We start from the raw sequence: 49,186 nt of genomic DNA on the forward strand, positions 1-49,186 counted from the left end.
TTTCGCACGGCGAAATTCACATCGCCATCACCGCCCTGATAGGCCAGACCCTTGTTCTCCAGGGTACCGATCAGATCCAGCATTTCCTGCACGTATTCGGTGGCACGCGGCTCTTTGGTCGGGCGCAGCACGCTCAGAGCATCGCTATCTTCATGCATGGCAGCAATGTAGCGATCCGTCAGTTGCTGAATGGTCTCGCCCCGCTCATTGGCGCGGTTAATGATCTTGTCATCGATATCGGTAATATTGCGCACGTAGTCGACCTGATAGCCCTGCGCCATCAACCAGCGGTAGACCATGTCGAAGACCACCATGACCCGGGCATGGCCCAGGTGGCAGAAGTCATAAACCGTCATGCCGCAGACGTACATGCGTACCTGCCCCGGATGAATCGGTTGCAACGGGGTTTTTTCACGGGCCAGGGTGTTATAGATCGAGAGCATGTCGGTGCGCAGAGTCAGAAAAGCAGTGGAAATGCAGATAAAATGCGTCTTTGAATATAGCACGAGTCTTGATATCGTCGTTGATAGCCTCGTGCCTCAAACCTCACCGATCCCTAGGAGACGCCTTTCATGCAAACCGTGATTCTGAACACCAACTACGGCCCGATCACTCTGGAACTCGACAGTGAACACGCACCAAAAACCGTAGAAAACTTCCTGAACTATGCGAACGACGGTTTCTACAACAACACGATCTTCCATCGCGTGATCAATGGCTTCATGATTCAGGGCGGTGGTTTCGAGCCGGGCATGAAGCAGAAGCCGACCAAGGCCCAGATCAAAAACGAAGCGAACAACGGCCTGAAGAACACGGCCGGCACCATTGCCATGGCACGTACCAACGACCCGCATTCGGCAACCGCCCAGTTCTTTATCAACGTGTCGGATAACGATTTCCTCAACTTCAAGAGCGAATCGCCGCAGGGCTGGGGCTACGCCGTGTTCGGCAAAGTGACCGATGGTATGGATGTGGTCAACAAGATCAAGGCCGTGAAAACCGGCACCAGCGGCTTCCACCAGGATGTGCCGAAGGAAGACGTGGTCATTCAGTCGGTTACCGTTAAATGATCTTTTTTGCGTCCGATGTGCATCTGTCATCGGACACCCCGGCGATTACGGCACGCTTCCTAAGTTTTCTGGAACGTGCCCGCCGGGAGGCTCAGTCGGTTTATTTGCTGGGTGATATCTTTGAATCATGGGTGGGCGATGAAGACCTCGGTCTCAAAGCCTATCAACCGGTGTTCAAAGGACTGAAGGATACGGTTCAGGCGGGTGTTGCGGTGTATTTCATGGCTGGCAACCGGGACTTTATGGTGAGTCATCAGGCCCTTGCAGAACTGGGCATCGTGCCTCTTGAAGACCCTTACGTGCTCTCGACGACGTCCTGGCAGTTTGTGCTGTCACATGGCGACCTTTACTGCACAGGGGATGTGAGATATCAGGAGTTTCGTGCCAAAGTACGCATTCCTGAGAACCAGGCCAAGTTTCTACGCCTCCCCTATTGGCTGCGTCGAGCCATTGCAAGCTGGATACGCTGGCGCAGCAAAGGCCGCCGCTACGATGCCCAAACCGGCAGGATTACCGATGTTGATTTAGGCACGGTGGAAGACGAGGTGCGACGCTTTGGTTATGCCACCATGATTCACGGCCATACCCACCGGCCTGCTACCCACGACCACATTGTGGATGGCATTCATGTCGAGCGCTGGGTGCTGGCCGACTGGCATCCAGAAAAGGGCGAATACCTGACCTGGGATGATGCGGCAGACAACCCGCGCCTCATCCGTCAGACCATTTAATCGTTTGTTAATCTTGAATTTTTGCTTTTCAGCTACTATATGGGCACTACGTGTCTGTTTTCCTGAAGGAATCTGAATCATGGATATTCGTTCGACCCCGTCTTATGGCGGTGCCACCCTTAACGTTGCCCGCAACCAGGTACTACGTAATACCTACTGGCTGCTGGCGCTGTCGTTGATTCCCACTGTGCTGGGCGCGGTCGCCGGTATGGCGGCGGGCTTTCCGTCGCTCATGGCCGGTAGCCCGATCATGGGTACCCTGCTTTTCTTCGGCATTGCCTTTGCCTTTATGTACGGCATCCAGCGCAATAGCAACAGCGGCACTGGCGTGATCCTGCTGCTGGGCTTTACCTTCTTCATGGGGGTGATGCTGTCGCAGATTCTGAGCGTAGCGCTGGGCATGACCAACGGTGGCGCACTGATCGCCATGGCCGGTAGCGCCACGGCAGCAATCTTCTTCTCGCTGGCTATGTACACCAGCGTCAGCAAGCGTGACTTCAGCTTCATGGGCAACTTTCTGTTTGCCGGCCTGATTCTGCTGATCATCGCCTCGCTGGCCAATATCTTTCTGGCCATCCCGGCCATGGCGATTGCCATCTCGGCCATCGGTGCCTTGCTGTTCACCGGTTACTTGCTGTATGACCTGAGCCGCATCGTCAACGGTGGCGAAACCAATTACATCACAGCGACGCTGGCGGTGTATTTGGACATCTACAACTTGTTCGTCAGCCTGCTCAACCTGCTGATGATCTTTACGGGTAATGACCGCGACTAAGCGTTTGCGACCGGTTTCTCCCCAAAAAAAGCGCCCTGCGGGGCGCTTTTTTATTGATGGATCAATGCCTTAGAAATATTTCAACGAATCTGTCAACGCGCCGTCTCCCAACTGCGTTATTTGCCCTACGCGGTCTGAAATCTGGACTGAACAACCATACAGAGGTTTACCAAATGGGCAAGAAAGCTTCAACAGAATTGGTCGTGCGCCAGCTGGAGCACTCGCTGCACATGACGTCTAAAGAAATCGAAGGCCTGGCTCGTAACTCCGCCGTTTGCGATTACGACCTGGGTCTGCTGGATCAAACCAGCATGAAGAAGTGCCTGGCCGATTCTCTCAAGCTGTTTGTCGAGGAAATCGCCCGCTTTAAAACCAAAAACGGCGCAGCATATAAACTGGCTCGTCAGATCTTCTCGACGGCGTACCTGAATAACGCTGAGCTGATCGTGAAGGTTGCCGCCTAAGTCTGCAGCAACGATCTCGTAGGTCTGAATGTCAAAATGCCCGGCGCTAAGCCGGGCATTGTCTTTGGTACAGACTTTTAATAGCCTCAGGCGCGGCGGAATACCGCAATCGACTCCACGTGCGCCGTATGCGGAAACATATTGGCAATACCGGCACCTAGCAGCTCGTACCCCTTCACATTGACCAGCACGCCGGCATCCCGCGCCAGCGTGGCCGGATTACACGAGACGTACACAATGGTATGCGGTGCCTGACCCCGTGGTTGCTCCGCATCCGGTAGGGCCTTGACCAGCTCCAGCGCGCCTTCGCGTGGCGGGTCGATGAGCATGCGATCCAGCACCCCCAGACGCGCCATCACCGGCAGACAATCTAGGAACAGATTGGCGGCAAAGAAACGGGTGTTGTCGCACATGCCGTTGCGTGCGGCATTTTCAGCGGCCCGCTTAACCAACGCCTCACTACCCTCAACACCGACAACCGTGGCACCGCTATGGGCAATGGGGAGCGTAAAGTTGCCGAGGCCGCAGAACATATCAGCCACCCGTTCACCGGGCTGAGCATCGAGCAGGCGCATGGCTTTGGTGACCAGCGCATGGTTCATGGCCGGATTGACCTGCGTAAATTCGGTTGGCGCAAACTGGAGCGACAGCCCATAGTTGGGCAAGCGGTATTCCAGTAGCGGCGAATCACCCGTCACGAGCGGTTGCACGGTTGCCGGGCCACCCGGTTGCAGGAACCAGCGAATACCATGCTGTTCGCCAAACTGACGCAGTCGAGCCAGATCGCCCTCGGTCAGCGGATCCAGATGACGCAGCACAAAGACGGTATCCAAGGTGCCTGGTTGCGACGGATGTTCGCCCACGGCCACTTCCACCTGGGGCATACGGTCCGGGGCAGACATGCCTTCAAACAACGCCCGCAGAGGTAAGAGCAGATCCGACACATGTTTGGGCAGGATGCTGCACGAGGTCATGTCGGCAATATAGCTGCTGCGACGCTCGTGGAAACCGACCAGAACACCACCTTTTTTTGGGACCAGCCGCACGGACATGCGGGCACGGAACCGGTAATGCCAGGCCGGGCCGGAAATCGGGGAGTAGATCGATGCGGGTTTGACGTTACCCAGGTGCTGTAGATTGTCTTCAAGCACCCGCTGCTTAGTAGCAATTTGCAGGGTGGGGTCGGCGTGCTGCAAGGAGCAGCCACCGCACACGCCGAAGTGCGGACAACGCGGTTGAACCCGCGCCGAGGCAGCGCGATGCACTTCGGTCACCCGAGCCTGTTCGAAATTGGGTTTACGGCGGTAGCTGAGCCAGGTGACCCGCTCGCCGGGCAAGGCGCCCTCAACAAAGATGGTTTTGCCGCCGTCTCTGGCAATTCCCTGACCCGCGTGGTCAAGCGATTCAATGATTCCTTCGGGCATAGGTCACCTGGCGCATCCCGCGCATGAAAAGTGGCATCAATCGGTCATCCGAGGAGGCTGATTGTACTTGATGACCATCGAGGATTTTTGAGTTTTTTGGCCGCTGTTGCCAGAGGGCAAACTGTGTATAATTTACTCAGACTGCTTTTGTAGTCATGTTCTGGCCGGAGGCTTCCGGGTAGAATATTCTTCAACGACCTTTTTCTAAGGGAAGAAAATGAAACAATCGCTCCTCGTTGCTGCTCTGCTGGCTCTGGCTGTTACCGCTTGTGGCAAAAAAGAAGCCCCGGCTGCTCCGGCTGCCCCGGCTCCTGCCGCTGCTCCGGCTGCTGAACAAAAGCCGGCTGAAGCCGCTGCTCCTGCTGCTGCCCCGGCCGCCGCTCCTGCTGCTGCTCCGGCACCGGCAGCCAAGTAATCGCTTTTGCGATCTTGGAACCGCTTCGGCGGTTACGAAAAACCGGCCTCAGGGCCGGTTTTTTTATGAGGGTTGCAGTGTCAACCAGTCAAAACCCTCGGCCTGGGTTGCCAGATAAAACCAGCCCGGCACTTCACCCAGTGCTTCTTTGACGGCCGCCAGCACATGATCCGGCGAGTTGTTGGATTGCGACAAATGGGCGGCCACCACATGCTGCATTCGATCCAGCGACATGCGAGCCAGAAAGCCGGCGGCATCGCGGTTACACAGATGACCATACCGGCCCGCAATGCGTTGCTTCAAACTCTCGGGATAAGACGACTGGGCGAGCAGTTCGGGGTCATGATTGAATTCAAGCACCAGGCCATCACAGGCGATCAGCGAGCGCTCCACATGCGGTGTCAGCATCCCGAGATCGGTAAGCACACCCAGTCTTATCTCGCCATACGCAATGACAAATTGCACGGGCTCGCGGGCATCATGAGGCACGGGAAACGGACAGATCTCCACGCAGCCCAATTCGAAAGGCTGATGGCTATCAATCAGTCGTAATGTAACGCCGTTGCAGGCTTCAGCGGAGCGGTGATGCAATGCTGCATGGGTGCCACGGGTCAGGCAGACGGTGGCACCGGTTTTACGGGCCACGCCCATCACCCCGCCAATATGGTCGCCATGCTCATGCGTCACCAGAATGGCATCCAAGCCTTTGGGGTCAATACCGCGGGCTTCGATACGGGCAAGCGCCTGACGAACTGGCAAACCACAGTCAATCAACAGGCGGGTCCCTCCTGGGCCGCCCGCCTCGATCAGTAATGCATTCCCCTCGCTACCACTGCCGAGAGAGGTAAAACGAATCACCGCAACTGCTGGAGGAGCAGATCCAGAATCTGGCGGGCGATCGGCGAGACATCGGCCTGATTACCCGGCGCCAGCACGATGACGTTGGTCGGGCCACCCAGCTGCTGCTCGCGGACGCTGATGCGATACTGCACCTTGGTAGGAACCTTGTCGTCCTTGCTGCGCCAGAAGGCCAGGCTCGCCCAGAAGCCGCCGCCATCCTTCTCGACCACCGACTTATCGTCGGAATCGACGTAGCGGACGTAATACAGGCCACTGGCCCGTTCACGATCTTCCACGGTAAAACCGACCCGATCCAGCGCCAGGCCGATACGACGCCAGCTACGATCAAAGTTGTCATCGACGATCAGCATGGCACCGCCATCCGGTGCCGTACCCATACGGGCCTTATCCAGCGAGACCGACTTGCCACCGCCGTCGATTTCCTTGGCCAACTTCTTGGCTTCGACTTCATCAACCCCATCAAACTTAAACATCAGACGACGCAGCATTTCAGCTTCCAGGGTCGGATCGGCGTCACGCGGCTGCCAGCGTGTCTCGCTCTTGCCTTCGGTCACGTACACTTCCACCATACCGCGGTGGCTGATGAAAATGTCGGTGGTTCCAGGCTTAGGCCCTTTTTCCAGACGCGTGCGGTACATGTCGCGCTCTGCCGTGGAATACAGTGTCCCCAATACCTTGCCGAGGAAACCCTGGACGGCACCACCCGGCACTGAGGCGCGATTTTCGGCCCAGTCGGTTTCCATCACGCCGGTTTGCGGGTTTTCTTTCTTGATGACAAAGCCGTTTTCCTGCCAGAAGGCCTTGGTCACATTCCAGGCCTTGTCTTCCGGGACGGTCACAACCAGCCAGCGGTGGTTCCCCTGGCGTTCGATCTTGGCAACACCGCGAGCACCATCTGGCAACACACTTTCGTTGGTGTTCTGCTTCTGAGCCACTTTGTTCTTGGCATTGATCTGCGAGAACACGGCGGCACCTGTTGTCGCGACATTGGGCGCGGCATACTGGCCTGAGTTACTCGGACGCGTCAGATCCGGCGGGATATCCAGCGGTGGCGCTTTCGCCGCCGTGCCGTAATCAATCTTCTTGGACTCCGGCAGATAGGCACAACCGGCAAGCAAACCTGCCAACACAACGGTAGCAGACTGCAGACAACGACGCTTCAGCAACTTCATCGGATCAGAGCCCTGCCTGTTTCATGGCAGCGCGAACGCGCTCGTGGAACGCCGGCGCCAGGGAAGTTAGGGGCAAACGCAGGCCATGCGACATGAGGCCCATTTCTGCCACGGCCCATTTAACGGGAATCGGGTTGGCCTCACAGAACAGATGACGATGCAGACCAAGCAGCGGACGGTTAATACGTAGGGCTTCCTCCACGTTACCGGCGGCTGCGGCAACACACATATCGTGCATGGCGCGCGGTGCCACATTGGCCGTAACCGAAATATTGCCGTGGAAACCCATGAGAATGGTCGACATACAGGTCATGTCATCACCGGAGTAGAGGGCAAATCCTTTCGGTGCCCGCTCGATGAGATCGTAGGCACGATCAATGTTGCCGGTGGCATCCTTGACGCCAATGATGCCCGGCACCTGGGCCAGACGCAAAATGGTGTCATTGCTCATATCGGCCACGGTACGACCGGGCACGTTGTAGAGAATAACCGGCAGGTCGACGGCTTCGGCAATACTGCGATAGTGCTGATACAGACCTTCCTGCGTCGGCTTGTTGTAGTAAGGCACAACCGACAGCCCAGCATCGGCACCGGCATCCTTGGCGCGCTGATGCAGATAGATGGCTTCCTTGGTCGAGTTGGCCCCCGTGCCCGCGATAATGGGGATACGGCCCGCCGAATGTTTGACAGCGATTTCGATCAGCTGGCAGTGTTCATCCACATCGACCGTGGGTGACTCGCCGGTGGTCCCGACCACAACGATGGCATCCGTTTTTTCACGGATATGAAAATCCACCAGATTACGGAACGCTTCAAGATCCAGCGTACCGTCTGCGTTCATGGGGGTAACAATGGCAACAATCGAACCGGTGATCATCGGGGAACCATCCTAAATGGCAAAAGCGTGGTCGTAAAAGCAGAAGCCCTATTATCGGTCAAAAACCGGATGGGTTTCCGACCGTCAGGAAAACTCCCGTATTCTAGCTGAAGTTCAGATCTCGGCGAGTGCCCGCAGGTGGGCCGTAACACTCCGGGCCAGCGCCGACATGACATACCCGCCCTCAAGCATGGAGACGATTCGGCCGTTGGCATGGCGAACGGCCACATCACGCAGCTGGGTGGTGACCCACGCATAATCCTTCTCGAAGAGTTTCATCCCGCCCATATCGTCTTCGTAATGGGCATCAAAACCGGCTGAAATAAAGATTATTTGCGGTTTGAAGGCTTCCAGACGCGGTATCCAGGATTCGAGCACGGCCGCTTGCAGTTCTTCACCCCCCGAACCGCCCGGCAACGGCACATTGACCATATTGTCGGCCGGCTTGTCGGTGCCCGAGTACGGATAGAACGGATGCTGGAAAATGCTGCACATCAGAATACGGTCATCACCGGCGCAGATATTTTCGGTACCGTTACCGTGGTGAACGTCAAAGTCGATGATCGCCACGCGCTCCAGTTTGTGGTGGGTCAGCGCATGGTAGGCGGCAATAGCGATGTTATTGAAGAAGCAGAAGCCCATCGGGGTTTCACGCTCGCAATGATGGCCGGGAGGCCGGATGGCGCAGAATACGTTTTCCGCTTTCTTCTCCATCAGCATATCCACGCCCAGAATACCGGCACCGGCCGAGCGCAGCGCCGCCTGCCAGGTATACGGGTTCATGGCCGTATCTGGGTCCAGATGGGCAATACCGAACGAAGGCGACGTGTCCTTGATCTTCTTGATATGTGAGGCCGGATGCACCAGCATCAGCTGCTCGATAGTCGCCAGCGGTGCGTCGTAATGCGTGAAGTACATGTCGATACCCTGGGCGATCAGGTGATCCTGGATCGCGGTCAGGCGCCCCGGTGCTTCGGGATGCAGATCGCCCATATCATGCTTCAGGCAGTCCGTATGTGTAATAAATGCAGTACTCATGAAACCCTACCCCTCCCCTTACAGCACATCAATGCTGCAACCTTCCGTTATGCGTGCCGGAGTTCAATTGCTGACACGGTCTATGATTATTTATTCTGATTATCTGCCCATTCCGGCACAGGTTCAAGCATACTTTCGCCAACCATGACTCTGCTCAATTTTTTTATTCATCGGCCCTTGATGCGCCGACCCTTGGCTCGTCGCTTTTGTCTTACCCTCCTCTGTACGCTGGGGCTGATCTCCGGGCAAGCAGATGCCAAACCCAAAAAAACCGCGCCCGAGCCACGCACGCCGGTGATGGCCGGCAACCCTGCCCTGCAGGACTTCATTCGTGAGATGCAGGAAAAGCATGGTTTTGACGGCACCGCCTTGACCCAGCTGTTTGACAGCCAACGCCCGGATAGCCGTGTGATCCGCATCATGGCACCGGCACCGACACAGCAGACCCCCAATTGGGCGGCTTACCGCAGCCGCTTTGTGAACCCACGCCGTATTGATCGCGGCATTCAGTTCTGGAACACCTATAGCAGCGACATTGCCCGGGCTGAACAGCAGTTTGGCGTGCCGGCCGAAATTATCGTGGCAATTATTGGCGTCGAAACGGAATACGGTCGCAACATGGGTAGCTTCAGCGTTCTGAATGCCCTGGCGACGATTGGTTTCTACGGCGAGCGTCGTCGGGAGTTCTTTCAATCCGAACTTGAGCAATATTTGCTCCTGGCTCGGGAGAACCAGCTGGATATTGCCGGCACCCGCGGCTCGTTCGCCGGTGCCATGGGTATTCCACAATTCATGCCGAGCAGCCAGCGACGCTGGGGCGTGGATTTCGATGGCGATGGCCGGATCGATCTGCGGCATAGCCCGATTGACGCGATTGGCAGTGTCGGCAATTTTCTGAAATCTCACGGCTGGGTGAGCGGCGAGATTACCGTGATTCCGACGCAAGCACCATCGCCGTTGCCTGAAGGATTTGCCAAAGTTGATATCAAGCCGGGGATACGTCTCGAGGCCTTCCACGATGCCGGCTTTGCCTTCCAGAGCCCGCTTCCTGATCGCACACTGGCCACCCTGGTAACCCTCAGCACCCCGTATGAATCAGATCGTTACTGGCTGGGATTGCAGAACTATTACGTGATTACCCGTTACAACCGATCCGCTGCCTATGCCATGTCGGTGATCGAGCTGGGTGCGGCCATTCGTGAAGCCCGTCATGAACGCCTGCAGTCACCAAGCCTGACGCTCAACAACAGCAACACCACATCAGAATAACGAATCCGGCGTCAGACGCCGACCCCGCACAATCCCCTGCAAACGGACCAGCGCCTCGGACTGAATCTGCCGCACCCGTTCGCGGGTCAGTTGCAGGTCGGCGGCAATCGCTTCCAGCGTCTCCGGTTCACCACCGCGTAAACCGTAGCGACGTTCAATAACCTGACGCTGACGCTCAGGCAGCATATCCACCCAGGCCATCAGCAAGCGGACGGATTCGGAATTGGCAAAGGTCTCATGCGGGTCATCGCCCTGGGTATCCGGCACCAGATCGACCAGCGTATGCGCCGAGCCATCCTCCAGCGGTTGATCCAGAGACAACACCTGTTCACCCCGCTGCATAAGTGTCTTCAGGTCATCGGTGGAACGGCCACTGAGTTTAGCCAGCTCTTCCATGCCGGGATCCCGTGCGTGCTCGACCGCAAATTGACGGCGCTGTCGTTGTACGGCATTAATGTCCCGCACCAAATGGACCGGCAAACGGACCAGACGCCCCTGATTCAAAACGGCACGTTCGATGCTTTGTCGAATCCACCATGAGGCGTAGGTGGAGAAACGGAAGCCCCGCTCTGGATCGAATTTATCCAGTGCATGCATGAGGCCGAGATTACCTTCTTCGATCAAATCCAGCAGTGGCAATCCGCGGTTCATGTAGTGACGTGCAATCGAGACCACCAGACGCAGATTACGCTCCACCATCTCCTGACGGGCAGCAAAGTCACCCGCCCGCACACGGCGTGCAACCTCGCGCTCTTCATCCGCCGTTAATAATGGCCGCGCACCGATTTCGTTCAGGTAAGTCTGCGTCACATCGGCGGCAACACGCTCTGGAGGTTGCCGTGCCACACTTTGCCCAAAATCCGGCGGCTGTACCTTGCCGGCGTCGACCATCAGGTCTTCATCGAGAGGCTCCAGCAAGGGGGCTGCATCCTCAGCTAACGAGGCATCTCGTATGCTGTCGTCATCATGCTCTGCCGCACCACCGGAAGCCGCTATCTCTTGCTGGCGATCCGGTCGACGCGGCATGATGTCTATGAACTCCGCTGATTGAGGAACTTCATGGGGTCGACCGGCTTACCCTGTCGACGCACTTCGAAATGCAACATCACCGTATCCGCATCACTGTCGCCCATGTCGGCAATGCGCTGGCCACGCTTCACCATCTCGCCTTCCTTGACGAGGATCTTGCTGTTATGGGCGTAGGCGGTGAGATAGTTGTTTTCGTGCTTGATGATCACGAGGTTACCGTAACCCCGCAAACCGGAACCGGCATAAACCACTTTGCCTTCCGCCGCCGCGTCGACTGGCTCGCCCATCTTGCCGGCGATATTAATGCCTTTGTTCGAGGCATCATTGAATCCGGCAATCACTTTACCCTTGGCCGGCCAGGCAAACTTGACGCCGTCGGCCATTGCTGCAGCAGTCGCCGCCGAAGTTGAAGGCATGTCATCGACCGGCTTCTTGGCGGCCGCAGGCGGTGTTGCTGACGACTTGGTTACTGTGGCGCCCTTGTCTTTATCCATCGGGTCGGTCTTGGCCGTCGATGTGGCGGCCGGCGCCTTCTTGCCCGGCTTGCCGGCCGAACGACGCACGCACAGCGTCCGATCTAGCTGAATGATATTCGGATTCGACAGCTGATTCATGGCCGCGATCTCGCGATAATCTGCGCCGGCATCAAGCGCAATACCAATCAGGGTATCGCCCTTGCGAACGGTCCAGGTCTGCGTACAGTCTTTGGGCAACGGCGGATACGGCGACGCCGTTGCTGCGACTTTACTGCCATCATCCACGGGGGCGCGCGACAGTGAGCTACAGCCAGCCAGCATGGCTATCAGCAGCACACTACCCACCCAGATCGTTTTTTGAGACTGCGTCATTCCACACCCGGTAACATCGGCACAAATTTCACTGGCTCCATCAACTGCTCGTTCCAGCCTGTCTCTGTCCGTTCAATAACCAACATGCGCTGTATGGCGGCCTCCGAACTGGCACCATACGGCAGAACCATTCTGCCACCAACCGTCATTTGCTGTAAGAGGGCATCCGGCACTTTCGGGGCAGCCGCGGCCAGAATGATGGAATCAAACGGTGCCGCTTCGGGAATACCCAGATAACCATCGCCATGTTTCAAACGGACATTGAAGCACTTGATGGTTCGCAGGTTGACCTTGGCACGATCAATCAACCCCGCCAGCCGCTCGACGGAATACACCTCTTTGGTCAAGCCAGCCAATACCGCCGCCTGATAACCACAACCGGTACCGATCTCCAGCGTTTTACCCAGTGGTCGATCACCCGCGCGCAGACATTCGATCATCCGCGCCACAATAAACGGCTGCGAGATGGTCTGCCCCAACCCCAATGGCAACGCCGTATCTTCGTAAGCCCGATGGGCAAACGCCTCATCGACAAAAAGATGGCGTTCAACTTTGTTAATGGCACCAAGGACACCTTTATCAGCAATGCCCTGCTGCTGCAGGCGCTCGACCATACGGGCGCGTGTTCGCGCCGAGGTCATCCCCTGACCAAGTGGTGCCCGACTCATCGTTCAGGCCAGCCAGTCACGTACGGCATCCAGCTGCCCGGTATGGGTCAGATCCAGACGTAAGGGCGTAATCGAAACATAACCGGCAGCCACCGCATGGAAATCCGTCCCGGGGCCGGCATCCTGTGCACCACCGGCAGGCCCTACCCAATAGACGGTTTCACCGCGGGGATTGGTCGCGCGAATCACGGGTTCTGCCTTGTGCCGCTTGCCCAGCCGGGTCACTACCATGCCGGCCAGTTGATCAAAAGGCAGATCAGGCACATTCACGTTGAGCAATATGGGCTGGCCGAACGGGCGAGCCAGCAGGCGCTCGCAGAGAATACGCGCCACCTGCCCAGCAGTTTCGAAATGGCGGCTTTCTTTGCCGACCAGCGACATGGCAATAGCGGGCACGCCTAGCAGGTAGCCTTCGGTTGCCGCCGCGACTGTACCGGAATACACCGTATCGTCGCCCATATTGGCACCATGATTGATGCCCGACACAATCAGACTAGGCAATGGCTCAATCAATCCGGTCACGGCCAGATGCACACAGTCGGTGGGCGTCCCATTCACAAATTTGAATCCGTTGGGTGCCGTACGCAAGGTGAGCGGTCTATCCAGTGTCAGGGAATTGCTTGCCCCACTCCGATCTCGCTCCGGCGCAACGACATCCATATTGCCGAGCGACGCTAACGAGGCATGCAGCACCTGCAGGCCTGTTGCAAAATAACCGTCATCGTTCGACAAAAGAATATTCATGGCGTCCTCGTATGGGCTCCAAGGATACCGCAAAGCACCCCTGATCCGACAGCATCCCGCCAAAAGAAAAGGAGCCCGCGGGCTCCCTATCTTTTGAATCTTCAAGCGACTTAGCGAATCAGCAGGCTTTCCAGCGAACGTCCCTGATTCAGGGCAGCCTGCACCCACAGAGGCTTACGGCCACGGCCGGTCCAAGTTTCCGACGGGTTCGACGGATTGGCGTATTTCGGGGCAACCGGCTTGCGAACACCTGAAGAGGCCTTACGGGTTTTCTTGGCGCCCGCCAGCTCTTCCAGCGAATAGCCGTGTTCACGGGCAATCGCTTTCAGTTTTTCGATCGCTGCTTCACGGGCAGCGCTGCTGGCTTCTTCGGTACGACGCTTGATTTCGGCCGGAATTTTTTTCAGAAGATCTTTTAATTGATCAAGATTCAGTGACGAGAGATCCATATATTTCTCCGTAATAGCTGTGTGGTATTTAAATTTTTAGCTCTTATTAAGAGCACATTTAAATTCTAATACCCGGTTTTCAAAAAAACAAGTCTTTGAATTAAATTAACCGTTAACTTTGATTAAAAACAATGTTTTTAATAAACCAGATAGAGGACTACCAGCTGCTCATTTAACAAAAGAAAAAGCCAACCCATCGGTTGGCTTTTTCCTGAAACTAATGGTCGGGGCGGCGGGATTCGAACTCGCGACCCCTTGCACCCCATGCAAGTGCGCTACCAGGCTGCGCTACGCCCCGACTAAGCCGCTATTCTATGCTAATACCGCCGTTCACTCAATGGAAAACGGCAACGAATCCTCAATAGCGCAGCAATTCAATCACTTCGCGGAGGTGCTTTGCCAAATCACCGCTCACCAGGCGGGGCTCTGCGACGGCTGACAGCTCATGATTCGACGTGGACAGCGAAGATGACATACTTGAGGGGTGGCTCAATTGATTACGCGCACCATGAATCGTATAACCCTGCTCGTAAAGCAGTTCGCGGATACGACGCACCAGCAAAACTTCATGATGCTGGTAATAACGGCGATTACCCCGGCGCTTAAGCGGTTTGAGTTGTGTGAACTCCTGTTCCCAGTAGCGCAGCACGTGGGCCTTAACACCGCAAAGATCGCTGACCTCACCAATGGTGAAGTAACGCTTGGCGGGAATCGGTGGCAACGCAGCCGTGCTGGCGACTGGTGCCGGTTCACTCGCGGCAAAAGATTGGCTGAACAGATCCGTCATGACAAATTAACCTGATGTTCAGAATCAGTGACGACCGGTTTTCTGGATACGCTCCACTTCATCCTTGAGCTTCTGGCTCGGATGAAAAGTGACGACTCGGCGCGCCGAGATCGGAATCTCTTCACCGGTTTTGGGGTTACGCCCCGGACGTTGCGGTTTGTCACGCAGTTGGAAGTTACCAAAGCCGGAAAGCTTGACCCACTGGCCCGCGCTCAGAGTATCGGAAATCTCGGCAAAAAATGCCTCGACCATATCTTTGGATTCGCGCTTGTTCAGGCCGAGATTCTCGAAGAGGATGTCGGAAACTTCTGCCTTGGTGAGTGTGGTCATGATGCCGTACTTTCGAAAAAACAAGGGACAGGTGATCTTCAGTCGTTGGCCGACACGACCACCTATCAAAAACGATTTTAGCGGATTTAGCTGCGCAGAGTCGCACCGGCCTGGGTTAACTGACCCAGCAGGTGCGCCATAACAGCCTCAACCTTTTGATCTTCAAGGGTTGTCTGAGTATCCTGCAAGGTAAAGCGGAAGGCAAGGCTTTTTGAGCCTTCCGGCACACCTTTGCCTTGATACTGGTCAAAGAGGTTGATCGAACGCAGGACATCCGGTGCATTGGCCCAGAGTTTGTCGACCAGGTTTTGCACCGGGGTGTTGGCATCGACCAGTACCGCCAGATCGCGAACAACAGCTTGGAATGCCGATACGGGGTCATACACCGGCAACCGTGCCGGCGTCAAGCCATCGATATCCAGTTCGAACAACACTGGGGCTGTTTCGAGCTCGTATTTCTGTACCCAGCGCGGGTGCAGTTCGCCCAGCCAACCCACGGCTTGACCACCGTTTTTGCCCACTCGCACGATGCGGGCCGAACGGCCCGGATGGAACGCCGGATGCACGGCCGCCTCAAAACGCAGGGGCTGCAAGGGGCTCAGTGTCTCGACATCGGCTTTGACATCGAAAAAATCAACAGCACGGGTCGGCGTCGCCCACTGCTCCGGTGCCACCCCACCCCAGGCCAGGCCAGCCAGACGCAGGGTTTGGCGATAGCCATCGACCTGGCCGTTTACCGTGGTTTCCGTCTGCCGCTCGAAGACGCGGCCGCTTTCAAACAGGCGCAGGCGTGACTGACGACGACGCTGGTTATGGATCAAGGTATTGATCAGGCCACCGATCATGGTCGAACGCATCACCGAGAGGTGGCTGGCAATCGGATTGGCCAGTGCTACCGGGGTTTCATTGGCCGCAAAATCCGTTTCCCAGGCAGACGGAGTAAAGGCCAGATTGATGACTTCCTGATAGCCTCGCTCCACTAGGGTGGTGCGCAAAGCGTTGAGCGGGCGGATGACTTCTGTCTGGCCCAGCATGTTCATCGGCCCCACCGGCGGCTTGGCCGGAATATGGTCGTAACCGATCACACGGGCCACTTCTTCGATCAGATCTTCTTCAATGGTCAGGTCATGACGCCAACTCGGCGGCGTGATGATCACGCCATCATCAGCCAGCGTAGGCTGGAAGCCCAGACGCTCGAAGATGGCTTTAATGTCACTATCGGATGGGTCAATGCCCAGCACCTTGCGGATGCGGGCAAAGCGCGCTTTCACAGGCTGACGCTCGGGCAGCGCGGTCACCTGATCCACAACCGGGCCAGGCTCACCACCACAGATTTCCAGAATCAGCTGGGTAATACGTTCCACACCGTTGACGGTATCGGCAAAATCCACGCCACGTTCAAAGCGGTGGCCTGCATCGGTGCTCAGTGTCAGCCAGCGGCTGCGACCCTGAATGGCCGACGGCAACCAGTAGGCTGCCTCGACAAAGACATCGGTCGTATTGTCGGTACAGGCCGTGCGCTCACCCCCCATGATGCCGGCCAGGCTGATGGCGCCGTTGGCATCGGCGATCACGCCATAGCGCTGATCCAGCGTGATTTCGTTGCCCCCCAGCAGCGTGAGAGGCTCTTCCGACTTGGCCCAACGTACCGTCAGACCACCCTGCACGCTGTTCAGATCGAACACGTGATTCGGGCGATTGAGTTCCAGCATGACGTAATTGGAGATATCGACCAGCGCACTGATCGAACGCAAGCCGGAACGCTCCAGACAACGCGTCATCCAGACCGGCGTTTTTGCCCGGGCATTCACACCCTTGATGATGCGACCAGTAAAACGACCACAGAGATCCGCTGCGTCAACACTGACCGGCAGCGTTTGCTGGTGCGTGGGTGCCACAGCATTCACGGCTGGCGCCGTGAACGGCGTATTGGTCAGGGCCGAGACTTCACGGGCCAGGCCGAGCAGGCCCAGACAATCCGGACGGTTCGGTGTGAGCTTCAGTTCCAGACAGATGTCATCGAGACCGAGCAAATCACGCAGCGGTGTACCTGCCTGGGCATCGGCATCCAAAATCAGCAGGCCATCGCTTTCCTTGGCCATGCCCAGTTCAACGGCGGCACAAAGCATACCCGCCGAAGGCACGCCACGGACCTTGGCTTCCTTGATCTTGAAGTCACCCGGCAACACGGCACCCGGCAGCGCACACGGCACCTTGAGGCCGGCTGCCACGTTGCTGGCGCCACAGACAATCTGACGCGGCGTGCCCTCACCGGCATCGACTTCACAGACATTTAGACGATCAGCATCCGGATGCTTGGTGACCGATAGCACATGGCCAACGACCACATGGTTAAACGGGGGGGCGACAGGGCCGCGTTCTTCCACTTCCAGGCCGGCCATGGTGAGAAGTTCGGCCAGTGCTTCCGAGGAGAGTTCCGGATTAACAAACTGGCGCAACCAGGATTCGGAAAATTTCATGATCGACGTCTTTCGAGAGGCTCGGGTGTCTTATTCAATAGGGGCAGCTGGATCAGAATCAGGCGGCAAACTGGCTGAGGAAACGCACGTCGCCTTCAAAGAACAGGCGCAGGTCATTAATGCCATAGCGCAGCATGGTCAGGCGGTCTGGCCCCATACCGAAGGCAAAGCCGACATAACGCTCCGGATCGATACCGGCTTCGGCCAGCACGTTCGGGTGCACCATGCCGCAACCGGCGACTTCCAGCCAGCGACCTTTGAGCGGCCCTTCTCCGAAAGCCACATCGATTTCGGCCGAAGGTTCGGTAAACGGGAAGAACGAGGGGCGGAAACGGACTTCGAGGGCTTCGGTTTCAAAGAACTGATGCAGGAAATCGATCATCACACCCTTGAGGCCGGCAAAGGTGACATGCTCCCCCACCCACAGCCCTTCGACCTGGTGGAACATTGGCGAATGGGTGGCATCAGAATCCACACGGTAGACACGACCCGGCGCAATGATGCGAATCTCGGGCATGCCTTCCTTACCGCCGTGTGCTTGCACATGCTGCTGCATATAACGCGCCTGGATGGGACTGGTATGGGTACGCAACAGCACGTCCTCTTGTACCTGACCCTGCGTATCCTTCAGATAGAAGGTGTCATGCATCGAGCGTGCAGGGTGATCGTCCGGGGTGTTGAGCGCGGTGAAGTTGAAGTAGTCGGTCTCGATTTCCGGGCCTTCGGCCACCGAAAAGCCCATCGAGGCAAACAACCCTTCGATACGTTGCAGGCTGCGCGTCACCGGATGCAGACTGCCACGATCCATGCCACGACCGGGCAGGGTGACATCCAGCGCCTCTTCTGCCAGACGGGCGGCCAACTGCGCCTCTTTCAGCGCCTCGCGTCGCGCATTGATGGCGGCTTCGACCTGGACCTTGATTTTATTGATGCGGCCGCCGGCTTCCTTGCGTTCTTCCACCGGCAGATTGACCAGGCCCTTCAGTGCTTCGGTCACAACACCGCTCTTACCTAAGTAACGCGCTTTGGTCACTTCCAGCGCATCGCCATCGCGAGCGGCCGCCAGGGCTTCGGCCAGTTCAGCCAGAAGGGCTTCGGGAGAAAATGGAGCTGTCGACGATGACATAAAGACCTCTGGAAAAAACGTTCAGAACATCGGTAAAGACAGGCCAAAAGGCTTAGACAATCTTTACGGATAATCCGAAAAAAAAGGAGGCGCAACGCCTCCTTTTTCGGATCGCTTGGCGATTACAGGCCGAGGCTTGCCTTGGCCTGGTTGGCCAGTTGGGCAAATGCCGGCTTGTCGAACACAGCCAGGTCAGCCAGAACCTTACGATCAACTTCGATCGAGGCCTTCTTCAGACCATTCATGAAACGGCTGTAGGTCAGACCCAGTTCACGCGACGCTGCGTTGATACGAGCGATCCACAGGGTACGGAACTGACGCTTGCGCTGACGACGGTCACGGTACTGGTACTGACCGGCCTTCATCACCGCCTGCTTGGCAATACGGTAGACGTTCTTACGACGGCCACGGTAACCCTTGGCCAGCTTCAAAACTTTCTGGTGGCGAGCGCGCGCCGTTACACCACGTTTAACGCGAGGCATAGTCTATTCTCCTTATGCGTAGGGCAGCATGGCTCGGACCGATGCGACGTCCGAGGCGTTAACGGTTTCCGGACCGCGCAGTTGGCGCTTCGACTTGGTCGTCTTCTTGGTCAGGATGTGGCGCTTGAATGCGTGGCCGCGCTTGATGCTGCCGCTGCCACGAACGCGGAAACGCTTTGCTGCGCCGCTCTTCGTCTTCATCTTGGGCATGTATATGCTCCTTTATGTCATGTCATCAGGTGGGCTCCGACGGAACCTCTTGTTAACCCGATGCCACTTGTAATGACCTGGCTGCTTACACAACCCGGTCAATCCTGCTGAAACCGCAACTGCTTAAGAAACTTAGGCAGCTGCCGTTTCGATCTGTTCGTCTTTCGCCTTCGGTTTAGCGCCTGCCGGGGTCTTCTTGACCGGGGCAATGACCATCACCATCTGGCGACCTTCCATCTTGGGCATCTGCTCAACTAAACCGATGTTCTCAAGATCTGCTTTCACACGTTCCAGCTGGCGCATCCCGAATTCCTGATGCGATAACTCACGACCCCGGAAGCGCAACGTTACTTTGACCTTGTCGCCTTCACCCAGGAAGCGCAGCATATTGCGCATCTTGATCTGGTAGTCGTTTTCGTCCGTGCCCGGCCGCAGCTTGATTTCCTTAACCTGAACCTGCTTCTGCTTCAGCTTGGCTTCATGCTGGCGCTTGGCTTCCTGATACTTGAACTTGCCGTAATCCATGATTCGGCAGACCGGCGGCGAAGCCGTCGGTGCGATTTCAACCAGATCCAGTTCGGCTTCTTCAGCCTGCGCTAGCGCGTCGCGAATGGAAACCACGCCGAGCTGTTCGCCTTCGGGCCCGAGCAGGCGTACCTGCGGGGTTGTGATTTCCTCATTGAGGCGGTTCGACTTCGGAAGAGCTATGACCGATACTCCTTAATTCAATAAAAACGAACCGCGCTTACCGGTAGGCTTCAACGTCTGCTTTCAGACGTTCGATCAGTTCTGAGACAGGCATCTGCCCAAAGTCCTGACCCCCACGGGTTCGCACGGCCACGAGACCGGCTTCTTTTTCCTTGTCGCCAACGACAAGTTGGTAAGGCAGCCGGTTAACGCTATGTTCGCGGATTTTATAGGTAATTTTCTCATTACGCAAATCGGCTTCCGCGCGGAAGCCGGCAGCGTGCAACTGATCAACCACTGTTTGGGCGTAATCGGCCTGTTTTTCCGAAATATTCAGGATCACAGCCTGCACTGGCGCCAACCAGGTCGGCAACGCACCCGAGTGGTTTTCGATCAGAATCCCGATGAAGCGCTCCAGCGAGCCAAGGATCGCCCGGTGCAGCATCACCGGCACGCGACGCGTGTTGTCTTCTGCCACATACTCGGCACCCAAACGGCCCGGCATCGAGAAATCCACCTGCATGGTGCCGCACTGCCAGGAGCGGCCAATAGCGTCTTTAATGTGGAATTCGATCTTCGGGCCGTAAAAGGCACCCTCGCCCGGCAGCTCGGTCCATTCCAGACCGGAGGCACGCAAACCAGCCCGCAGCGCGGCTTCTGCCTTGTCCCAGATTTCGTCGGAACCAACACGGCCTTCCGGACGCAATGCCAGCTTGACGGCGACTTCGGTAAAACCGAAATCGGCATACACCTGTTTCACCAACGCATTGAAGGCCGTCACCTCCGCTTCGATCTGGTCTTCCGTACAGAAGACATGACCGTCATCCTGCACAAAACCGCGCACTCGCATCAGACCATGCAAGGCACCCGATGATTCATTGCGGTGGCACGAACCAAACTCACCATAGCGCAGTGGCAGATCACGGTACGAACGCAGGCCCGCATTAAAAACCTGCACGTGACCCGGACAGTTCATCGGTTTCAGCGCGTAATGGCGCTTTTCCGACTCGGTTGTGAACATATTCTCGTGATAGTGGTCCCAGTGACCGGATTTTTCCCACAGGGAACGATCCAGAATCTGCGGACAACGCACTTCCTGATAGCCGTTGTCGCGATACACGCGGCGCATGTATTGCTCCACTTCCTGCCAGACCGCCCAACCCTTGGGATGCCAGAACACCAGACCCGGGGCTTCATCCTGCATGTGAAACAGATCCAGGGCACGACCCAGACGGCGGTGGTCACGCTTTTCGGCCTCTTCCAGCATGTGGAGGTAGCCATCGAGATCTTCTTTTTTCGCCCAGGCCGTGCCGTAAACTCGCTGCAGCTGTTCGTTCTTGGGGTCGCCACGCCAGTAGGCACCGGCAATCTTCATCAGCTTGAAGTGCTTGAGTTTGCCGGTCGATGGCACGTGCGGGCCACGGCACAGATCGATAAAATCGCCTTCGCGATACAGCGACACGTCCTGATCCTGCGGAATCGCGGCAATCAGCTCGGCCTTGTAACGCTCGCCCTGCCCTTCGAAAAACTTCACGGCATCATCACGCGACCAGACTTCACGGGTCACCGGAATATCTTTTTTGGCCAGCTCGGCCATGCGCTTTTCAATAGCGGCTAAATCTTCCGGCGTAAACGGACGCGAATAGGCAAAATCGTAGTAGAAACCGTTATCGACTGTTGGTCCGATGGTCACCTGGGCATCCGGGTAAAGCTCTTTCACGGCATAGGCCAGCAAATGCGCCGTTGAGTGACGAATCAGCTCCAGGCCTTCCGGGTCTTTATCCGTAATGATGGCCAATGGCGAATCGGTTTCAATCACGTAGCTGGTATCCACCAGCTTATCGCCAATGCGGCCACCCAGCGCAGCACGGGCCAGGCCAGCGCCAATACTGGCGGCCACATCCAGCACCGTTACGGGCTGGGGGTAATCTCGCTGGGAACCATCAGGAAGCGTAATAACGGGCATCGCGAGCTCGCATTCGGTGAACAAATCAATGACACAAACAAAAAGCCAGAGCAGGTGGCCGGGGTCGCGATGATTGCGATATTCGGCGAATCTGACTCTGGCTATCGATCTGAATTCGTTGGTAGGCGCGATTGGACTCGAACCAACGACCCCCACCATGTCAAGGTGGTGCTCTAACCAGCTGAGCTACGCGCCTACTGCAAGGAGCAGAACTATACAGACATCCTCGGTGCTTTGCAAGCCCATCAGCGCATCTTGTTCACGGTGCCATCAAAAAGAATTTGCCAATCCCCAGCGCGAGCCATAGCATCAGCAGCAGTACGATTAGCAGCATATCGCGCCGACAAGCGGAAACGCGTGGAAAGAGCGTCAAGCCCACCAAACGCACCGGTTGCAACAGAAAATCAAAGAGTCGGAGCACCCCATTGGTGCCCCCCGTGTTACCGGCCAGTAGGGCCAGCACACCCCGCCCCATCAACAGCCAGAGAGCCAGCTCCAGCACCGCACGTGCTGCAGCAAAGACCATCATCCAGGTCACTGTTCATCCACCCCGAACTGCCGATCCAGGCGATTCATCAAATGGGCATAAACACCAATCAGCACCAGGTACACAATCAACGAACCCTGGGCACCCATCAGGTAACCTAAAGGCAAACCAAACATGGTAAAGCGGTTCAACGGCTCAGAGAAAAACGGCACGACAAACGTAACCAAGAACCAGACGCTCAATAATACAGCGGTGAGGCCCAACGTCTTGAACCAGTAACGACGCTGCTGTTGCCGCAGCGCTCCATTCGCTCCACTATCCGGCATTGTGTCCTCCTCGCACAGACGCTTGCTCGTTACGCTCACGGATATAGAGAAGGCGGGGATAACGCAAACGCTCAATAAACTGCTGGCTTTCCGGACCCGGTGGCCGGGTCATCAGACTGACGATCGCATTCACGACAAAGCCCACCGGCACGCCGAAAATACCGGCAGCCGCCGGATCAATACCGAACCAGGGATCCATGCCGATCCCATACCAGGCCAGCAACGGAATACTGTCGAACTTGACACGGGCAATGTAGTACACGGTGATGGCCAGCCCAGCAAACATGCCCGCCAACGCACCCTGCCTATTGGCACGTGGCCAGAACACCCCCAGCACCAGCGCTGGGAACAAAGCTGACCCCGCGATGGAGAAGGCCCAGGCCACCATGTCCACAATCGATGCCGGGCGTTGTACAGCAATGGCCGCCGCCAAAATTGCAATACCCACCATGACGGATTTAGACACAATCAGGCGCCAGGATGATGAGGCATCCGGACGCAGCATTTTGAAATAGATATCATGAGACAAGGCCGAGGTAATCGATAACAGCAAGCCTTCCGATGTCGACAATGCTGCCGCCAGGCCACCCGCCGCCACCATACCGGAGATCACATAAGGCAGACCAGCAATTTCAGGGGTCGCCAAAACAATGACATCGGGGTTGATGGTCAACTCCGCCCACTGGAGAATATGGTCATGGTTGATGTCGTCAATCGATACAAGGCCAATTTTGGTCCAGGCATTCACCCAGGTCGGCAAAGACTCGATGGGTACCCCGATCGTATGTTGCAGCACATCCAGCTTGACGAACACGGCGTATGCAGGTGCCAACAGATAGACCAACGCCACAAAGAACAGCGACCAGAAGACCGAACGGCGTGCCTGACTGACGCTAGCAATACTGTAATAGCGCATCAGTAAGTGAGGTAGTGAGGCCGTACCGATCGTCAGACAGAACACCAGGGCCAGAAAATTGGCTCGGCTATGACCTTCTTCCGGCAGTGCAAACGGTTCAAGATCCGACACCGGTGTATCTGCGCGACGTCTGGCCTCTTTCAGTTCGTTACGCCAGCTCGCATGAGCCTCATTCGGTGTGGCTGGCAAGGCACGTCGCTCACGCTCCATCTGCACAATGTCACGCACCGATGCATCGGTGGCTTTCATGCGCTCGATTTTTTCATTCAGCCGCGTTCTCTCTGCGGCCAGTGATTGGGGGAGTTGATCGATCTGTTCCTGCAAACGCTCAGCCTTCTTGGCGTAAAGTGCTCGCACGGCCACCTCTTCCGGGCGATTAAAGACCTCGTTTTCCAGACTCACCAACTGATGCATAGCCGACGCATAGAGTACAGGGGGTGCCGGTATGCCAGTGCGATCAAAGGAGAGGATTGTGATCGGCGTAACATAGGCAATGAGCAGAATCGCGTACTGCGCCGCCTGCGCATGCAGCAACGCCCGCATGCCCCCCAGAAAGGAACAGACGAGTACACCCGCCAGGCCAAGATAGACCCCGATTTCAAACTGCAGCGTGATAAATCGGCTCGTAATCAGACCCACCCCATAGACCTGGGCGACCACGTACACGAGCGATGCCAGGATCACGGCCATGGCACCTGCCAGACGAATACCCTGCCCACCGTAACGCGCCGCTAGGAAATCCGGCAACGTGTATTGACCGAATTTTCTGAGATAGGGTGCCATCAGGAGCGCCAGTAGCACATAACCACCCGTCCAGCCAATGACGAAGGCCAGGCCCTGATAGCCCGATTGATAGAGTGCACCAGCCAGACCTATAAAGGATGCGGCAGACAGCCAGTCAGTCCCGGCGGACATCCCGGAATATACAGCGGAGACCCGGCGCCCAGCCACAAAGTATTCTGCGACATCCGAGGTCCGCGTAAACAGCCCCACCAGCGAAAACACCAGCAGTGTGAGCAGCAGGAAACTATAGCCGATCCAGCGCTGGCTCAGCCCGCGCTGCTCCAGCCACGCAAGGATCAATACTGCCGCCGTAAAACCCAGTGCAAACAGGGCAACAAAGACAGCCGGCCCATAGACCCCCAGCAATAGGCGAAGTCGGTTTGGCATTAACCCGTCTAGATCCGGTAGGTCAACTTCAGGCGCTGCTGCAAACGCTTGGCCTGTTTCAGACCTTCGCGCAATACGGCTTCGTCATAGGTACTCAGTTCTTCGGGATGCAGGTGGTTATCCGGTGTTTTACCCGCCGCAATGGCTCGCTGCTGATGCGCCAGACGTAAACGCTGCAGATCCGACATGGCCTGCAATGCTGCCGACACATCCAGCGGGCTCATACCGAACTTCTCACCAGCCGCCTCAAAGCGTGTGCGAGTACTCGCGGAAGCCACACCATGCGCCAGACCGATAATGCGCGCTACATCGACAAAGATGCGGATACCGTACTTCTTGATATCGACGAACTTCTCGTTGCCTTCTTTCTCCATAACCACGTCCCCGGTAAAACTGATCGGCGGCTCAGCCGCCAGGGCATTGGTAGCCATCAGACGTAAAAATGTTTCGGCATTCGGTGCCCACTTCTGGAGCATGTCCCGCAATGGCTTGACCAGCGAAAAGTCCCCATACAGGGGGCGGACATCAAAAAAGATCGACGCATTGAGCAAAGCAGAAGGCTCGGGCTTGTGGATCCAGTCGAAGAACAGGCCTTTCCACTCATCTTCCGAACGGCACCACGCCGGGTTGCCGGCCATGATGTCACCCGAACACAGGGTAAAGCCGCATTCGGCAAGGCGCTGATTGACCTTCTGCGCAAAGGGAAGGAATACATTCCGTAGCAAGGTGGCTTCATGTTCATCCGATGCCGAAAAAACCAGACCGTTATCCTGGTCGGTCACCAGCGTCTGTTCATGACGACCTTCCGAGCCTAAGCTGATCCAGCACCAGTTTGCTGCGGGCAATCGCGCCTCTTCAGCCGATAAAGCCACCACGCGCGCCGCCAGGCAATCATTCAGCCACGACACGGCATAGGTCGTTAACGCGCCCCCCAGGCCGGCACCGAGGAAAGACTCATCAATGCGGCGTGCTTCTTCCGCATAAATCACCAGGGTTTCAAAGCTGTCTGCCGCCTCGATCTTGCGGGACAATTCCAATGCGCGGTTGACCGCAAAGCTGTTCTGGCCAAACTGATTCATATTAATACTTCACCTGGGCAAAATAGGTTTTTTGAGAAGCGTCCAGCGCCTGTCGTAATGTGACTACACCCTGCTCGGCCAACGCCGGCAGCAGCTTGAGAAAAACCTGCGCCGTTGCGGTGGCATCGGCCAGGGCATTATGACGCTGATCCATTTCGATCCCGAGGCGCTGCATGATCGCCTCCAGGCTGTGACTCTGCTGATTCGGATGCGCCACGGCCGAGAGCAGCAGCGTATCAAGCACCGGCTGATCAAAACGGATGCCCAGAGGACCTTCTTTCAACTCGAGGAATCGCATGTCGAACGCGACATTGTGGCCCACCAAGACGGTATCGGCACAAAAATCATGGAAGGCCGGCAGCACCAGATCAATCGTCGGCTGTCCCAGCAACATGCTGTCGGTAATACCATGGATCGCAATACTGGCGGCCTTTAACGGGCAACGCGGGTCTACCAGCTGATCAAAGTGTTCCTGTAGCAAGGGGCGGCCATTGAGAATACGTAAAGCACCAATCTGAATGATCTCATCACCATTGGCGGGCTCGAGGCCCGTGGTTTCCGTATCAAACACCGTATACACCAGCTCCGCCAGTGGCTGATCCAGATCCACCTGACCCATCGGCCGATCAAACAGGTCGAAATCGTAGTATTCCGGACGATCAGAGCCCGGCTGACGTGATGAGGTCTGGGCGGTCACATCCTGATCCGGCGTGGCACGCGGCAACAACAGACGTATCGAGGCAGAGGCGCTCGGGCGCTGACGTTGATACCAGATCTCACCGGCGTGGCGATCCAGAATGTCACGGAGCGTCGGCGGATTCACGCCGTGGTCCTGACGCATGGGCTCAATTTCCCACGACAGTACGGTTTCCGTTGACATCGACAAACCGATCCAGACCAAATCGATATGGACGAAGCGATCATCCGAAGCCAGTTTCAGCCCAAAGGAACGAACCTCACCAGCCTCTTCAATGCGCGTGGCCAGATAGGTCAATGCGCTCACCAGGGAGAAGCTGTCCGCACGGATCCACAAGGGGTCCGTAGTGGCCGTATCCACATCCACCGGCAGCTTCAGACGTTCCTGAATCCGGCGGCCGGCAGCTTCAATCACATCAGCCGCCAGCATGTCATCCAGCGGCCAGTGCTGACGCAGGGTATCGGCCAGCGTCACCAGTGTGTCATCCAGCCGCTGGCTCATGCGGGTCACTTCAGAAGCCAGCACCGCTACAAAACGTTCCCGGTCTTCGGGCGACATATCCGGGTTATCCGCCAGCATCTCCACCGCTGCCCGCAGGGTACCCAACGATGCACGACTACCTTCAGTCAGGGTGCCCAGCACCATATCCCGCTTCGCTTCCTGCTCCAGGACTCGCGTGATGTTCTCAATCAACAGGATATATCCCGACGCAACCGGGTGCGCCGATGCCTCCTGTTGCTGGCGAAGCACCGGGGCGATCTGCACGCGAATCAGTTGCCCACCATCCGTCGTCGTCACAAAGTTGGCCACCGGGTGACGATTGCCACGCTCTAACTGAAGGCGGATAGTTTCACGGGCGTAATCGACCTGGCTGGTTTCAAGAATCGAGCTGATCGAACGACCCAGACCAATCAGTGCACCGCTGGACACTGAGGTTGGCCCTTTGGCGAGAGATTCGAACATGAAACGTGCGCGGTTGTTATAAAGCAGGATCCGGCCATCCAGATTACAAACCACCACGGCCTGAGCCAGTTCCGACATGAGCGCCGCCAACCGGTTTTTCTCTTCTTCCACATTGGCCTTGGCTTTGGCGACCTGGGTTTCCACATCATCAATGTAGGCATCGCGCTGGGTCGCCAGATCGTTGATCGCTCGTACAAGCTCCCGCAATTCCGGCGGGCCATCTTCGGTAATCCGGAATGAACGGTTGGAACCGAGCATTAACCGCAACTCTTCAACCATCGCCGCCATACCGGTCACGTAGCGATTGAAGAGACGACGAATGAGCATCAGACCAAGCACAAAACCGGTTGCGGTCAGCATGCCGCCCAGCGGTACCTGTGGTAACAGATGCTCGATGAGCACCTCTCGCATGCCGGGCGACGCCCCGAGCCAGATCAGCAAGGAGGTTAGCAGAAACGGCCCGGTCATTAACAGACCCAACACCAACACCGCCAGTACGAAACGCCACTTTGCCGTGAGATCACGCAGAAACATCAGACTTCACCATTCATTCAAATTACATAAGAGACCGGCACAGTCAACGCGGTCAGGCAGGCAGTAGCTCGCGAATCCTTGCCACGAGGTCTTTGGTCGAGAAAGGTTTAAGCATGTAGGCATCAGCACCCAGCGCCAGGCCCTTGGCCTGCTCGGTCTCACGCCCCTTGGCTGTCAGCATAATGATCCGGACGTTGCTGAGTGCCGCATCCGAACGCAAGATTTCGCAGACTTCAAATCCTGACTTCTTCGGCATCATCACATCAAGCAACACCAGATCAGGCTTAAAAGCACGGATCTTTTCCAACGCGACATCACCATCGTTGGCCGTGTCAGTGGCAAAGCCCTCTTTTTTCAATAGAAACTCAAGAGACATGACGATGTTTGGTTCATCATCAACAATCAGAATCTTGTGGCTCATTAATGTCTCCTTCAGAAGATGCCATCAGATGACAACATCATGATCTCTTGCCAATGGCAAGGTAAACAGGAATGTAGAACCGGTAGCAACCGACTCCTCCTGATCCGGATCTGCAACACCCGCACTTTCAACCCACAGTCTGCCACCGAAATGCTCCACAATTTCGCGGCTGATCGGCAAACCTAAACCCGTCCCCTGAGGTTTGTCGGTCATGGTGTTCCCACCCTGACGGAAGCGCTCGAAAATAATCGGCTGATATTCCTCGGCAATGCCAGGACCGTTATCCTGCACGCTGACACGCGCAAAGCCGGCATCATGCGTCAGCGTCATGCGGATGAGACCAATGACGGGGGGTACGAACTTGACGGCATTCGACAAGAGATTAATCACCACCTGCTTCAGACGATCCCGATCCACATCCACCCAGATCGGGTGTCCATCATCCGGCAATTCCAGGGTAAACACGGTACCCTTGTCACGGAACAACTGGCCCACCGATTCTGCCGTGGATTGCAAGAGAGGCGCTAGATCCAGCCTTTCGATATCCCAATCCACCCGGCCGGACTCCAGCTTGGCAAAATCCAGAATCTGGTTGATGAGTCGGGTCAGGCGCTCGGCCTCACCGACAATAATGCCGAGAAAGCGTGTCCGGTCTTCGGCCGCCATCTCCGGATCATCATGCAGCATTTCCGAAAAGGCGCGAATCGACGTCAGTGGCGTGCGCAGCTCATGCGTGACCGTGGACATGAAGTCATCCTTCAAACGGTCCAGTTCCATCAGTTTGTCATTTGCCTGACGCAGCTCTCGGGTGGCGGCTTCAAGCTCCGCCGACTTGCGTTCAAGCTCCTTAGAGTGTGCACGAACCTGGGAAGCTTCATCAAGAATATTGAGCACTTCATCCAGCCCCAACTCTTCTTCCTGCACGACCGAGCTGACCATGACGTGTGCGCTGGCTGAGCCAATCGTACCGGCCAGCTGCGTCTCGGCAAACATCACGAAATCGGCATCCGCCTGGAGGTTAACCAGCTTAACGATGCCCTTACTTCTGGCATAGCGTTGCAAACGGCTCTGCGCCTGACGCGGCCCGAGAAAACGTTTCAGCAACTCGATCAGTGCATCAGCGGATGCCGTGCCACGCCAGATGCGCGGGGCGATCTCACCAGAACGCTGTACATCAACAAACTGGCTGGCAATGGCCGCTTCATTGGCATTCTGACGCGTCATCGTCGACACGATAACGTACGCACCGAGATTAAAAAACAGGCTCCAGAACAAGGTATGTGATATCGGGTCCAGACTGCTCATTCCGAACAAACGCTGCGCCGCCAACCAGGAAATGCCGGCCGGCCCCTCGAGTAGAAACCCACTGTCAATCCATCCGGATTTAGCAAAGGACGGCAGCAATGCGGTATAGAGCCATACCGTGAACCCCAGGCCAAGCCCTGCAAAAGCCCCGAGACGGTTACCATCTTTCCAGTAAAGTCCTCCAAGCATGGCCGGTGCGAACTGCGCCACCGCCAGAAACGAAATGAGGCCAATCGAAACTAGCGCATAAGCCTCACCGGCACCCCGGTAATACAGATACCCCAGCAACAGCAGAAACACGATCGTGCTGCGCCGGATCAGCATAATCACCCCCGACAGATCCGTTCGCTTGGCAAAATCAAAGCGCCCGCGTAGCAGAATCGGCATCACCAGATCGTTAGACACCATCGTCGCCAGGGCAATGGTTTCTACAATCACCATACCGGTCGCCGCAGACAACCCGCCTAGAAAGGCGAGCAACGCCATGGTGGGATTGCCTTCACGCAAAGGCAATGTGAGCAACAGGGTGTCGGCCTCGAAAGGTTGACCGTCAAAGTGAATCAGGCCGGCCAGGGCAATCGGTAGTACAAAGATATTGATCAGCAGCAGATACAGGGGAAATAGCCACACTGCTCGGCGCATGTGGGTTTCATCTACATTTTCCACAACCGTAATCTGAAACTGCCGGGGCAGCAGCAGAATCGCCAGCCCAGACAGCAAGGTCAGTGCAAACCAGTTACCGAAGTTAATCGACTCAGGCTGTAAGAGATCGCGGATATGCGGAAGCGCTTCTGCCCGGCTGAAAAGATCCCCGAACCCGTCGTTCAGGCCCCAAACCACATAGACACCGACGGCAATAAAGGCAGCCAGCTTTAACAGGGACTCAAAGGCCACGGCCAGGACCATGCCCTCGTGGCGCTCAGTCACATCCAGATGCCGTGTCCCGAAGAGAATCGTGAACACGGCCAGAATGATGGCAATAATCGCGGTGGAATCGGGCATGAATGCTAGAGACTCTAGCGCATCCGGAATCAGGGCTTCCGGGTCATCCGGGAAAAGAATCTTGAGGCTGTAGGCAATCGCCTTGAGCTGCAGCGCGATATACGGAATGATGCCGATAACAGCAATCACCGTCACCAGACCAGCCAGCAGCTGGCTTTTGCCATATCGTGCGGCAATAAAGTCAGCAATCGATGTCAAACGCAACCGTTTGCTCACGCGGATCATCTTCAGGATGACCGTCGCAAACAGGAACATGATGGTCGGCCCCAGGTAGATAGTCAGAAAGCTGAAGCCGCCTGATGTCGCCCGGCCCACGCTACCGTAGAAGGTCCATGAGGTGCAGTACACGGCAATCGCCAGGGCATAAACCGTTGAGGTAATCACGGAACGCCCGGCATCCGCACGACGATCACCAAAACGCGCAACGGCAAACAGAGAGCCTAGATAGGCAAAGGTGGCAATCGCAACGAACCAGGTATCGATCATGACTCGGATGACTCCGACTGACGACGAAACACACTAGACTCTGCGGGCTCGGCGATGCGTCTAGCAATCAGGATCAGCAACAGCCACACACCGAACAGAACGACATACAACGTCGGCAAATCGCCAATGTGACCCCGATATAAAGAAAGCAGCGGGAAGTTGAAGACAATCAAGGCCAGACAGCCGGCAATACCCAGCTTTAACAGCGTCTTTTGCAGTGCCTTTGGCATGATGGCTCCTCACTAAAAAGAAAAGCCGGCGCAGTTACCCACGCCGGCTCCTCTGTCTTTACAACCTGAACGAGTGAACCACCCATCCGGCTTTGTCCGCTGATTCTGACGATCAGCTGTAACTCGGGCAATCCTAAGAGTCTGCCCGATGAAGAACCACCCTCCTCCGTAAAGCCAAGTCGTTCTTCACGCTGGCGCGCTCTGACTGAGCACGCCAGCACCCTGCTGACTGGATCAACCCTTGAGTTGTTCCAGAATGTGCGGGTTTTCAAGCGTCGAGGTATCCTGCGTGACTTCTTCGCCCTTAGCCAGCGAGCGGAGCAGACGACGCATGATCTTGCCGGAACGGGTCTTCGGCAGGTTGTCACCGAAGCGAATATCCTTCGGCTTGGCGATCGGACCGATCTCCTTACCCACGAAATCCGACAGTTCTTTGATGATTCTCTTAGCATCGTCGCCAGTCGGGCGTGCACCCTTCAGCACCACGAAAGCCACGATGGCTTCACCCGTCAGATCATCCGGACGACCCACGACAGCAGCTTCTGCAACCATCGGGTTAGCAACCAGCGCCGATTCGATTTCCATGGTACCCATGCGGTGACCCGACACGTTCAGCACGTCATCGATACGACCGGTAATGGTGAAGTAACCATTATTGGCATCACGGATGGCACCATCACCAGCCAGGTAGAGCTTGCCACCCAGATCTTCCGGGAAATACGACTTCTTGAAGCGATCCGGATCACCCCAGACCATACGAATCATCGACGGCCAAGGCTTCTTGACGACCAGGATACCGCCCTGGCCCCAAGGCACTTCGTTACCGGTTTCATCAACCACAGCAGCCTGGATACCAGGGAACGGCAGCGTACATGAGCCCGGCACCAGCGGCGTTGCACCCGGCATTGGCGTAATCATGTGACCACCGGTTTCGGTTTGCCAGAAGGTATCCACGATCGGGCAACGGCTGCCACCGACGTTCTCGTAGTACCACTCCCAAGCCGTCGGGTTAATCGGCTCGCCCACCGAACCCAACAGGCGCAGGCTCGACAGATCGTATTTCTTAGGATGCACAGCAGGATCGGTGTCCGAAGCCTTAACCAGCGAACGAATCGCCGTTGGCGCCGTGTAGAAGATGCTGACTTTGTGCTTCTGGATCATGTCCCAGAAACGACCGGCATTCGGGAATGTCGGGATACCTTCGAAGACGACTTCTGTACCACCGCAAGCCAATGGGCCATAGGTGATATAGGTGTGGCCGGTAACCCAGCCGATATCAGCCGTACACCAGAAAATGTCATCTTTCTTCAGATCGAAGGTGTAGAGCATGGTCAGCATGGCGTGCAGCAGGTAACCACCGGTTGAGTGCTGAACACCCTTCGGCTTACCCGTCGAACCCGAGGTATAAAGCAGGAACAGCGGATGTTCGGCTTCAACCCAGACCGGCTCACACTGATCCGACTGCTTGTCGACGACATCGCTTGCCCAGACGTCACGACCCGCGGTCATGTTGACGTCAGCACCGGTGCGCTTGAATACCAGAACCTTCTTACACTGCTCGCAACCACCCATCCCAAAGGCTTCATCAGCAATCGCCTTCAGCGGCAGCGATTTGCCACCACGGAACTGACCGTCACTGGTGATCAGCACCTTCGCACCGGCATCTTCGATACGGTCGCGGAGCGACTGGGCCGAGAAACCACCGAACACGATCGAGTGGGTTGCGCCGATACGGGCACAGGCCTGCATCGATGCAATACCGTCAATGGTCATCGGCATATAAATAATGACGCGATCACCCTTTTCAACGCCAAGTTCCTTCAGCGCATTGGCAATCTTGGAAACGCGAGCCAACAACTCTTTATAGGTCACCTTGGTGACCTGGCCGTCGTCGGCTTCAAAAATCAGTGCAGTTTTATCACCCAGACCACGCTCGACTTGGCGATCCAGACAGTTATAGGAGGCATTCAGCTTGCCATCAACAAACCAGCCGTAGGTCGGCGCCTTCGACTCGTCGAGAGTTTTGGTAAACGGGGTCTGCCAGCTCAGCAGTTCCTTGGCACGCTTGGCCCAGAAACCTTCATAATCCTGTTCGGCTTCGGCACAAAGGGCCTTGTATCCATCCATGCCCGATACAGCTGCATTCTTTACGAAGTCCGGGGACGGTTGGTAGACCTTTGCGGATTCATTCGACATGTTGCATCTCCTCGCTATTGTTAGATGTTGCCTGGTTTTTTCCGTGAGCTTTAAACTAACGGGCCGGCATCTGGACACCGTGGACTGAAATCAAACCACGTGCCGTACGCTGGGTACGGGATCATTTAAAGACCACAGCCTTACACACTGCTTACATAGAAACCCTGAATCCATGCGGGTTTGATGCCGCATCGCACCATTTTTTGATCCATATCAATCCGTGCGAAACCATGCCGATTTCATTACAATTCCAAAACTACCGTTATACGGCCTACACACCCATCACCAGACGTCCGGGAAACCACCATGACCGCCATCAAGCAAGAAGACTTCATCCAGTCCATCGCAGACGCCTTTCAATACATCAGCTACTACCACCCGCTCGACTACATCAAAGCCCTGGGCGAAGCTTACAAGCGTGAAGAAAGCCCGGCCGCCAAAGATGCCATCGCCCAGATCCTGACCAATTCGCGCATGGCCGCCGAAGGTCACCGCCCGATCTGCCAGGACACCGGCATTGCCGTGGTCTTCCTCAAGGTCGGCCAGAACCTGAAATGGGACGCCACGATGAGTGTCCAGGAAATGGTCAACGAAGGCGTTCGTCGCGCCTACCTGAACCCGGACAACAGGCTGCGCGCTTCCGTGCTTCTGGACCCGGCCGGCGCCCGCAAAAACTCCAAAGACAATACCCCGGCTGTGGTGCACTACGAAATCGTCGAAGGCGACGAGCTGGAAGTGATTTGTGCCGCCAAGGGCGGCGGTTCCGAGAACAAGACCAAGTTCTATGCCCTCAACCCATCGGACTCGATCGTGGATTGGGTTCTGAAGACCGTACCGACCATGGGCGCTGGCTGGTGCCCGCCCGGCATCCTCGGCATCGGTATTGGCGGCACCCCGGAAAAAGCCATGCTGTTGGCCAAAGAATCGCTGATGGCACCGTGTGACATCCACGAACTCCAAGCCAAAGCGGCTGAAGGCCACACCCTCACCCGCGTTGAAGAGCTTCGTCTGGAACTGTATGAAAAGGTTAACGCGCTCGGCATTGGCGCCCAAGGCCTGGGCGGTCTGACCACGGTACTCGACGTCAAGATCCTCGACTACCCAACGCACGCCGCCTCGCTGCCGGTTGCCATGATCCCGAACTGTGCCGCAACCCGCCACGTGCACTTCCATCTGGACGGCTCGGGCCCGGCACACCTGCCAACGCCTAAGGTTGAAGATTGGCCAGACGTCACCTGGGCGCCGGATGTAAAGAAAGCCAAGCGCGTCAACCTTGATACGCTGACTAAAGAAGAAGTGGCTTCGTGGCAACCCGGCGACATCCTGCTGCTCAACGGCAAGATGCTCACCGGTCGTGACGCTGCTCACAAACGCATCCAGGACATGCTGGCCCGTGGCGAGAAGCTGCCGGTCGACTTCACCAACCGAGTGATTTACTACGTTGGCCCGGTTGATCCGGTACGCGATGAAGTGGTTGGACCTGCAGGCCCAACAACGGCTACCCGCATGGACAAGTTCACCCGCATGATGCTGGAAAAAACCGGCCTCATCTCTATGGTGGGCAAGGCCGAACGTGGCCCCGTCGCCATTGAAGCCATCCGTGACAACAAGGCCGCTTATCTCATGGCCGTTGGTGGTGCTGCATACCTCGTCTCCAAAGCCATCAAAGAAGCCAAAGTCGTCGGCTTTGCCGATCTGGGCATGGAAGCCATCTACGAGTTCACTGTCGAAGATATGCCAGTGACCGTAGCGGTTGATTCGTCGGGTACTTCGGTACACGAAACCGGCCCGAAAGAATGGCAAGTCAAGATCGGTAAAATTCCAGTTAAGTCTTAATCTGTATTAGCAGGAACGTGCCCGAGTGCTGATTAGTCCTCCCCCCGTGATCGGCGTCTTTGACTCCGGTCTGGGTGGGTTATCGGTGCTCGGCGCACTCGCCGAAATTTGTCCGGCGGCAGATCTGATTTACGCCGCCGACACGGCGCATGTGCCTTATGGCAATAAAACCCCCGAACAAATTCGTGCACGCGTGCTGGCCATGGGCCAGGCCCTCATTAATGAAGGCTGCACCACGCTGGTCGTTGCCTGCAATACCGCGACCGCCGAAGCCATTGAGGCCCTACGCGCTGCACATCCGAACATTCCGGTTGTTGGGGTTGAACCCGGTATCAAACCGGCAGCACTCCATACCCAAAGCGGCAAAATTGCCGTTCTCGCCACCGCTGCAACGGCCAAAAGCCAGCGCTTGGCGCAACTCATTGCCCGCCATGCCCCGCATAAGACCGTGTACATCATCCCCTGTCACGGCTGGGCGACCGAAGTCGAAGCACTTAACCTTAACGCACCCGCCATCATTGAAGATATCGAGCAGCATCTACTGCCGCTCATCGATCAAGGGGTAGACCAAGTCGTACTCGGCTGCACCCACTATGACTTTCTTGCACCCACCATCAGCCAGCTGGTGGGTGACAACGTGCAACTCGTCGGCGTTGCCGAGGCGGTAGCTCGGCAGGCCTGCAAAGTTTCCAATGCAGAAACCCTAAATGGCAAGGGCACTATCAAACTCATGTCCACCATGAATCCGGTATGCCTGCCTCATGCCTTGTCAGCGCTCGGTCTTGAGCTATTGCTTGAACGAACCACAACACCTCCCCAGCCTCTCACCGCCGATTGATTGCTTCTAAAATGCAAACGGCCTGTCCGCAGACAGGCCGTTTTATTTGCAGCGACGACTGATTAGCCAGCCGAAACCATCTTCTTAATGTTTTCGATGGTCGACGGATCATCGATGGTGGTCAGATCGCCTGGATCGCGGCCTTCGGCCAGCGCTTGTAGCGAACGACGCAGCATCTTGCCCGAACGGGTCTTTGGCAGTGCCGTCACGAAGTAGACGCGGCCTGGGCGTGCGATGGCACCCAGAATGCCATCCACAGTGCCCATGACTTCCTTCTCCATGGCCTTAACTTTTTCAGGGGTATCGACCACGCCCGCATCCTTAACCACGGCAAAGGCGATCGGTACCTGACCCTTGAGCTTGTCTTCGACACCCACCACAGCCACTTCGGCAATGGCCTTATGGTTCTGGACTGCTTCTTCGATTTCGCGGGTGCCCAGACGGTGGCCGGCAACGTTGATCACGTCATCGGTACGACCCAGGATGGTGAAGTAGCCGTTTTCGTCTTTAATCGCCCAGTCATACGACGAGTAGACCAGCGGCTCTTTGAAGAGGCTGAAGTAGGTGCTGACGAAGCGCTCGTCCTGACCCCACACCGTCGACAGACAGCCTGGTGGCATCGGTGGCACAACAGCCGCAATACCCTTCTCGTTCGGACCACACTCAGTACCATCTTCACGGAAGATACGCAGGTCATAGCCATAGACTGGGAACGACGGCGAACCGTATTTGATCGGGGTCTTTTCAACACCCGGTACGGCCGAAATCATTGGCCAACCGGTTTCAGTCTGCCAGTAGTTATCAATGACCGGCTTGTTCAGTTCTGACATGAACCATTCGTGCGTTGGTTCATCCAGCGGTTCACCGGCCATGTAGATGTGCTTCAGGCTGGAGAGGTCGTGCTTCTTCATGTAAGCAGGATCCTGCTTCTTCAGAACACGAGCCGCCGTAGGTGCCGAGAACATCACGTTGACTTTGTATTTTTCAACAATTTCCCACCAGATGGCTGGATCTGGACGCAGCGGCGTACCTTCGTATACCACCGTCGCCATACCGCCAATCAGCGGGCCGTAGACGATGTACGAGTGACCCACGACCCAGCCGATGTCCGAGGTCGAGAAGAAGGTTTCACCCTTGCCACCCTGGTAAATGTGCTTCATGGAAGCAGCCAGCGCCACCAGATAGCCACCGGTATCACGCTGCACGCCTTTCGGCTTGCCGGTGGTACCCGAGGTATACAGAATGTACGATGGATGCGATGACTCAACCCAGACACAAGGAACCTGAGCATCCATATGCTGGGCACGCAGCGTTGCGTAATCCACATCACGGCCATCAACACGTGGGAAGCCTTTATCTAGGCCACGGTCAACGATAATGACCTTAGCGGGTGGGAACTCGGCCAGGCTCAACGATTCGTCCACCAGGTGCTTGTACGGCACCGGCTTACCGTTACGCATGCCAGCATCGGCCGTGACCATGACCTTTGGCTTAGCATCATCAATACGAGTCGCTAGCGAACCAGCGGCAAAACCGCCGAACACGACCGAGTGAATGGCACCGATGCGCACCGTCGCCAGCATGGCGAAAATAGCTTCCGGAATCATCGGCATGTAAATCAGAACACGGTCACCTTCTTTTACATCCTGGCTCTGCAGAATGGCGGCCATACGCTCTACTTCGCGCTGTAGTTCGGCCCAAGTATATAAACGCTCTTCGTTAGTTTCAGTCGAGATGTAGATCAGTGCGCGATCATTAGGGCGCTCGGCTGCATGGCGATCCACTGCGTTGTAGCAGAGGTTGGTCTTGCCGTTCACGAACCATTTAACAAATGGCGGGCGCGAAAAATCACAAACTTGGGTAAAGGGTTCCTTCCACTCGACCAACTGTGCCTGCTCGGCCCAGAAATCGTCGCGGTTTTCGATGGAACGCTTATGGAAATCCTGATACTTGCCCATAGTGACTAGCCTCCTCTGGCTTACTTGTCATGATGCAGTAACGACTGCATCTGTTTTTATGATAAAAACTTCCTATCGCATCCTGAATGGTGTCAGGCTGTTCGTCACCGCCAAAGACAACTGGCGATGGTTTTTCAGATCAGACGCCATAATTACGCCTGTACCCTTACACCAAGCTGACCATTAGACTGCCATGACCCAATCAACGCATCAAGCCCCCATTTCCCAGAGCCGCATTGCTGCGGTTGCACAACTTGGCCAGCAAATCTGGCTTGACACGCTATCCCGCCAATTGATTGAAAGCGGCACACTGGCTAACTGGATTAATAACGATGCAGTGGCTGGCCTCACCTCTAACCCGGCCATCTTTCATCAGGCGCTGAGCAAAGATGCTGCCTATCAACCGGCCATTACCGCCGCGCGTGCCAATGAAACTAACCCGGAAATCCGTTTCGAATTCGTTGTTTTGCCGGATATTCAGGCCGCGTGCGACCTATTTTTGCCGCTCTGGCAGAAAACCGGTGGCGAACAGGGCTATGTCAGTTTCGAGGTATCCCCTACCCTTGCTCATGATGCAGCCGGCACAACGGCTGCCGCAGTACGTTTGTGGGAAACGATCAATCGCCCCAATGCCATGATCAAAATCCCGGCTACATCAGCTGGTTGCGAGGCCATCACCGAAGTGATCGCCCAGGGCATTAACGTCAACGTAACGCTGATTTTTTCACTGGAGCAGCTAGAGGCTGTTCAGGCCGCACACGAAGCTGGCTTACGCCGCTGGGTCGCCCATTGTCAGCAACAAGGCACACCAGAACGCATCGGGGATGTGGCCTCGGTAGCCAGTTTCTTTGTCAGCCGCACGGACAACACGCTTGATTCGAAACTGCCAGAAAGCCTGCAAGGCAAAACAGCCATCGCCCTCTGTAAAACAGCCTACGCGCAATGGTTAGAAACCCAGTCTGGCGCACAGGCTGATTTACAGGCGCTCGGCGCCAAACCCCAGTGGCTGCTCTGGGCCTCAACCTCCGTCAAGAACCCGGCCTATCGGGATACCCTCTACGTAGAAGCACTCATTGGCCCGCATACGGTCAACACCGTGCCTGATGCCACGCTTGTCGCTTTTCGCGACCACGGCATTGCCACTCAGTCTCTGGATCTGGATGTTGCCGCAGCGCAGGAACAGCTCATTGCCATTCAGGGCCTAGGCATCGATCTGGAACAAGTTGGACAAGAACTGCAAACGGCTGGCCTAGCCCAGTTCGAAAAAGCCTATGCCGATTTGCTGACGCTGGTTTAAACCTTGCGTTTAGCTTCGCGCCAGACTTTACAAAATCGGCGGCAAGCCGTGGCGCTGCCGCGCACGATTGCAGGCATCATCCACAATACCCAGCGCAGCCCAGGGATTAAACTCGTGGCAAGGGGATGGCCTATCCGCGTAAATAGTGCAGCCCACCCGCTGGCCAATTTCTCCGGTCAAAGCCACGCAACGCGGGGATGCTTCATCGGTACCTTTCATCCGCATCAGCTTGGGCGTAAGCACGATAGCCATCTCAGCAGGAACACCCGTGCTCTGCGCAGTCTTGGCCAGTTCGGCGGGATGAAAGTCGACCCGATACGCGGCACAGCAAGCGCCACAACGTTCGCACACAGAAAGCCCTGACGTGGCAGCCGGTTCAGTCATAGCGTCCCGCCCCCGATTGGTACTGGACACCAATGTGGTGATGGATCTGTTTCATTTTCAGGCACCGCCATTGGCCGCGTTGGCTCAAGCGATTCACCATGACCAGGTGATCTGCCTGGCCAACGACCGCACGTTGGCCGAACTGGAAAGGGTCACGGGGTACCCCCAGTTTCGCCTCGATGACGCCGGCCGAAACAATCTTGTTCAACGCTACCGGACTCATCTGACGATTGTAGCGGTAGCACCGAGCGATGCCGGTCTGCCGCCGCTGCCCAAATGCCGGGATCCGGATGACCAGATGTTTCTGGAGCTGGCGCAATACGCCAAAGCCGATCTGCTGATCAGCCGGGATAATCTGGTATTGAAGCTGGCGCGGGCGCGTCAACGCCCCTGTGCCTTTGCCATCCTGCCGCCCGATGCTGCCCTGATTCATTTGTTTGGCAACAATGGTTCAGGCAACACGCCGACGGAAAACTAATTTAGTGTCAGTCGAGGCGGCCGGTACAAAACCGTAACCCTCTGCATCGAATTTTTGCAGATCTGCAGGGGTTTTCCAGGCGCCTTCGGCAGCAGCGCGTACAAACAAACCCCGTGCACGCTTGGCATAAAAACTGATGATCTTGAACTTACCGTCCTTGAAGTCTTCAAACACACAATCAATCACGGGCACCCCCGCTTTTTCAACGGCTTTACGATCCACTGATTTGAAATACTCATCAGAGGCCGTGTTGATCAGCGGGCCACCGGCCGCCTTGAGATCAGCCACCACCGTTGCTGTATTGCTTTCGCGCCACCAGGCATAAAGATCTTTACCCGCAGGGTTTGCCAGCTTGGTGCCCATCTCCAACCGATAGGGGCGCATCAGATCCAGTGGACGCAACACCCCATAAAGTCCTGACAGCACACGCACATGATCCTGCACGTAGCTTAGCTGCTTCTTATTTAGAGAAGGTGCATCCAGCCCTTCATAGACATCCCCGTTAAAAGCCAGAATGGCCTGCTTTGCCTCTGGTTGTTCATGCTTGGGCGACCAATCAGCGTAACGCGTCACGTTGAGCACAGAAAGCTTATCGCTCAGCGACATCAGCTCCGCAATCTGGGCAGGCGACTGTTTCCGCAAAATATCGATCAACGGCGCCGATTTATCCAGAAAACGGGGCTGGGTATGGGGCACACCCGGAGGTGCCGATTCAAAATCCAGGGATTTGGCGGGCGAAAGTACAAACAGCATGAGCAGCTTCCAGTCATCAGATGGGAGAAATTATGGCATCAAACCTAGGAGCCATACGTATTCACCCTGTAAGCATCCGACCCTGGCCCGTACAGTCCCGTTCAGGCTTGCTAAAATAGGCGGATGAAAAGACCTCCCTACGGCTCGCGCCCCCGTTTGTCCCGTGAAATGGCCCAACTCAACTGGTTGGCCACCGGGCTTGCCCAGGCAGGCAGCCGGGTCGAGCGAACCCACTGGCACAGCCGCCTACAGACACTGGTCGAACAACTGCTGGCCAATGGCGACGATGAATCGCTCAATACCGTACTGAACCGCCTGTCGGAAAGCGAAGCCCTGGCGCACGATGCGCTGATGGACACCATTGAATCGGCGGTGGAGTCGACGGTCATGCCAATCAATGGTCAACCGCATGATGTCCTGCTCATTGCCTGCCCGCTACTGGCCTGGTCCCGCTACACCATTCCGGCGCCCATACTCAACACCAAAGATCAGCAAGCATTGATCGAAGCACTCAAAGCCACCGTACTGACCCGGCACGCCCATGTGGCCCTGCTCGGCATGCTGGCCGGCCCGGATCAGATTCCACGAGAATTTACCCAGCTGGCCCAGCTCACACGTCATCTGGCGGATTCCCTGGTCTCGGGCAAACCGGCTGCGCTGCATGCCCAGGCCAGTGAAGAGACTAACCGTTTTCTCTCCGACACCCGCTATCTGATTGCCGTCATCTCGGTACCGCGTGGCGAAGCGATTTTTCGCTGGCAAGAGCCGCGTGCGGCCAATAGCACCATCCAGTTCAACGAACGCAGCGAAATTGCTGCAGCCTGGTCGGCCCTGGCCATGAAAACGCTGGAGCCGCTGCTAGCCGGCTGCCGGTTACAGATTCTGCTGCCCGACGCCTTCCATGCCGCCTGTATGGCCGCCGACCGGGAATCCCGTCCGCATTCGGTTGAAGCCTGTGTCCGCTTTCTGGCAGAAGCCATCAATCTTTCCCCGGAAAAACAACGGGCCGTCATCGGGCCATTCCACGCGCAGCGCCTCGAAGAATTCCGCATCGGCATTGGCCCACGTAATGAAGACACGCTTTATCATGGCGTGGTCTGGCCGCTGCTCGGCGTCGAAGACGAACAGGTCGATATGGCCGCCGAAATCGAACAGGTGTTACGCCAACTGGGTGTGACAGATATCGTGAGTCACGAGCATCGCTTCCCGATGGAGTATTGCGATGACTGCGGTTCCCCAATGTATGCCAACGCCGACGGCGAGCTGGCGCACCTGGAAATGCCGGAAACCGTGGCCGCCCAGCCGAGCACCCTACACTGACATGACGCGTAATGACGATTGGCTGCAGCGAAGCCTGACAGCCGTCTGGCACCCCTGCACACAGATGAAGCACCATCCGGCGCTGCCGCTGGTGCCGGTGGCCCGTGCCCAGGGTGTCTGGCTGGAAGACTTTGAAGGCAAGCGTTATCTCGATGCAATTAGCTCCTGGTGGGTCAATCTGTTTGGCCATGGCCACCCGCAGATCAACGCGGCCATCACGGATCAGCTCAGTCAGCTCGAACATGTGATGCTAGCCGGCTTTACCCACCGTCCGGCCGTCGAACTGGCCGAACGCCTGTCTGCCAGAACAGATGGCGCTCTCGGCCATGCCTTCTTTGCCTCTGATGGTGCCAGTGCCACGGAAATTGCCCTCAAGATGTCGATGCACACCTGGCAGAATCAGGGGCTTAAAGACAAACGGGAATTCATCTGTCTGCAAGGCAGCTACCACGGCGAAACAATCGGCGCGCTGTCGGTGACCGACATCGCGCTCTTCCGTGAGGCCTATGCACCGCTGATCCGCAGCGAGCATGTGCATCTGGCCCCCGCGCCTGATGCACGTCTGGCCCAGTCCGGCGAGACGGCTGAGAATGTGGCAAACCGCGCTGCAGATGCGCTGGAACAGCTCTTTATCGCCCGCAACGGCCACATCGCCGCCATCATTCTGGAACCACTCATCCAGTGCGCCACCGGTATGGCCATGTATCACCCGCAATACCTCAAACGGGTACGCGCGCTGTGCGACACCTACCAGGCGCATCTGATCTGCGACGAAATTGCCGTTGGCTTCGGTCGCACGGGCAGCTTCTTCGCGCACGAGCAAGCCGGTATCCGTCCGGATCTGCTCTGCCTGTCCAAAGGCATTACCGGCGGCTATCTACCACTCTCGGTGGTGCTCAGCACCGATGCCATTTATCAGGCTTTCTGGGATGACGAAACCCGTCGCGGTTTTCTGCACTCGCATTCCTACACGGGCAACCCGCTGGCTTGCCGCGCAGCCCTGGCGACGCTGGATCTCTTCGACAGCCAGAACGTTCTGGAAAACAACCGCCAGCTCAGCGCCCTCATCACGGCCCAACTACAGCCGCTGGCCACCCACCCGATGGTTCGTCACTTCCGCAACACCGGCATGATCTGGGCCATGGATGTGCAGACCGATCAACCGGACTTCAGCCGCCGCTACTTCAGCGAAGCCATGGCACGGGGTGTACTGCTGCGCCCGATCGGCAACACGATCTACCTGATGCCACCGTACGTCATCACGGAACAAGACGCGGCATGGCTGGCGCAACAGATGCTGGCCGCCCTCAACGCCACACTGGGTGCACCATGAGACCCGAGGACATTGCCGCAGCACTTGCCAAACTTGAATTAGAGTCGCTCAAACGCGAACGTAAAACACCCGATAACGCATGCGGCCCACTCATGCAGTTGCAGGGCCGGTCGCTGGTGGCCTTTGCCAGTAACGATTACCTGGGCCTGGCCAATGAGGATGCCCTCAAACACGCCGCCAAAGCGGCCATAGACCAATGGGGCGTCGGTGCTGGCGCCTCACAACTGGTCAGTGGCCGACTCGGGATTTTTGCTGCGCTGGAAGCCGCGTGCGCTGCCTTTGCCCAACGCGATGCCGCCGTGTTCTTTCCTGCCGGCTTTCTGGCGAACCTGGGTGTACTCACCGCACTGGCGGATCGGCATGACGTGATCTTTGCCGACCGCGTCAACCATGCCTCGCTGATCGATGGGGCCCTGCTGTCACGGGCACAGCATGTACGATACCGGCATGCCAATACCCACGACCTGGCACAGAAGCTGGCGAATACGCCTGTCGCCGAAGGTGCCGCTCGGCTCATCGTCACCGACAGCGTCTTCAGTATGGATGGCGACGAAGCCCCCCTGCAGGCGCTGCTTGATCTGGCCGTACAATACGACGCTTGGCTGGTCGTGGATGATGCCCACGGACTCGGTGTACTCGGACCCAACGGCCGAGGCAGCATTGCCGATGCCGGCTTACCCCCCCATCCGAACCTGATCATGATCGGCACCTTGGGCAAAGCGGCCGGCGTTTCCGGTGCTTTCGTCGCCGGCAGCCGGGACCTGGTCGAGTGGCTTATTCAGCGCGCCCGCAGTTATATCTACACCACGGGCCCCAGCCCGATGATCGCCGGGGCCCTTCTGGCCTCACTGGAGCGCATCCTCCACGGCGACGATCTGCGCACCCGTCTTCAGGAACACATCCGCCGTTTCCGTGACGGCATCGCCGCGCTGCAATTACCCTACGCGCTGCTACCCTCCCGCACGGGCATCCAGGCGCTGGTGATTGGCGATAACGCTGAAACGCTGCGCATCTCGGAACACCTTCTGAAACAGGGCTACTGGGTGCCCGCCATCCGACCACCGACAGTACCGGTCGGTGCCGCCCGCCTCAGAGTTTCGCTGTCCGCAGCACACACGCCGGATCAGATTGACGGTCTGATCACAGCGATTGGTGCCACCCAGGCATGACCCGCGTAGCGTCGTCCACTCACCCGCCGTCCGCAAGCCTGCCACCGGTACTGCTGCATGGCTGGGGTTTTACGCCCCAGGTCTGGCGACCGCTGATGACCGCACTCGGCGATGCACCGCCAGTGCTCGCACCAGCCCTGCCGTTTACAGGCCAACTGGCAGTGGATCTGGATCAGTTAGCCGCCAGTCTGCCTGAACGCGTGCATCTGGCCGGCTGGTCGCTGGGTGGCGAAATCGCGCTCGCCTACGCCCGACAATTTCCGGCACGGGTTGCCTCGCTGACGCTGATTGCCAGCACCCCGTGCTTCATCCAGAAAACTGATTGGCCGGCTGCGCAACCGGCATCCCTGCTTGACGATTTCTCACAACGGCTGGCCGATAACCCTGCCGCGCTACTCAAGCGTTTTTCCATGCTCATCCGTCATGGCGACAGTGAGGCTGCTAAAAATCGTGCCCTGGCCGACACACTACACGCAGCAGCCGAGACCGATACCACAAGACTGCAGCATGGCCTTTCCCTGCTTGGCAGCCTGGATCTGCGCGACCTCACGATGGAAGCCTTTGCCGTTCCGCTACAACTGATCCATGGTGAAGCCGATGCGGTGATTCCGCTGGATGCGGCCATCGCCCTGCAATCATCGATGGCGGCCATACTGCATGTCCTACCAGATGCCAGCCACGCATTGCCCCAGACGCACGCTACCGTGCTGGCGCAACACTTGCAGACCTTCTGGCAGGCCTCGCAATGAACCGAACTCACAACGCTGTACGCCAGAGCTTCAATCGCGCAGCCGCCTCCTATGCCGCTACCGCGACACTGCAACAGACGGTTGCTGACGGCGTGATCGCACAAGTACACCAACATCTGCCCAGCGATTTTGCCAGCCATCTACTGGATGCCGGCTGCGGTACCGGTTACTGTACCCGGCAGTTGCAATCCCATTATCCGAATGCACTCGTCGTCGGACTGGATTTTGCCGAGCACATGCTGCGGCAACTCCCACCGCCCATGCAACCACAAAGCCTGCAAGCCGATATTCAGCAGCTGCCATTGGCGGATGCTTCGATCGATTATTACGTCTCCAGTCTGGCCTGGCAGTGGTGCAAGCTGCTCCCGGCGGCACAGGAAGTCTGCCGTGTGCTTCGCCCCGACGGGCAACTCACAGTCGCGACGCTGACCTCAGGCACGTTTCACGAGTTGGCAACCTGTCTGCAGCAGGTTGGTCTGCCGGCACAGGCACACATCCTGCCATTCGTGATGCCACAGGATCTGGAAGCTGTATTCCATCAGGCAGGTCTGACTATTCGCGCAGTCCAACAAGAAACCATCACCACCTGGCATACGGATTTCCGTTCCCTACGCCATTCCATTCGCGGTGTGGGTGCCAATCATCTGCCAGGTGGCAACATGGCACCGCTCACCCGCGCTATGCGTGCTGCATTGCTCGACGCTTTTGAAGCCCTGCGTACCCCGAAGGGTTTGCCCCTCAGTTATAACATCCTGATCATCGACGCACACAAAAAGGCTTGCGCTTCATGACTCCGGCGTATTTCATCACCGGCACCGATACGGAAATCGGCAAAACCCATGCTACCTGCGCCCTGCTCGCGGCCGCCGATACCCAGGGCTTGCGCGCCGCTGCGCTCAAACCGGTGGCAGCCGGTATTGATGCCGATGGCCGTAACGACGATGTGGTGCGCCTCATGCAGGCCGCCAATGTGGCGTTGCCCGAACGCACGGTAAATCCCTGGTTATTGAGAGAACCACTCTCACCCCATATTGCTGCACGGCATGCCGGTGTGGAAATCACGGCCGCGGCGATCATCGAGACCTTTCACCTGGCAGGTGAACGTACTGACCTGCTGCTGGTTGAAGGCGTTGGCGGCCTCTATGCGCCGCTTTCAGAGACGCTGACCCAACCGGACCTGATCCGTCAGCTGGATATCCCGGTCATTCTCGTCATCGGCCTGCGCCTGGGCTGCCTCAATCATGCCCTGCTCACCGCCGCTGCCATCGCACAGGAAGGCCTGCAGTTTGCCGGATGGATCGGCAACCGGGTCGACCCCAGCTTTCAAGCGGCTGCAGAAAACATCCAGACACTGACCCAGCGGCTCAACGCCCCCTGCCTGGGCATTCTGCCCTACGATCCGAAGGCCAATGCCAGCGCGCTTGCCTCCCACCTCTCCCTGCCGCAATAATGCCGACATGAAAATACTTTTCGACCTATTACCCATCGTCCTGTTCTTTGCCGCTTTCAAGCTGGCTGATATCTATGTGGCCACCGCCGTCGCGATTGTCGCCACAGCAGCCATGATCGGCTGGACCTGGCTTAAAACCCGCAAGGTGGATCCTATGCAGTGGGTCAGCCTCGGTCTGATTGTCGTTTTTGGCGGTGCCACCATCTGGCTGCGTGATGAAACCTTCATCAAGTGGAAACCGACCATTCTGTACTGGCTGTTCGCGGTGGTCTTTCTGGTTTCCAACCAGTTCATGAACAAGAATCTGGTCAAAGCCATGATGGGTCAGCAAATTGAGCTGCCGAATGCGCTCTGGCAACGTTTGAATATCGCCTGGATCCTCTTTTTCAGTGCCATGGGCACACTCAACCTGGTGGTGGCCTATCAGTTTGATACGGACACCTGGGTCAGCTTCAAACTCTTCGGCGGCATGGGGCTCATGCTGCTCTTCGTACTGGCACAAGGCGTCTATATGTCCAGACATCTCCCCAAGGAAGGAAACTAAGCATGCTTTATCTGATCGTTGGCGAAGATACGCCGAACTCGCTGGAAAAGCGCCTAGCTGTGCGCCCGGAACACGTCGCACGTCTGCAGACACTACAGGCTGAAGGCCGTCTGGTACTGGCCGGCCCGTTCCCGGCTGTCGATTCGCCGGACCCCGGCCCCGCGGGTTTCACCGGCAGTGCCATCGTTGCTGAATTTGCCAGCCTGGCCGATGCCAAAGCCTGGGCCGATGCCGATCCTTACGTGGCAGCCGGCGTCTACGGCAATGTGGTGGTTCGGCCATTCAAGAAAGTGCTACCCGCCTGACGCTGATCGACACCACCGATCAGAAATGCACAAAAAGACTAGCCAAGAAGATGGCCAGCCTTTATGCTGATAATTGATCGAACTGGCGTTGCCCGTGGGGGCAATGCGTTCTGACACACTGGAATAGAACATGACTTTCAAAGCTTTGCGCACGACCACCCTGGTTTCCACCCTTGCCGCTGCCGCCATCCTGTCGGTTAGTCCGGCCATCGCTGCACCGGCGGCTGTTGCCACCGTCAACGGTACCGCCATTCCGCAATCGCTGGCCAACCTGCTGGTCGCCGAGCGTGTCGGCCAGGGCGCGAAAGACACCCCGGAACTGCGTAACGCCGTCCGCGAAGAACTGATTCAGCGCGAACTGATTCTGCAGGATGCCAAAAAAGCCGGCATGGGCAACAAGGCCGATGTCCAGGCTGCCATGAAGCTGGCCGAACAGAATGTGATGATTCGCGCCTACATGGCCGACTTTGCCCAGAAGCACCCGGTATCGGATGAGCAACTGAAGCAGGCATACAATCAGATCAATGCGGGTCTGGGGAAGGAAGAATTTAAGACTCGCCATATTCTGGTCTCGAGTGAAGCTCAGGCGAAAGACGTGATCAGCAAGCTCAACTCGGGCGACAGCTTCGACAGCCTCGCCAAGAAGAACTCGATCGACCCCGGTTCGAAAGACAACGGCGGAGATCTGGGCTGGGCCTCACCCACCAATTTCGTCAAACCCTTTGGCGATGCCATGGTGAAGGTTGGCAAAGGTAAGTACACCACTGAACCGGTCAAAACTGATTTTGGCTGGCACGTCATTCTGGTTGAAGATCGTCGCCCACTGACCCCACCACCATTTGACCAGGTGAAGGGCCAACTGGCTCAAGCAATTCAGGAACAAGAGTTCCAGCAACAAATCGCCAAGCAACGCCAGAGCGCCAAGATTCAGTAGTCCACCCTGAACAACCCCTGAAAGCCTTATGCAGAGCGGTGTTGCCTGTTAAAACCGGTGTCAGAAACTGCAAGAAATGAGATAATTTCGTATCGAAATCTTGCAAATTCTGCCGGGGATTTAT

At 56.8% G+C, this 49,186-nt stretch carries 49 protein-coding genes, 2 tRNA genes and 1 pseudogene; 19 read left to right on the forward strand and 33 right to left on the reverse strand.

Annotation, left to right across the window (positions count from 1 at the left end):
- Positions 1 to 443: class I tRNA ligase family protein (locus AC3GOJ_RS07365; protein ID WP_488236822.1), on the reverse strand; the 443-nt coding region annotated here is incomplete at its 3' end.
- Between the two features lie 129 nt (positions 444 to 572).
- Here AC3GOJ_RS07365 and AC3GOJ_RS07370 point away from each other — a divergent pair.
- The 4 genes from AC3GOJ_RS07370 (at position 573) to AC3GOJ_RS07385 (ending at position 3,040) form a co-directional block, all read left to right on the forward strand.
- On the forward strand, positions 573 to 1,070 hold the full coding sequence (locus tag AC3GOJ_RS07370; RefSeq protein WP_488236823.1) for a peptidylprolyl isomerase: 498 nt from the start codon (positions 573 to 575) through the stop codon (positions 1,068 to 1,070).
- On the forward strand, positions 1,067 to 1,801 hold the full coding sequence (locus tag AC3GOJ_RS07375) for a UDP-2,3-diacylglucosamine diphosphatase (protein ID WP_488236824.1): 735 nt from the start codon (positions 1,067 to 1,069) through the stop codon (positions 1,799 to 1,801). The genes AC3GOJ_RS07370 and AC3GOJ_RS07375 overlap by 4 nt, the downstream gene beginning before the upstream one ends.
- Positions 1,802 to 1,880: 79 nt before the next feature.
- The gene (locus AC3GOJ_RS07380; RefSeq protein WP_488236825.1) at positions 1,881 to 2,576 is read left to right on the forward strand and encodes a Bax inhibitor-1/YccA family protein; all 696 of its coding nucleotides are present in this window, start codon (positions 1,881 to 1,883) and stop codon (positions 2,574 to 2,576) included.
- A 173-nt stretch (positions 2,577 to 2,749) separates the two neighbouring features.
- Positions 2,750 to 3,040, forward strand: a complete 291-nt coding sequence (locus AC3GOJ_RS07385; RefSeq protein WP_488236826.1) for a hypothetical protein — start codon at positions 2,750 to 2,752, stop codon at positions 3,038 to 3,040.
- 86 nt (positions 3,041 to 3,126) lie between these two features.
- Here AC3GOJ_RS07385 and rlmD read toward each other — a convergent pair whose 3' ends face one another.
- Positions 3,127 to 4,464, reverse strand: a complete 1,338-nt coding sequence (gene rlmD / locus AC3GOJ_RS07390) for a 23S rRNA (uracil(1939)-C(5))-methyltransferase RlmD (RefSeq protein WP_488236827.1) — start codon at positions 4,462 to 4,464, stop codon at positions 3,127 to 3,129.
- Between the two features lie 217 nt (positions 4,465 to 4,681).
- On the opposite strand from rlmD, the gene AC3GOJ_RS07395 reads away from it, so the two are divergent.
- Positions 4,682 to 4,879 (forward strand): hypothetical protein, encoded by a 198-nt coding sequence (locus AC3GOJ_RS07395; RefSeq protein ID WP_488236828.1) that lies wholly within the window; start codon positions 4,682 to 4,684, stop codon positions 4,877 to 4,879.
- A gap of 63 nt (positions 4,880 to 4,942) precedes the next feature.
- Here the strand turns inward: AC3GOJ_RS07395 and AC3GOJ_RS07400 are convergent, their stop codons facing one another.
- The 4 genes from AC3GOJ_RS07400 to AC3GOJ_RS07415 all read right to left on the reverse strand — a co-directional run bounded on the left by AC3GOJ_RS07400 (position 4,943) and on the right by AC3GOJ_RS07415 (position 8,827).
- Entirely contained in the window at positions 4,943 to 5,737 is a 795-nt protein-coding gene (locus AC3GOJ_RS07400) for an MBL fold metallo-hydrolase (protein ID WP_488236829.1), read from the reverse strand.
- Positions 5,734 to 6,912 carry an NlpB/DapX family lipoprotein gene (gene bamC / locus AC3GOJ_RS07405; RefSeq protein WP_488236830.1) on the reverse strand — a complete coding sequence of 393 codons (1,179 nt, stop codon included), beginning with the start codon at positions 6,910 to 6,912 and terminating at the stop codon, positions 5,734 to 5,736. The genes AC3GOJ_RS07400 and bamC overlap by 4 nt, the downstream gene beginning before the upstream one ends.
- Positions 6,913 to 6,916: 4 nt before the next feature.
- On the reverse strand, positions 6,917 to 7,789 hold the full coding sequence (dapA, locus tag AC3GOJ_RS07410) for a 4-hydroxy-tetrahydrodipicolinate synthase (protein ID WP_488236831.1): 873 nt from the start codon (positions 7,787 to 7,789) through the stop codon (positions 6,917 to 6,919).
- Positions 7,790 to 7,903: 114 nt separating this feature from the next.
- Entirely contained in the window at positions 7,904 to 8,827 is a 924-nt protein-coding gene (locus AC3GOJ_RS07415; protein ID WP_488236832.1) for a histone deacetylase family protein, read from the reverse strand.
- A 144-nt stretch (positions 8,828 to 8,971) separates the two neighbouring features.
- Here AC3GOJ_RS07415 and mltB point away from each other — a divergent pair, with 144 nt between their 5' ends.
- Positions 8,972 to 10,096 (forward strand): lytic murein transglycosylase B, encoded by a 1,125-nt coding sequence (gene mltB, locus AC3GOJ_RS07420; RefSeq protein WP_488236833.1) that lies wholly within the window; start codon positions 8,972 to 8,974, stop codon positions 10,094 to 10,096.
- On the opposite strand, the gene rpoS is transcribed toward mltB, so the two are convergent.
- The 24 genes from rpoS to acs all read right to left on the reverse strand — a co-directional run bounded on the left by rpoS (position 10,088) and on the right by acs (position 33,714).
- On the reverse strand, positions 10,088 to 11,122 hold the full coding sequence (gene rpoS, locus AC3GOJ_RS07425; protein WP_488236834.1) for an RNA polymerase sigma factor RpoS: 1,035 nt from the start codon (positions 11,120 to 11,122) through the stop codon (positions 10,088 to 10,090). The two genes, mltB and rpoS, sit on opposite strands and share 9 nt — an antisense overlap.
- Positions 11,123 to 11,127: 5 nt before the next feature.
- Complete coding sequence (locus AC3GOJ_RS07430) at positions 11,128 to 11,973, reverse strand: peptidoglycan DD-metalloendopeptidase family protein (protein ID WP_488236835.1); 846 nt, start codon at positions 11,971 to 11,973, stop codon at positions 11,128 to 11,130.
- On the reverse strand, positions 11,970 to 12,641 hold the full coding sequence (locus AC3GOJ_RS07435; protein ID WP_488236836.1) for a protein-L-isoaspartate(D-aspartate) O-methyltransferase: 672 nt from the start codon (positions 12,639 to 12,641) through the stop codon (positions 11,970 to 11,972). Before AC3GOJ_RS07435 ends, AC3GOJ_RS07430 begins: the two co-directional genes overlap by 4 nt.
- Before the next feature lie 3 nt (positions 12,642 to 12,644).
- Complete coding sequence (surE, locus tag AC3GOJ_RS07440) at positions 12,645 to 13,385, reverse strand: 5'/3'-nucleotidase SurE (protein WP_488236837.1); 741 nt, start codon at positions 13,383 to 13,385, stop codon at positions 12,645 to 12,647.
- A gap of 110 nt (positions 13,386 to 13,495) precedes the next feature.
- Positions 13,496 to 13,834 (reverse strand): H-NS histone family protein, encoded by a 339-nt coding sequence (locus AC3GOJ_RS07445; protein WP_488236838.1) that lies wholly within the window; start codon positions 13,832 to 13,834, stop codon positions 13,496 to 13,498.
- A gap of 221 nt (positions 13,835 to 14,055) precedes the next feature.
- Positions 14,056 to 14,132, reverse strand: a tRNA-Pro gene (locus AC3GOJ_RS07450).
- Positions 14,133 to 14,192: 60 nt separating this feature from the next.
- Positions 14,193 to 14,621, reverse strand: a complete 429-nt coding sequence (locus tag AC3GOJ_RS07455) for a MerR family transcriptional regulator (RefSeq protein ID WP_488236839.1) — start codon at positions 14,619 to 14,621, stop codon at positions 14,193 to 14,195.
- Between the two features lie 24 nt (positions 14,622 to 14,645).
- Positions 14,646 to 14,954, reverse strand: coding sequence for an integration host factor subunit alpha (locus tag AC3GOJ_RS07460; RefSeq protein ID WP_488236867.1), 309 nt, complete (start codon positions 14,952 to 14,954; stop codon positions 14,646 to 14,648).
- An 83-nt stretch (positions 14,955 to 15,037) separates the two neighbouring features.
- Positions 15,038 to 17,431, reverse strand: coding sequence for a phenylalanine--tRNA ligase subunit beta (gene pheT / locus AC3GOJ_RS07465; RefSeq protein WP_488236840.1), 2,394 nt, complete (start codon positions 17,429 to 17,431; stop codon positions 15,038 to 15,040).
- 58 nt (positions 17,432 to 17,489) lie between these two features.
- The gene (gene pheS / locus AC3GOJ_RS07470; RefSeq protein ID WP_488236841.1) at positions 17,490 to 18,557 is read right to left on the reverse strand and encodes a phenylalanine--tRNA ligase subunit alpha; all 1,068 of its coding nucleotides are present in this window, start codon (positions 18,555 to 18,557) and stop codon (positions 17,490 to 17,492) included.
- A 122-nt stretch (positions 18,558 to 18,679) separates the two neighbouring features.
- Positions 18,680 to 19,039 (reverse strand): 50S ribosomal protein L20, encoded by a 360-nt coding sequence (gene rplT / locus AC3GOJ_RS07475; protein WP_448359993.1) that lies wholly within the window; start codon positions 19,037 to 19,039, stop codon positions 18,680 to 18,682.
- Positions 19,040 to 19,051: 12 nt separating this feature from the next.
- Positions 19,052 to 19,249: a 50S ribosomal protein L35 gene (gene rpmI / locus AC3GOJ_RS07480; RefSeq protein WP_284446497.1), complete on the reverse strand. Its 198-nt coding sequence runs from the start codon at positions 19,247 to 19,249 to the stop codon at positions 19,052 to 19,054.
- A 132-nt stretch (positions 19,250 to 19,381) separates the two neighbouring features.
- Complete coding sequence (gene infC, locus AC3GOJ_RS07485) at positions 19,382 to 19,957, reverse strand: translation initiation factor IF-3 (protein ID WP_488236868.1); 576 nt, start codon at positions 19,955 to 19,957, stop codon at positions 19,382 to 19,384.
- Positions 19,958 to 19,994: 37 nt separating this feature from the next.
- A complete protein-coding gene (thrS, locus tag AC3GOJ_RS07490) occupies positions 19,995 to 21,902 on the reverse strand; it encodes a threonine--tRNA ligase (protein WP_488236842.1) in 1,908 nt (635 codons plus the stop codon).
- Between the two features lie 119 nt (positions 21,903 to 22,021).
- Positions 22,022 to 22,098 (reverse strand) — tRNA-Val (locus tag AC3GOJ_RS07495).
- 63 nt (positions 22,099 to 22,161) lie between these two features.
- Positions 22,162 to 22,440, reverse strand: a complete 279-nt coding sequence (locus tag AC3GOJ_RS07500) for a hypothetical protein (RefSeq protein ID WP_488236843.1) — start codon at positions 22,438 to 22,440, stop codon at positions 22,162 to 22,164.
- The gene (locus tag AC3GOJ_RS07505) at positions 22,437 to 22,715 is read right to left on the reverse strand and encodes a DUF4212 domain-containing protein (RefSeq protein ID WP_488236844.1); all 279 of its coding nucleotides are present in this window, start codon (positions 22,713 to 22,715) and stop codon (positions 22,437 to 22,439) included. Before AC3GOJ_RS07505 ends, AC3GOJ_RS07500 begins: the two co-directional genes overlap by 4 nt.
- Entirely contained in the window at positions 22,705 to 24,801 is a 2,097-nt protein-coding gene (locus AC3GOJ_RS07510) for a VC_2705 family sodium/solute symporter (RefSeq protein WP_488236845.1), read from the reverse strand. The genes AC3GOJ_RS07505 and AC3GOJ_RS07510 overlap by 11 nt, the downstream gene beginning before the upstream one ends.
- An 8-nt stretch (positions 24,802 to 24,809) precedes the next feature.
- On the reverse strand, positions 24,810 to 25,880 hold the full coding sequence (locus AC3GOJ_RS07515) for a putative nucleotidyltransferase substrate binding domain-containing protein (protein ID WP_488236846.1): 1,071 nt from the start codon (positions 25,878 to 25,880) through the stop codon (positions 24,810 to 24,812).
- 1 nt (position 25,881) lies between these two features.
- Positions 25,882 to 28,074 carry a 3'-5' exonuclease gene (locus AC3GOJ_RS07520; protein ID WP_488236847.1) on the reverse strand — a complete coding sequence of 731 codons (2,193 nt, stop codon included), beginning with the start codon at positions 28,072 to 28,074 and terminating at the stop codon, positions 25,882 to 25,884.
- Positions 28,075 to 28,126: 52 nt separating this feature from the next.
- The gene (locus AC3GOJ_RS07525) at positions 28,127 to 28,495 is read right to left on the reverse strand and encodes a response regulator transcription factor (RefSeq protein ID WP_488236848.1); all 369 of its coding nucleotides are present in this window, start codon (positions 28,493 to 28,495) and stop codon (positions 28,127 to 28,129) included.
- Between the two features lie 24 nt (positions 28,496 to 28,519).
- Positions 28,520 to 31,288, reverse strand: coding sequence for an ATP-binding protein (locus AC3GOJ_RS07530; RefSeq protein WP_488236849.1), 2,769 nt, complete (start codon positions 31,286 to 31,288; stop codon positions 28,520 to 28,522).
- Positions 31,285 to 31,518 carry a hypothetical protein gene (locus AC3GOJ_RS07535; protein ID WP_488236850.1) on the reverse strand — a complete coding sequence of 78 codons (234 nt, stop codon included), beginning with the start codon at positions 31,516 to 31,518 and terminating at the stop codon, positions 31,285 to 31,287. Before AC3GOJ_RS07535 ends, AC3GOJ_RS07530 begins: the two co-directional genes overlap by 4 nt.
- 234 nt (positions 31,519 to 31,752) lie before the next feature.
- Positions 31,753 to 33,714, reverse strand: a complete 1,962-nt coding sequence (acs, locus tag AC3GOJ_RS07540) for an acetate--CoA ligase (protein WP_488236851.1) — start codon at positions 33,712 to 33,714, stop codon at positions 31,753 to 31,755.
- 306 nt (positions 33,715 to 34,020) lie between these two features.
- Between acs and AC3GOJ_RS07545 the strand changes: the two genes are divergently transcribed.
- A complete protein-coding gene (locus AC3GOJ_RS07545; RefSeq protein ID WP_488236852.1) occupies positions 34,021 to 35,550 on the forward strand; it encodes a fumarate hydratase in 1,530 nt (509 codons plus the stop codon).
- A gap of 25 nt (positions 35,551 to 35,575) precedes the next feature.
- On the forward strand, positions 35,576 to 36,388 hold the full coding sequence (gene murI, locus AC3GOJ_RS07550; RefSeq protein WP_488236853.1) for a glutamate racemase: 813 nt from the start codon (positions 35,576 to 35,578) through the stop codon (positions 36,386 to 36,388).
- 62 nt (positions 36,389 to 36,450) lie between these two features.
- Here the strand turns inward: murI and AC3GOJ_RS07555 are convergent.
- A pseudogene (locus tag AC3GOJ_RS07555) lies at positions 36,451 to 38,355 on the reverse strand (propionate--CoA ligase); the annotation flags it as partial.
- A gap of 184 nt (positions 38,356 to 38,539) precedes the next feature.
- Between AC3GOJ_RS07555 and tal the strand changes: the two are divergent.
- On the forward strand, positions 38,540 to 39,643 hold the full coding sequence (gene tal / locus AC3GOJ_RS07560) for a transaldolase (protein WP_488236854.1): 1,104 nt from the start codon (positions 38,540 to 38,542) through the stop codon (positions 39,641 to 39,643).
- Positions 39,644 to 39,670: 27 nt separating this feature from the next.
- Here the strand turns inward: tal and AC3GOJ_RS07565 are convergent, their stop codons facing one another.
- On the reverse strand, positions 39,671 to 40,027 hold the full coding sequence (locus tag AC3GOJ_RS07565) for a YkgJ family cysteine cluster protein (protein WP_488236855.1): 357 nt from the start codon (positions 40,025 to 40,027) through the stop codon (positions 39,671 to 39,673).
- Here AC3GOJ_RS07565 and AC3GOJ_RS07570 point away from each other — a divergent pair.
- On the forward strand, positions 40,008 to 40,505 hold the full coding sequence (locus AC3GOJ_RS07570) for a putative toxin-antitoxin system toxin component, PIN family (RefSeq protein ID WP_488236856.1): 498 nt from the start codon (positions 40,008 to 40,010) through the stop codon (positions 40,503 to 40,505). The two genes, AC3GOJ_RS07565 and AC3GOJ_RS07570, sit on opposite strands and share 20 nt — an antisense overlap.
- On the opposite strand, the gene yaaA is transcribed toward AC3GOJ_RS07570, so the two are convergent.
- Positions 40,479 to 41,258 carry a peroxide stress protein YaaA gene (yaaA, locus tag AC3GOJ_RS07575; RefSeq protein WP_488236857.1) on the reverse strand — a complete coding sequence of 260 codons (780 nt, stop codon included), beginning with the start codon at positions 41,256 to 41,258 and terminating at the stop codon, positions 40,479 to 40,481. The two genes, AC3GOJ_RS07570 and yaaA, sit on opposite strands and share 27 nt — an antisense overlap.
- Positions 41,259 to 41,381: 123 nt before the next feature.
- Between yaaA and AC3GOJ_RS07580 the strand changes: the two genes are divergently transcribed.
- From AC3GOJ_RS07580 to AC3GOJ_RS07620, 9 genes are all read left to right on the forward strand, one after another.
- Complete coding sequence (locus AC3GOJ_RS07580) at positions 41,382 to 42,578, forward strand: DUF2863 family protein (protein WP_488236858.1); 1,197 nt, start codon at positions 41,382 to 41,384, stop codon at positions 42,576 to 42,578.
- 1 nt (position 42,579) lies between these two features.
- Positions 42,580 to 43,911, forward strand: a complete 1,332-nt coding sequence (gene bioA, locus AC3GOJ_RS07585; RefSeq protein WP_488236859.1) for an adenosylmethionine--8-amino-7-oxononanoate transaminase — start codon at positions 42,580 to 42,582, stop codon at positions 43,909 to 43,911.
- Complete coding sequence (bioF, locus tag AC3GOJ_RS07590; protein ID WP_488236860.1) at positions 43,908 to 45,080, forward strand: 8-amino-7-oxononanoate synthase; 1,173 nt, start codon at positions 43,908 to 43,910, stop codon at positions 45,078 to 45,080. The genes bioA and bioF overlap by 4 nt, the downstream gene beginning before the upstream one ends.
- Entirely contained in the window at positions 45,077 to 45,829 is a 753-nt protein-coding gene (locus AC3GOJ_RS07595) for an alpha/beta fold hydrolase (RefSeq protein WP_488236861.1), read from the forward strand. Before bioF ends, AC3GOJ_RS07595 begins: the two co-directional genes overlap by 4 nt.
- Complete coding sequence (locus AC3GOJ_RS07600) at positions 45,826 to 46,620, forward strand: methyltransferase domain-containing protein (protein WP_488236862.1); 795 nt, start codon at positions 45,826 to 45,828, stop codon at positions 46,618 to 46,620. The genes AC3GOJ_RS07595 and AC3GOJ_RS07600 overlap by 4 nt, the downstream gene beginning before the upstream one ends.
- Positions 46,617 to 47,279, forward strand: coding sequence for a dethiobiotin synthase (gene bioD, locus AC3GOJ_RS07605; protein ID WP_488236863.1), 663 nt, complete (start codon positions 46,617 to 46,619; stop codon positions 47,277 to 47,279). Before AC3GOJ_RS07600 ends, bioD begins: the two co-directional genes overlap by 4 nt.
- 7 nt (positions 47,280 to 47,286) lie before the next feature.
- Positions 47,287 to 47,823: a septation protein A gene (locus tag AC3GOJ_RS07610; RefSeq protein WP_488236864.1), complete on the forward strand. Its 537-nt coding sequence runs from the start codon at positions 47,287 to 47,289 to the stop codon at positions 47,821 to 47,823.
- 2 nt (positions 47,824 to 47,825) lie between these two features.
- Positions 47,826 to 48,128, forward strand: a complete 303-nt coding sequence (locus AC3GOJ_RS07615; RefSeq protein WP_488236865.1) for a YciI family protein — start codon at positions 47,826 to 47,828, stop codon at positions 48,126 to 48,128.
- Between the two features lie 130 nt (positions 48,129 to 48,258).
- Complete coding sequence (locus tag AC3GOJ_RS07620; RefSeq protein WP_488236866.1) at positions 48,259 to 49,062, forward strand: peptidylprolyl isomerase; 804 nt, start codon at positions 48,259 to 48,261, stop codon at positions 49,060 to 49,062.
- The last annotated feature ends 124 nt before the right edge of the window (positions 49,063 to 49,186 follow it).

Source organism: Fluviibacter sp. (genome assembly GCF_057744235.1).

What these genes read in the sequence shown, in the direction of transcription:
- AC3GOJ_RS07370 (WP_488236823.1), top strand. Translation starts at nt 573, where the DNA reads ATGCAAACCGTGATTCTGAACACCAACTACGGCCCGATCACTCTGGAA.
- AC3GOJ_RS07375 (WP_488236824.1), top strand. Translation starts at nt 1,067, where the DNA reads ATGATCTTTTTTGCGTCCGATGTGCATCTGTCATCGGACACCCCGGCG.
- AC3GOJ_RS07380 (WP_488236825.1), top strand. Translation starts at nt 1,881, where the DNA reads ATGGATATTCGTTCGACCCCGTCTTATGGCGGTGCCACCCTTAACGTT.
- AC3GOJ_RS07385 (WP_488236826.1), top strand. Translation starts at nt 2,750, where the DNA reads ATGGGCAAGAAAGCTTCAACAGAATTGGTCGTGCGCCAGCTGGAGCAC.
- rlmD (WP_488236827.1), bottom strand. Translation starts at nt 4,464, where the DNA reads ATGCCCGAAGGAATCATTGAATCGCTTGACCACGCGGGTCAGGGAATT.
- AC3GOJ_RS07395 (WP_488236828.1), top strand. Translation starts at nt 4,682, where the DNA reads ATGAAACAATCGCTCCTCGTTGCTGCTCTGCTGGCTCTGGCTGTTACC.
- bamC (WP_488236830.1), bottom strand. Translation starts at nt 6,912, where the DNA reads ATGAAGTTGCTGAAGCGTCGTTGTCTGCAGTCTGCTACCGTTGTGTTG.
- dapA (WP_488236831.1), bottom strand. Translation starts at nt 7,789, where the DNA reads ATGATCACCGGTTCGATTGTTGCCATTGTTACCCCCATGAACGCAGAC.
- AC3GOJ_RS07415 (WP_488236832.1), bottom strand. Translation starts at nt 8,827, where the DNA reads ATGAGTACTGCATTTATTACACATACGGACTGCCTGAAGCATGATATG.
- mltB (WP_488236833.1), top strand. Translation starts at nt 8,972, where the DNA reads ATGACTCTGCTCAATTTTTTTATTCATCGGCCCTTGATGCGCCGACCC.
- rpoS (WP_488236834.1), bottom strand. Translation starts at nt 11,122, where the DNA reads ATGCCGCGTCGACCGGATCGCCAGCAAGAGATAGCGGCTTCCGGTGGT.
- AC3GOJ_RS07430 (WP_488236835.1), bottom strand. Translation starts at nt 11,973, where the DNA reads ATGACGCAGTCTCAAAAAACGATCTGGGTGGGTAGTGTGCTGCTGATA.
- AC3GOJ_RS07435 (WP_488236836.1), bottom strand. Translation starts at nt 12,641, where the DNA reads ATGAGTCGGGCACCACTTGGTCAGGGGATGACCTCGGCGCGAACACGC.
- surE (WP_488236837.1), bottom strand. Translation starts at nt 13,385, where the DNA reads ATGAATATTCTTTTGTCGAACGATGACGGTTATTTTGCAACAGGCCTG.
- AC3GOJ_RS07445 (WP_488236838.1), bottom strand. Translation starts at nt 13,834, where the DNA reads ATGGATCTCTCGTCACTGAATCTTGATCAATTAAAAGATCTTCTGAAA.
- AC3GOJ_RS07455 (WP_488236839.1), bottom strand. Translation starts at nt 14,621, where the DNA reads ATGACGGATCTGTTCAGCCAATCTTTTGCCGCGAGTGAACCGGCACCA.
- pheT (WP_488236840.1), bottom strand. Translation starts at nt 17,431, where the DNA reads ATGAAATTTTCCGAATCCTGGTTGCGCCAGTTTGTTAATCCGGAACTC.
- pheS (WP_488236841.1), bottom strand. Translation starts at nt 18,557, where the DNA reads ATGTCATCGTCGACAGCTCCATTTTCTCCCGAAGCCCTTCTGGCTGAA.
- rplT (WP_448359993.1), bottom strand. Translation starts at nt 19,039, where the DNA reads ATGCCTCGCGTTAAACGTGGTGTAACGGCGCGCGCTCGCCACCAGAAA.
- rpmI (WP_284446497.1), bottom strand. Translation starts at nt 19,249, where the DNA reads ATGCCCAAGATGAAGACGAAGAGCGGCGCAGCAAAGCGTTTCCGCGTT.
- thrS (WP_488236842.1), bottom strand. Translation starts at nt 21,902, where the DNA reads ATGCCCGTTATTACGCTTCCTGATGGTTCCCAGCGAGATTACCCCCAG.
- AC3GOJ_RS07505 (WP_488236844.1), bottom strand. Translation starts at nt 22,715, where the DNA reads ATGCCGGATAGTGGAGCGAATGGAGCGCTGCGGCAACAGCAGCGTCGT.
- AC3GOJ_RS07510 (WP_488236845.1), bottom strand. Translation starts at nt 24,801, where the DNA reads ATGCCAAACCGACTTCGCCTATTGCTGGGGGTCTATGGGCCGGCTGTC.
- AC3GOJ_RS07515 (WP_488236846.1), bottom strand. Translation starts at nt 25,880, where the DNA reads ATGAATCAGTTTGGCCAGAACAGCTTTGCGGTCAACCGCGCATTGGAA.
- AC3GOJ_RS07520 (WP_488236847.1), bottom strand. Translation starts at nt 28,074, where the DNA reads ATGTTTCTGCGTGATCTCACGGCAAAGTGGCGTTTCGTACTGGCGGTG.
- AC3GOJ_RS07525 (WP_488236848.1), bottom strand. Translation starts at nt 28,495, where the DNA reads ATGAGCCACAAGATTCTGATTGTTGATGATGAACCAAACATCGTCATG.
- AC3GOJ_RS07530 (WP_488236849.1), bottom strand. Translation starts at nt 31,288, where the DNA reads ATGATCGATACCTGGTTCGTTGCGATTGCCACCTTTGCCTATCTAGGC.
- AC3GOJ_RS07535 (WP_488236850.1), bottom strand. Translation starts at nt 31,518, where the DNA reads ATGCCAAAGGCACTGCAAAAGACGCTGTTAAAGCTGGGTATTGCCGGC.
- acs (WP_488236851.1), bottom strand. Translation starts at nt 33,714, where the DNA reads ATGTCGAATGAATCCGCAAAGGTCTACCAACCGTCCCCGGACTTCGTA.
- AC3GOJ_RS07545 (WP_488236852.1), top strand. Translation starts at nt 34,021, where the DNA reads ATGACCGCCATCAAGCAAGAAGACTTCATCCAGTCCATCGCAGACGCC.
- tal (WP_488236854.1), top strand. Translation starts at nt 38,540, where the DNA reads ATGACCCAATCAACGCATCAAGCCCCCATTTCCCAGAGCCGCATTGCT.
- AC3GOJ_RS07565 (WP_488236855.1), bottom strand. Translation starts at nt 40,027, where the DNA reads ATGACTGAACCGGCTGCCACGTCAGGGCTTTCTGTGTGCGAACGTTGT.
- yaaA (WP_488236857.1), bottom strand. Translation starts at nt 41,258, where the DNA reads ATGCTGTTTGTACTTTCGCCCGCCAAATCCCTGGATTTTGAATCGGCA.
- AC3GOJ_RS07580 (WP_488236858.1), top strand. Translation starts at nt 41,382, where the DNA reads ATGAAAAGACCTCCCTACGGCTCGCGCCCCCGTTTGTCCCGTGAAATG.
- bioA (WP_488236859.1), top strand. Translation starts at nt 42,580, where the DNA reads ATGACGCGTAATGACGATTGGCTGCAGCGAAGCCTGACAGCCGTCTGG.
- bioF (WP_488236860.1), top strand. Translation starts at nt 43,908, where the DNA reads ATGAGACCCGAGGACATTGCCGCAGCACTTGCCAAACTTGAATTAGAG.
- AC3GOJ_RS07595 (WP_488236861.1), top strand. Translation starts at nt 45,077, where the DNA reads ATGACCCGCGTAGCGTCGTCCACTCACCCGCCGTCCGCAAGCCTGCCA.
- AC3GOJ_RS07600 (WP_488236862.1), top strand. Translation starts at nt 45,826, where the DNA reads ATGAACCGAACTCACAACGCTGTACGCCAGAGCTTCAATCGCGCAGCC.
- bioD (WP_488236863.1), top strand. Translation starts at nt 46,617, where the DNA reads ATGACTCCGGCGTATTTCATCACCGGCACCGATACGGAAATCGGCAAA.
- AC3GOJ_RS07610 (WP_488236864.1), top strand. Translation starts at nt 47,287, where the DNA reads ATGAAAATACTTTTCGACCTATTACCCATCGTCCTGTTCTTTGCCGCT.
- AC3GOJ_RS07615 (WP_488236865.1), top strand. Translation starts at nt 47,826, where the DNA reads ATGCTTTATCTGATCGTTGGCGAAGATACGCCGAACTCGCTGGAAAAG.
- AC3GOJ_RS07620 (WP_488236866.1), top strand. Translation starts at nt 48,259, where the DNA reads ATGACTTTCAAAGCTTTGCGCACGACCACCCTGGTTTCCACCCTTGCC.